The 54,876-nt window shown below is 65.2% G+C and carries 56 protein-coding genes (2 of these 56 running past the window's edge); 21 read left to right on the plus strand and 35 right to left on the minus strand.

Going from position 1 to position 54,876, the window contains the following annotated elements; all coding sequences use genetic code 11:
* Positions 1-136: the end of a 3-deoxy-D-manno-octulosonic acid transferase gene (locus tag I6F12_RS23815; protein ID WP_225144897.1), read on the plus strand. 1,211 nt of this gene lie to the left of the window's left edge; only the last 136 of its 1,347 coding nucleotides appear in the window; its start codon lies off the left edge, out of view; the stop codon is at positions 134-136.
* Positions 129-1,145, plus strand: coding sequence for a tetraacyldisaccharide 4'-kinase (gene lpxK / locus I6F12_RS23820; protein ID WP_225157336.1), 1,017 nt, complete (start codon positions 129-131; stop codon positions 1,143-1,145). The genes I6F12_RS23815 and lpxK overlap by 8 nt, the downstream gene beginning before the upstream one ends.
* A gap of 317 nt (positions 1,146-1,462) precedes the next feature.
* On the opposite strand, the gene I6F12_RS23825 is transcribed toward lpxK, so the two are convergent.
* The 5 genes from I6F12_RS23825 to I6F12_RS23845 all read right to left on the minus strand — a co-directional run bounded on the left by I6F12_RS23825 (position 1,463) and on the right by I6F12_RS23845 (position 4,654).
* On the minus strand, positions 1,463-1,660 hold the full coding sequence (locus tag I6F12_RS23825) for a hypothetical protein (protein ID WP_225157337.1): 198 nt from the start codon (positions 1,658-1,660) through the stop codon (positions 1,463-1,465).
* Between the two features lie 340 nt (positions 1,661-2,000).
* The gene (locus tag I6F12_RS23830; RefSeq protein ID WP_225157338.1) at positions 2,001-2,378 is read right to left on the minus strand and encodes a TadE/TadG family type IV pilus assembly protein; all 378 of its coding nucleotides are present in this window, start codon (positions 2,376-2,378) and stop codon (positions 2,001-2,003) included.
* Entirely contained in the window at positions 2,375-2,815 is a 441-nt protein-coding gene (locus tag I6F12_RS23835; RefSeq protein ID WP_036027076.1) for a TadE/TadG family type IV pilus assembly protein, read from the minus strand. The genes I6F12_RS23830 and I6F12_RS23835 overlap by 4 nt, the downstream gene beginning before the upstream one ends.
* A gap of 74 nt (positions 2,816-2,889) precedes the next feature.
* The gene (locus I6F12_RS23840; RefSeq protein ID WP_225157339.1) at positions 2,890-4,125 is read right to left on the minus strand and encodes a pilus assembly protein TadG-related protein; all 1,236 of its coding nucleotides are present in this window, start codon (positions 4,123-4,125) and stop codon (positions 2,890-2,892) included.
* A gap of 304 nt (positions 4,126-4,429) precedes the next feature.
* A complete protein-coding gene (locus I6F12_RS23845) occupies positions 4,430-4,654 on the minus strand; it encodes a DUF2093 domain-containing protein (protein WP_036009228.1) in 225 nt (74 codons plus the stop codon).
* A 194-nt stretch (positions 4,655-4,848) separates the two neighbouring features.
* Between I6F12_RS23845 and I6F12_RS23850 the strand changes: the two genes are divergently transcribed.
* Together I6F12_RS23850 and I6F12_RS23855 are read left to right on the plus strand one after the other, a co-directional pair.
* The gene (locus I6F12_RS23850; RefSeq protein WP_225157340.1) at positions 4,849-5,643 is read left to right on the plus strand and encodes a dienelactone hydrolase family protein; all 795 of its coding nucleotides are present in this window, start codon (positions 4,849-4,851) and stop codon (positions 5,641-5,643) included.
* Between the two features lie 64 nt (positions 5,644-5,707).
* Positions 5,708-5,854, plus strand: a complete 147-nt coding sequence (locus tag I6F12_RS23855; protein WP_197424412.1) for a hypothetical protein — start codon at positions 5,708-5,710, stop codon at positions 5,852-5,854.
* Positions 5,855-5,999: 145 nt separating this feature from the next.
* On the opposite strand, the gene xseA is transcribed toward I6F12_RS23855, so the two are convergent.
* Entirely contained in the window at positions 6,000-7,619 is a 1,620-nt protein-coding gene (gene xseA, locus I6F12_RS23860; protein ID WP_225157341.1) for an exodeoxyribonuclease VII large subunit, read from the minus strand.
* 169 nt (positions 7,620-7,788) lie between these two features.
* Between xseA and I6F12_RS23865 the strand changes: the two genes are divergently transcribed.
* The 3 genes from I6F12_RS23865 to I6F12_RS23875 all read left to right on the plus strand — a co-directional run bounded on the left by I6F12_RS23865 (position 7,789) and on the right by I6F12_RS23875 (position 10,670).
* The gene (locus tag I6F12_RS23865; RefSeq protein WP_225157342.1) at positions 7,789-8,592 is read left to right on the plus strand and encodes an acetoacetate decarboxylase family protein; all 804 of its coding nucleotides are present in this window, start codon (positions 7,789-7,791) and stop codon (positions 8,590-8,592) included.
* Positions 8,593-8,742: 150 nt separating this feature from the next.
* Positions 8,743-9,918 carry an ABC transporter substrate-binding protein gene (locus I6F12_RS23870; RefSeq protein WP_225157375.1) on the plus strand — a complete coding sequence of 392 codons (1,176 nt, stop codon included), beginning with the start codon at positions 8,743-8,745 and terminating at the stop codon, positions 9,916-9,918.
* Positions 9,915-10,670 carry an SDR family NAD(P)-dependent oxidoreductase gene (locus I6F12_RS23875; protein ID WP_225157343.1) on the plus strand — a complete coding sequence of 252 codons (756 nt, stop codon included), beginning with the start codon at positions 9,915-9,917 and terminating at the stop codon, positions 10,668-10,670. The genes I6F12_RS23870 and I6F12_RS23875 overlap by 4 nt, the downstream gene beginning before the upstream one ends.
* On the opposite strand, the gene I6F12_RS23880 is transcribed toward I6F12_RS23875, so the two are convergent.
* From I6F12_RS23880 to I6F12_RS23895, 4 genes are all read right to left on the minus strand, one after another.
* On the minus strand, positions 10,667-10,936 hold the full coding sequence (locus I6F12_RS23880; RefSeq protein ID WP_081492967.1) for a nuclear transport factor 2 family protein: 270 nt from the start codon (positions 10,934-10,936) through the stop codon (positions 10,667-10,669). The genes I6F12_RS23875 and I6F12_RS23880 overlap by 4 nt on opposite strands.
* A 379-nt stretch (positions 10,937-11,315) precedes the next feature.
* Complete coding sequence (locus I6F12_RS23885; RefSeq protein WP_157786013.1) at positions 11,316-12,089, minus strand: YsnF/AvaK domain-containing protein; 774 nt, start codon at positions 12,087-12,089, stop codon at positions 11,316-11,318.
* A gap of 449 nt (positions 12,090-12,538) precedes the next feature.
* Positions 12,539-13,477, minus strand: a complete 939-nt coding sequence (locus I6F12_RS23890; RefSeq protein WP_225157344.1) for a PhnA-like protein — start codon at positions 13,475-13,477, stop codon at positions 12,539-12,541.
* A 425-nt stretch (positions 13,478-13,902) separates the two neighbouring features.
* Positions 13,903-14,667 (minus strand): IclR family transcriptional regulator, encoded by a 765-nt coding sequence (locus tag I6F12_RS23895; protein WP_225157345.1) that lies wholly within the window; start codon positions 14,665-14,667, stop codon positions 13,903-13,905.
* Positions 14,668-14,880: 213 nt separating this feature from the next.
* Between I6F12_RS23895 and purD the strand changes: the two genes are divergently transcribed.
* Both purD and I6F12_RS23905 read left to right on the plus strand, forming a co-directional pair.
* On the plus strand, positions 14,881-16,164 hold the full coding sequence (gene purD, locus I6F12_RS23900; RefSeq protein ID WP_225157346.1) for a phosphoribosylamine--glycine ligase: 1,284 nt from the start codon (positions 14,881-14,883) through the stop codon (positions 16,162-16,164).
* Positions 16,165-16,367: 203 nt separating this feature from the next.
* Positions 16,368-17,270, plus strand: coding sequence for an alpha/beta hydrolase (locus tag I6F12_RS23905; RefSeq protein ID WP_225126853.1), 903 nt, complete (start codon positions 16,368-16,370; stop codon positions 17,268-17,270).
* Positions 17,271-17,374: 104 nt separating this feature from the next.
* Here the strand turns inward: I6F12_RS23905 and tadA are convergent, their stop codons facing one another.
* Entirely contained in the window at positions 17,375-17,833 is a 459-nt protein-coding gene (gene tadA, locus I6F12_RS23910; RefSeq protein WP_225157347.1) for a tRNA adenosine(34) deaminase TadA, read from the minus strand.
* 117 nt (positions 17,834-17,950) lie between these two features.
* Here tadA and I6F12_RS23915 point away from each other — a divergent pair, with 117 nt between their 5' ends.
* Together I6F12_RS23915 and rsmD are read left to right on the plus strand one after the other, a co-directional pair.
* Entirely contained in the window at positions 17,951-19,930 is a 1,980-nt protein-coding gene (locus I6F12_RS23915; RefSeq protein WP_225157348.1) for a pseudouridine synthase, read from the plus strand.
* A 2-nt stretch (positions 19,931-19,932) separates the two neighbouring features.
* Complete coding sequence (gene rsmD / locus I6F12_RS23920) at positions 19,933-20,490, plus strand: 16S rRNA (guanine(966)-N(2))-methyltransferase RsmD (protein WP_225157349.1); 558 nt, start codon at positions 19,933-19,935, stop codon at positions 20,488-20,490.
* Between the two features lie 82 nt (positions 20,491-20,572).
* On the opposite strand, the gene mutL is transcribed toward rsmD, so the two are convergent.
* Positions 20,573-22,387, minus strand: a complete 1,815-nt coding sequence (gene mutL / locus I6F12_RS23925) for a DNA mismatch repair endonuclease MutL (RefSeq protein WP_225157350.1) — start codon at positions 22,385-22,387, stop codon at positions 20,573-20,575.
* 316 nt (positions 22,388-22,703) lie between these two features.
* Here mutL and I6F12_RS23930 point away from each other — a divergent pair, with 316 nt between their 5' ends.
* Positions 22,704-23,012, plus strand: coding sequence for a hypothetical protein (locus I6F12_RS23930; RefSeq protein ID WP_225126843.1), 309 nt, complete (start codon positions 22,704-22,706; stop codon positions 23,010-23,012).
* A gap of 56 nt (positions 23,013-23,068) precedes the next feature.
* On the opposite strand, the gene arfB is transcribed toward I6F12_RS23930, so the two are convergent.
* The 7 genes from arfB to I6F12_RS23965 all read right to left on the minus strand — a co-directional run bounded on the left by arfB (position 23,069) and on the right by I6F12_RS23965 (position 32,062).
* On the minus strand, positions 23,069-23,485 hold the full coding sequence (gene arfB / locus I6F12_RS23935; protein WP_027575820.1) for an alternative ribosome rescue aminoacyl-tRNA hydrolase ArfB: 417 nt from the start codon (positions 23,483-23,485) through the stop codon (positions 23,069-23,071).
* Positions 23,486-23,584: 99 nt separating this feature from the next.
* Positions 23,585-24,952 carry a pitrilysin family protein gene (locus tag I6F12_RS23940; protein WP_225157351.1) on the minus strand — a complete coding sequence of 456 codons (1,368 nt, stop codon included), beginning with the start codon at positions 24,950-24,952 and terminating at the stop codon, positions 23,585-23,587.
* The gene (locus I6F12_RS23945; protein WP_225157376.1) at positions 24,949-26,340 is read right to left on the minus strand and encodes a pitrilysin family protein; all 1,392 of its coding nucleotides are present in this window, start codon (positions 26,338-26,340) and stop codon (positions 24,949-24,951) included. Before I6F12_RS23945 ends, I6F12_RS23940 begins: the two co-directional genes overlap by 4 nt.
* 208 nt (positions 26,341-26,548) lie before the next feature.
* Positions 26,549-27,277 carry a hypothetical protein gene (locus I6F12_RS23950; protein ID WP_057027658.1) on the minus strand — a complete coding sequence of 243 codons (729 nt, stop codon included), beginning with the start codon at positions 27,275-27,277 and terminating at the stop codon, positions 26,549-26,551.
* A 96-nt stretch (positions 27,278-27,373) separates the two neighbouring features.
* Positions 27,374-27,868, minus strand: a complete 495-nt coding sequence (gene lspA, locus I6F12_RS23955; protein WP_036027098.1) for a signal peptidase II — start codon at positions 27,866-27,868, stop codon at positions 27,374-27,376.
* 10 nt (positions 27,869-27,878) lie between these two features.
* Positions 27,879-30,887 (minus strand): isoleucine--tRNA ligase, encoded by a 3,009-nt coding sequence (ileS, locus tag I6F12_RS23960; RefSeq protein ID WP_225150995.1) that lies wholly within the window; start codon positions 30,885-30,887, stop codon positions 27,879-27,881.
* Between the two features lie 203 nt (positions 30,888-31,090).
* The gene (locus I6F12_RS23965; RefSeq protein WP_036027101.1) at positions 31,091-32,062 is read right to left on the minus strand and encodes a bifunctional riboflavin kinase/FAD synthetase; all 972 of its coding nucleotides are present in this window, start codon (positions 32,060-32,062) and stop codon (positions 31,091-31,093) included.
* Positions 32,063-32,292: 230 nt separating this feature from the next.
* Here I6F12_RS23965 and I6F12_RS23970 point away from each other — a divergent pair, with 230 nt between their 5' ends.
* Positions 32,293-32,688: a response regulator gene (locus I6F12_RS23970; RefSeq protein ID WP_008567674.1), complete on the plus strand. Its 396-nt coding sequence runs from the start codon at positions 32,293-32,295 to the stop codon at positions 32,686-32,688.
* Between the two features lie 225 nt (positions 32,689-32,913).
* On the opposite strand, the gene I6F12_RS23975 is transcribed toward I6F12_RS23970, so the two are convergent.
* Together I6F12_RS23975 and I6F12_RS23980 are read right to left on the minus strand one after the other, a co-directional pair.
* The gene (locus tag I6F12_RS23975; RefSeq protein ID WP_036009268.1) at positions 32,914-33,768 is read right to left on the minus strand and encodes a TIGR01459 family HAD-type hydrolase; all 855 of its coding nucleotides are present in this window, start codon (positions 33,766-33,768) and stop codon (positions 32,914-32,916) included.
* 15 nt (positions 33,769-33,783) lie between these two features.
* Positions 33,784-35,262, minus strand: a complete 1,479-nt coding sequence (locus tag I6F12_RS23980; RefSeq protein ID WP_225157352.1) for an EAL domain-containing protein — start codon at positions 35,260-35,262, stop codon at positions 33,784-33,786.
* A 295-nt stretch (positions 35,263-35,557) separates the two neighbouring features.
* On the opposite strand from I6F12_RS23980, the gene I6F12_RS23985 reads away from it, so the two are divergent.
* Positions 35,558-36,397, plus strand: a complete 840-nt coding sequence (locus tag I6F12_RS23985; RefSeq protein ID WP_057027664.1) for a class I SAM-dependent methyltransferase — start codon at positions 35,558-35,560, stop codon at positions 36,395-36,397.
* Positions 36,398-36,444: 47 nt separating this feature from the next.
* On the opposite strand, the gene I6F12_RS23990 is transcribed toward I6F12_RS23985, so the two are convergent.
* From I6F12_RS23990 to uvrC, 7 genes are all read right to left on the minus strand, one after another.
* Positions 36,445-37,575, minus strand: a complete 1,131-nt coding sequence (locus I6F12_RS23990) for a YihY/virulence factor BrkB family protein (RefSeq protein WP_225157353.1) — start codon at positions 37,573-37,575, stop codon at positions 36,445-36,447.
* Positions 37,575-38,159 carry a phage holin family protein gene (locus I6F12_RS23995; protein ID WP_036009277.1) on the minus strand — a complete coding sequence of 195 codons (585 nt, stop codon included), beginning with the start codon at positions 38,157-38,159 and terminating at the stop codon, positions 37,575-37,577. Before I6F12_RS23995 ends, I6F12_RS23990 begins: the two co-directional genes overlap by 1 nt.
* A gap of 91 nt (positions 38,160-38,250) precedes the next feature.
* Positions 38,251-39,210: a 50S ribosomal protein L3 N(5)-glutamine methyltransferase gene (prmB, locus tag I6F12_RS24000; RefSeq protein WP_225157354.1), complete on the minus strand. Its 960-nt coding sequence runs from the start codon at positions 39,208-39,210 to the stop codon at positions 38,251-38,253.
* Positions 39,210-39,677 (minus strand): molybdenum cofactor biosynthesis protein MoaE, encoded by a 468-nt coding sequence (locus tag I6F12_RS24005; protein ID WP_036027112.1) that lies wholly within the window; start codon positions 39,675-39,677, stop codon positions 39,210-39,212. Before I6F12_RS24005 ends, prmB begins: the two co-directional genes overlap by 1 nt.
* Before the next feature lie 4 nt (positions 39,678-39,681).
* Positions 39,682-39,933 (minus strand): molybdopterin converting factor subunit 1, encoded by a 252-nt coding sequence (moaD, locus tag I6F12_RS24010; protein WP_036009285.1) that lies wholly within the window; start codon positions 39,931-39,933, stop codon positions 39,682-39,684.
* Positions 39,930-40,547: a CDP-diacylglycerol--glycerol-3-phosphate 3-phosphatidyltransferase gene (pgsA, locus tag I6F12_RS24015; protein ID WP_036009286.1), complete on the minus strand. Its 618-nt coding sequence runs from the start codon at positions 40,545-40,547 to the stop codon at positions 39,930-39,932. Before pgsA ends, moaD begins: the two co-directional genes overlap by 4 nt.
* Positions 40,548-40,644: 97 nt before the next feature.
* Complete coding sequence (gene uvrC / locus I6F12_RS24020; protein WP_225114834.1) at positions 40,645-42,702, minus strand: excinuclease ABC subunit UvrC; 2,058 nt, start codon at positions 42,700-42,702, stop codon at positions 40,645-40,647.
* Between the two features lie 250 nt (positions 42,703-42,952).
* On the opposite strand from uvrC, the gene I6F12_RS24025 reads away from it, so the two are divergent.
* Positions 42,953-43,576, plus strand: coding sequence for an outer membrane protein (locus tag I6F12_RS24025; RefSeq protein WP_193760563.1), 624 nt, complete (start codon positions 42,953-42,955; stop codon positions 43,574-43,576).
* A 70-nt stretch (positions 43,577-43,646) separates the two neighbouring features.
* On the opposite strand, the gene I6F12_RS24030 is transcribed toward I6F12_RS24025, so the two are convergent.
* From I6F12_RS24030 to I6F12_RS24045, 4 genes are all read right to left on the minus strand, one after another.
* Complete coding sequence (locus I6F12_RS24030; protein ID WP_008544396.1) at positions 43,647-43,862, minus strand: cold-shock protein; 216 nt, start codon at positions 43,860-43,862, stop codon at positions 43,647-43,649.
* Between the two features lie 278 nt (positions 43,863-44,140).
* Positions 44,141-45,001, minus strand: a complete 861-nt coding sequence (gene rlmJ / locus I6F12_RS24035; protein ID WP_225157355.1) for a 23S rRNA (adenine(2030)-N(6))-methyltransferase RlmJ — start codon at positions 44,999-45,001, stop codon at positions 44,141-44,143.
* Positions 45,002-45,160: 159 nt separating this feature from the next.
* Positions 45,161-45,853 (minus strand): ribonuclease T2, encoded by a 693-nt coding sequence (locus tag I6F12_RS24040; RefSeq protein ID WP_225157356.1) that lies wholly within the window; start codon positions 45,851-45,853, stop codon positions 45,161-45,163.
* A gap of 115 nt (positions 45,854-45,968) precedes the next feature.
* The gene (locus I6F12_RS24045) at positions 45,969-46,430 is read right to left on the minus strand and encodes a hypothetical protein (RefSeq protein ID WP_036027123.1); all 462 of its coding nucleotides are present in this window, start codon (positions 46,428-46,430) and stop codon (positions 45,969-45,971) included.
* Between the two features lie 183 nt (positions 46,431-46,613).
* Between I6F12_RS24045 and I6F12_RS24050 the strand changes: the two genes are divergently transcribed.
* Together I6F12_RS24050 and I6F12_RS24055 are read left to right on the plus strand one after the other, a co-directional pair.
* Complete coding sequence (locus I6F12_RS24050) at positions 46,614-46,913, plus strand: hypothetical protein (protein ID WP_036027125.1); 300 nt, start codon at positions 46,614-46,616, stop codon at positions 46,911-46,913.
* Positions 46,914-46,958: 45 nt separating this feature from the next.
* Positions 46,959-47,489 carry a DUF3617 family protein gene (locus I6F12_RS24055; protein ID WP_225157357.1) on the plus strand — a complete coding sequence of 177 codons (531 nt, stop codon included), beginning with the start codon at positions 46,959-46,961 and terminating at the stop codon, positions 47,487-47,489.
* 168 nt (positions 47,490-47,657) lie between these two features.
* On the opposite strand, the gene I6F12_RS24060 is transcribed toward I6F12_RS24055, so the two are convergent.
* From I6F12_RS24060 to I6F12_RS24070, 3 genes are read right to left on the minus strand one after another with little or no spacing between them, the layout of a single operon-like run.
* Positions 47,658-49,046 (minus strand): ATP-binding protein, encoded by a 1,389-nt coding sequence (locus tag I6F12_RS24060; protein ID WP_036009312.1) that lies wholly within the window; start codon positions 49,044-49,046, stop codon positions 47,658-47,660.
* A 20-nt stretch (positions 49,047-49,066) separates the two neighbouring features.
* Complete coding sequence (locus tag I6F12_RS24065; protein WP_057027672.1) at positions 49,067-49,798, minus strand: response regulator transcription factor; 732 nt, start codon at positions 49,796-49,798, stop codon at positions 49,067-49,069.
* Complete coding sequence (locus I6F12_RS24070; RefSeq protein WP_057027673.1) at positions 49,795-50,337, minus strand: MarR family transcriptional regulator; 543 nt, start codon at positions 50,335-50,337, stop codon at positions 49,795-49,797. The genes I6F12_RS24065 and I6F12_RS24070 overlap by 4 nt, the downstream gene beginning before the upstream one ends.
* Before the next feature lie 337 nt (positions 50,338-50,674).
* Here I6F12_RS24070 and I6F12_RS24075 point away from each other — a divergent pair, with 337 nt between their 5' ends.
* The 4 genes from I6F12_RS24075 to I6F12_RS24090 form a co-directional block, all read left to right on the plus strand.
* Complete coding sequence (locus tag I6F12_RS24075) at positions 50,675-51,757, plus strand: branched-chain amino acid aminotransferase (RefSeq protein ID WP_036027134.1); 1,083 nt, start codon at positions 50,675-50,677, stop codon at positions 51,755-51,757.
* Between the two features lie 305 nt (positions 51,758-52,062).
* A complete protein-coding gene (locus tag I6F12_RS24080) occupies positions 52,063-52,587 on the plus strand; it encodes a DUF2314 domain-containing protein (protein ID WP_036009354.1) in 525 nt (174 codons plus the stop codon).
* Between the two features lie 40 nt (positions 52,588-52,627).
* Positions 52,628-54,358: a histidine--tRNA ligase gene (gene hisS, locus I6F12_RS24085; RefSeq protein ID WP_225157358.1), complete on the plus strand. Its 1,731-nt coding sequence runs from the start codon at positions 52,628-52,630 to the stop codon at positions 54,356-54,358.
* 182 nt (positions 54,359-54,540) lie between these two features.
* Positions 54,541-54,876 carry the 5' portion of a thioesterase family protein gene (locus tag I6F12_RS24090; protein WP_225157359.1) on the plus strand. 57 nt of this gene lie beyond the right edge of the window, so 336 of the gene's 393 nt are visible here — the first part of the coding sequence; it begins with the start codon at positions 54,541-54,543; its stop codon lies beyond the right edge, outside the window.

Raw genomic sequence — 54,876 nt, forward strand, 5'->3', positions numbered from 1 at the left:
CACCATGCGCGACAAGATGCAGCGCGCAGGCACGGGCGTGGTCGAGCAGCTTGGCGGTGCGCTCGATCGCACCATGACCGCGCTCGAGCCGTATCTGCTGCAATTGCGGATCGAGATGGGGGCCGCCAATGCGTGAGCCGGCCTTTTGGTACCGGCCACGCTCCCTTCAATCGTACGCGCTATGGCCGCTCGGTGCGCTTTACGGCGCGTTCACTGCACGGCGCATGCTGCGCCAGGGCGTGGACGCCGGCATCCCCGTGATCTGTGTCGGCAACTACCATGTCGGCGGTGCCGGCAAGACCCCGACCGTGCTGGCCTTGACCAAGCTCTTGCGCGAGCTCGGCGAGACGCCGGTCGTGCTCAGCCGCGGCTATGGCGGGCGCCTGAAGGGTCCGGTGATGGTGGACCGCGAGCGTCACGATGCGGCCGACGTCGGCGATGAGCCCCTGATGATGTCGCGTGACGTCCCGGTCGTGGTCGCGCGCGACCGCCTCGACGGCGTCGCGCTGGCGAAGTCGCAAGGTGCCACCGTGATCCTGATGGATGACGGCTTCCAGAATCCTGCTCTGTTCAAGGATGCCTCGTTGATCGTGATTGACGGCGAGCGCGGCCTCGGCAACGGCGAGGTGTTTCCCGCAGGGCCCCTGCGCGCACCGCTCGCGGCGCAGCTCGCGCGCACCGATGCGCTGGTGCTGATCGGCGACGGCAATGCCGCCAACGACGTCGCGGCGGAGATCGCCAAGCGGAACAAGCCCGAGCTGCGCGCGCGCCTGAAGCCGGATGCGGCCTCGCTCGCGCAGCTGCTCGGCAAGCGGGTGTTCGCCTTCGCCGGCATCGGCGATCCAGAGCGTTTCTTCCGTACCCTGCGTGCGAGCGGGATCGACGTCGTTCGCACGCGCGCCTTCGCCGACCACCACATGTTTTCGGAAGGCGAGATCGCAGCGCTCGCAGCGGAGGCGCAGCGCGAGCAGCTCACGCTGGTGACCACGGAAAAGGATCTTGCACGCTTGCGCGTCAGCGCAGGCGTGCCTGACGGCATCGTGCCGTTCGCCGTTCAGCTCGAGTTCGATGACCTGGCGAAGCTGCGGCAATTGATCAGCGATCATCTATACAGAGCGCGCGAGCGAAGGTTCAGTGCGCGCTGATCTCGCAACGTGAGGCAACGTCTCTGCCCTGGTCGCGAAACGTGTCGTACTCGCCGCCGGAAAGCTGATCTGCGGATCCAAAGTGCAGCCGCCGCCGTCGGACGACGCGGCGGCTGTACTCATGTCGAAGTCGGAATCATGTCTGCAACGAGCCATGCTCACCACGCGCCGGCGGCCATCAATCCGATGATGGTCAGGCACGACATGCAGGCGACGACGACGGTGTAGCATTCGGGTGTATTCATTGCCGTCTCCCAAACTGTTGCCAATTGCTTGGTCACTGCTACGCGGGAGTGATCGCCGGTCTTGGAGCCGCTTCAATTCGGCAGGCCGAGACCGGTCTTGCGGTGCGAGTCCGTTCTCTCATCGTCACTCAGCGTCGCGGGATAATGATCCGGTGCGACAGCTTCAGCGCGCTCAGCTGCGATCAGAAGCTGTTTGCGCATCTCAGCGAGACGGGCGCGGCAATATTCACGATAGAGCAGGTCGAAAATGGCGGGCATGATCACCCCCATCGCTTGATTGTCGATTTACAGATATTCCACCGCGAATTTTCAAGGTGATCGTCGCCCGTCAGATGGCTCTTCGATATGAGCCCGTTCACAGACCGCGCCAATTCCAACGCTCGATGGCTGTTTGGTTGACCTGATCGTCTGTGCGATAAAAAAGAACAGGGCCAATTACCTAACCTGCACTATAGCAGTGCTTTGTTTCAGCAGAACTTCATCAAACAACTCTAGGGCGCGGAATTGCAACAAAGAATCCAACCACAGGGCGAAACGACTCACCCACGGCTGCAAGGAATGTAGAACGCAAGCGATTGGCATGGCAGAATCCATTTTTCTGTCGGCGACCTCAACTCGGGAAGCAGGCTCGCGCGGTCAGCGTGATCGGAGACAGGTTGATGATCTGCGGAAACTCGAATGAATAGCTCGCGCTGACCTGGTTGCCGCATGCGGCCGTGGCAAAGGTGAATGTCCCCGGGGGGAGCGTGAGGCCGTAGGCCTGCTGGGCAGCGTAGGTCGTGATCGCGCTGCTGCTCGGGCAGAGCGTGTTGTTGACGCTCGCGCAGCGCGCGGCCATTTCGCTGCCATGCTGGATTCCGAGCTGAGTCCAGAACAGCAATCCGCATTCGATGATCCCGAATATGAACAGGAAGAACACGGGAGCGGTCAGCGCAAATTCCAGCGCTGTGGTGCCCCGCGTGTCCTGCCATAATGCGGTGAGCTTCACTGCAGCCTCGTGGTGGACTGCGCGGTGTATGTGTAGGTAGCCGCCACGATCTGATAGTCGATGATCGTATAGTACGTCGCTTGCGCCGAGACCGTCGTATATGTCCCGGCCGGCGCACCGCCGGTGCAGACCGTTCCGCAGCTGGTGGCGCTCACGCCCGCACTCGTCGGACATCCGCAGAACTGGACCGGCGGAGGTGAAGCGGTAATGTTCGTCGCGCTGGTGGCACTTGCGACGGCGTTCGCGATGCCGCTCGTGTCGAAGCCGCGCGCAATCGCGTACTGGGCTCCCGCTTGCGCGGCATTTTCGACCTGCATCTTGCGATAGAGCGCGAGCCCGATGTCCGTGACCGAGACGACCATCAGGGACAGCAGGGGAACCAGGATGGCGAATTCGGCTGCCGCGACGCCCCGTTGATCGCCGGCAGCGATTCGCACATGCCGCGCCAGAGAACCGAGCAATCGACGGCCAAGCTTAAATGAGAAACTCTGGATCTGCATCGCTCCAAACCTCATTCGACGAGCTGCGCGGTTTGCGAACCGATCGTCGCGGTGCCGAGCGCGGTGCAATTGACCTGCAGGTTCGACGTGCCGCTGAACGTCAGCGTATCCGCGATGATCTTGGTGCAGGATGTGCTGGTGCCGTTGCCGCCGCTGAAGCTGAGATTGGCCTTTGGCAGGTAGATGGCACCGCCGAAATTCTGCGTAGCACCGCCGGTGAGATTGAAATTGGTCCCGGCCGGCATGTTGCGGTCGCCGTACATGACGATGCCCTTCGTTGGGCCGCTGGTCGGCCCGGTCAGGTCGACGCTCGCGTTGCTGCCGATCGAGGCGGTGCCCCAGTCGCTTCCGGAGCCCGTGAACACCAGGGTGACGCCGCTGCCGGTGATGGTGGCATTTCCGGCGACGCTCAAGCTGGCGCCATCAAGATAGTAGATGCCGGGATTGAGGTTCAGGACTGCGCCGGCGTTGACCGTGATGCTGCCCATGTAGCAGCCGGGGTCGAGCGAGTTTGTCTTTCCGTTGGCGTTGACCGTGATCTTGGCATTGCTGCAACTCGGCCGCATCGGGGGAGTGACGTCGGCGTAGGGATCGGCGACGGGCGTGATGTGCGTCTTGATTCCGTTGGTCGCCGTGATGCTGCTCGCGCCGGAGACGTCGCCAACCACGCCGACCTGGTTCGCCGCGACCGAGGCGCTGCCGGCGACGTTGAGCGAGGGGCTTGCGCTCGAGTTGCTGTAGAGATTGCACTTGATCAGGTTGAGCTGGTTGCCGCCGCTAACGTTGACAGCGGGGCTTGCGCTCCTGTTGAGCGCAAGGACGCAGCCCGTCCCGGAGTTGGGCAGCGCGACCGAGCGCGCGGTGATTGGTACGCGGTCCGAACCGAACAAGGCGGACAGCAGCCGACGCTGCGGTTGACTGACGATGACTTCGATGGCCTGTGCGTTCGACGCCTGACTGCCTGTTTTCGGTGGCTGGTTCACCGTGACAGTGACGTCGTTCGCGCCGTCGGTGTAGCCATAATTTGCCGCGACCGCCTTGGCTTCGGACCGGGGGTCGCCGCCTGCACTGGCAGCCGTCGCAGCGCTGACCGCGCCGGAATCGGCAACGCTCTGCATGTTCTTGTGCTTGTAGTACCACCAGCCCACTTCCGTTCCGAGGCCGGCGGTGCCGACCAGGACCGGCATGAGCAGCGCAGAAATGAGCACGTAGCTGCCCTGCTCGTCGCGGATGAACCGTTCGAGCAAGTGATCCTTTGCGCTCGAAGGTACACCGAACGAACGGCTGAAAATTCTCCGGAGGTCCATGCTTCCTGCCCGCTTGCCACTTTATCCCGAGGCAATGTGGTGCGGGCCGGCTTAAATGGGCCCCAATGGAAGCCTGACAATTTTAGATATCGGCGAACATTCAGCCGGCATTCATGGCCGCAATCCTATTGAATGAAGCCGCATCCAGGAGAAGTCAGATGGAATTGCACCCTGCAATTGTTACCGCCGGCATTATAGGTCTGCCGGTTTTACCCGCCTTACGAGAGTTGCGAGGGCCGAAGGATCACGGCTGCTTCAGCGCGCCGGGAAAATGCCGCTGCAGCACCGCGGTGGGCGTGGCATAGGCCTCCTGCAGATCGACGCTCCAGTACTTCAGCTCGTCGAGCGGGATGCGGACGTCGGTGATCGCGCAGCGCACGAAGGTCCCCGGCGAGATCACGCGGAAATCGCCGTCGAGATATTGCACCTGCGCTTCGCCATGGCCCGAGGGGCCGAACTTGTTCAGCACGGTCGAAAGTCTCCGTGGGAGGCCTCTCCATGGAAAGCCGTGGAAGGCACGATGTGTTGGACGGGATGTAGCATAGATGGGGTGGCTTGTCCGCCCGTTAAACCCACCGGTTCGTGATGATTTGCCGCCGTTTTCGCATGATAAGGCTTCAGTCGAAGGGGCGCCGGTTCCGGCAGCTCCTGCCGCAGAGTCCGATGCGCCTTCGCCTCGCCGCTTTGTTCCTGACGCTGCTGATGTCGGCCGCGCGCGCCGCCCCGGCGCCGCAGCCGGTCGAGATTCCGCTGGCGTCCGGGGTGCTCCATGCGCAGCTTTACAAGCCCGAGGGCAAGGGGCCGTTTCCGGCGGTGATCGCGCTGCACGGCTGCGGCGGGCTGGGTAGCCATTCCGATCCCGTGCTGCCGCGCTATCGCGAATGGGCCGAGCGCCTGCTTAAGGCGGGCAATGCCGTGCTGCTGCCCGACAGCTACGGCTCGCGCGAGCTCGGCCCGCAATGCCGCGTCAAGGAGATGCACGTCAAGGCGCGGCGCGAACGCGTCGGCGATATCGCGGCCGCGCGCGCCTGGCTGATGCAGCAGGCTTGGGTGGCGCAGGACCGCGTCAGCCTGATCGGCTGGGCCAATGGTGCGAGCGCGCTGCTCTGGGCCGTGCGTCCGCAGAGCGCGGGGCGCGATCCCGGTCCGGACTTCCGCGCCGCCATCGCGTTCTATCCGGATTGCCGGATCTCGGCGGGCCTCGGCTGGAGCACGCGGGTGCCGACGCTGGTCTTGATCGGCGCCGATGACGAGGTGTCGTCGCCGCCGGCCTGCCGCCAGATGGTGGACGGGGCGCGCGGCCGCAGCGCGTTGGCGCGCATCGTGGTCTATCCCGGCGCCGATCACGATTTCGACCGGGCCGGCGCGCCGCTGCACGCAGCCGCCGCGCCCGAGCACGGAGATGCCGAAGCCCGCGCCGCCTCGCAGAAGGACGTCGCGCAATGGCTGGCGCGGTGATGGCGGTGCCGTAGCACGTGCCCGCGCCATCATTCGACCACGATGTCGATTAAACGCATCTCACATGCATGGCCGCATCACGCTCTTCGCCTCCGCCCTGATCGTCTTCACCGTCGCGATCCTGCTGTTCGAAGCCCACGCCGGCCCCCACCGCGCGCCGGACCATTGCGGCTTCTGGACCACGATCGAGGCGGGATTATCGTGCCGCTGAAGTAGATTTGAATGGGCGACGCGCTGTCGCCACATCGTCATTGCGAGCGCAGCGAAGCAATCCAGACTCCCTCCGCGGAAGCAGTCTGGATTGCTTCGTCGCAAGGGCTCCTCGCAATGACGCGGATAGAGCCCGTCCTCCCTCCTCAGAACAAGCTGCCCTGATCCACCGGCTTGACCAATCGCCTCGGCGCGGGCTTCGTCTCCGCAGCCGGCTTCGGCTGCGCCGGTGCGCGCCTCTCCGCGGGCGCCGCACGATCCGCATCCGCCGTCGCGCCGACGCGGCCGTCCGCGAACTCGATCTCGATCCGCGCGCCGGGGCCGATCGCATCCGCCGCATGCACGGGATGGCCGGCCTCGTCGCGCACCAGCGCAAAGCCGCGCGCGAGCACGCTGCGATAGGACAGCGCGGAGAGCAGCTTGCCGCTGTTCTCGACCCGCGCCTCGAGCCGGTGCAGCAGCGTGACCAGCGCGCGCTGCGCCCGCTCAGTCAGACGATGCGTGCGCTCGCGCTGGCGGGCAATCGCGTTGCGCTGCGCCTGCGCATTCGCAAGTTTTGAGGCCCGCAGCCGCACCTCCAGTCCCGCAAAGCGGTCCCGCCGCCGCCGCAGCAGCGAGCGCGTGGAGAGACCAAGCCGCTCGCCGCACACGGTGAGCCGATGATCGGCCTGCGAGATTTGGCCGTGCAGCACCCGCAGCGTCAGCTTCGAGCTTGCCGCGGTGAACCTGCGGAAATGCGCATGCGTGTTGGCCTTGAGGCAGCGGGGCAGGGACGCGCCCGCCGAATCCAGCCGCTGCCGCGGGATCGCGAGCAGGTCGCCGGCCGCCGGCAGCGCGCGCGCGGCGGCGCGCAGCTCGCTGCGGCGGCTCTCCTGGGCGCGTTGCCAACAGGCGCGGGTGCGACGGGCGAGATCGCCCACCTCGACGAACAAGTCGCTGCGAACGGGAACGGCCATCTCGGCCGCCGCCGTCGGCGTCGGCGCGCGCTTGTCGGCGACGAAATCGATCAGCGTGATGTCGGTCTCGTGCCCGACCGCCGAGATCAGCGGGATCATGCTCTCGGCCGCGGCGCGCACCACGATCTCCTCGTTGAACGACCAGAGGTCCTCCAGCGAGCCGCCGCCGCGCGCGACGATCAGCACATCGGGCCGCGGAATCCTGCCGCCCTCGGAGAGCGCGTTGAAGCCGCGGATCGCGGCCGCGACCTGCTCGGCCGAGCCGTCGCCCTGCACCTTGACCGGCCACACCAGCACGCGGCGGGGAAAGCGGTCCTCCAGCCGATGCAGGATGTCGCGGATGACGGCGCCGGTCGGCGAGGTCACGACGCCGATCACCTCCGGCAGCCACGGCAGCAGCTGCTTGCGCGCCTCGTCGAACAGGCCCTCGGCGGCGAGCTTCTTCTTGCGCTCCTCCATCAGCGCCATCAGCGCGCCGATGCCGGCCGGCTCCAGCGCCTCGATCACGATCTGGTACTTGGAGGAGCCCGGATAGGTCGTCAGCTTGCCGGTGGCGATGACCTCGAGCCCCTCCTGGGGCTTGAAGCGCATCCGGCTATGCACGCCCTTCCAGATCACCGCCTCGATCTTGGCGCTCTCGTCCTTGAGCGCGAAATAGCAATGGCCGGAGGAATGCGCCCCGCGGAAGCCGGAGATCTCGCCGCGGACGCGGACATGGCCGAAGGCGTCCTCGACCGTCCGCTTCAGGGACAGGGACAGTTCGGAGACGGTGAATTCAGGCGCGTTGAGCAGTTGTTCCGCAGGCGGCATAGCAAACGATTCGGCATTTCGGGGTCAGGCCCGACGTTAAGGATTTTCGCGCCGCAGCGCCAATCGATTCGGTAGACCCAAGGAACCGCAGCTTGGAAGGCAACTTGACTCGACCTAAATTTCATATATGAAATTTACAGATCATATATAAATCAGAGGAAGCGGCCCCATGGCTGTGGTCACCGATCCCGACGACCCGCGCGGACGCATGTTCGGGCAGTACCAGCTCAAGCCGAATAGCGGGGTCAATCCGCCCTATTCGCCGGCTTATCCGGTGGAGTGGGGCTGCACCTTGCGCACCGTCGAGATCATGACCCGTGTCGCGCCCGGCAAGGTCGCGACCTTGCTCGCAGAGACGCCGTTCGAAATCGCCAGCGACCGCGTGGCCTTTCGTTTCATGCGTTCGCCTGGGCATTCCCTCGCCGTGCACGCGGGCGAGATGTTCGATCTGATGATCTCGGTACCCGTGCGCTACAAGGGGCTGTTCACCGAGACGCATATCTTCATGTACTGCAGCGATCCCATGGGGATCTGCGCCGGACGCGAAGTGTTCGGCTACACCAAGAAAGATGCGCACTACGCGTTCGACGAGCATGCCGATGGATCGATCACTGGATGGGTCCGCCGCCGCGGCATTCCGCTCGCCGATTTCTCCTTCACGCCGGATCCGTCCGCGCCGGTCGTCCGCATCGTCGACGGCGAAGAGCTGCCGGCCGGCGAGATCCATGTGCGCCGTCTGCCGCATCCCGAGCGGCTCGGCACGGCCTATGCGGACATCGCCTATCGCCGCACGCCGTTGAAATATTCCAAGCCGGTGCCGGGCCGCGCCGCGATGACGCTGCACGCCAGCGCGTACGATCCGATCGCCGAGCTCGAGCCGGAAATCCTCGGCGCGCATTTCATGGTGTCGGACGTCTATGGCGGCGGATTCGAGGTCGAGGACCGCAGGCTCATCGAGCGCCTCACGCCCTGAACGACAAGATCAGCCTGCGTGCCATGTACATGCGGGCGGCGAAAATTGGGAAGAAACACGCACAAGGCAAAGGAGGGTCTGCACATGGCAGCACGATTTCGGGTGAGCCGCCGCCGGCTGTTGGCTGGCGCCGGCGGATTGGCGCTGGGCATGTCGGGGTTCGGTGCACGGGCGCAGGAGGCAAAGCCGCTCCGCATCGGCGTGCTGACGGACATGTCCAGCCTCTATGCCGATGTCACTGGTCCGGGCTCGCTGCTGGCGGCCAAAATGGCGGTCGAGGATTTCCAGGCGTCGTCTCCCAAGGTGACCCGGCCGATCGAGATCATCAGCGGCGACCACATGAACAAGGCCGATCTCGGCGCCAACATCGCGCGCGAGTGGATCGACCGGCAAGGCGTCGATGTCATCGTCGATGCGCCGAACTCGGCCGTCGCCCTCGCGGTGCGCAACGTCGTGCAGCAGAACAACAAGACGCTGTTGGTCTCCGGCGCCTCGTCGTCGGACCTGACCGGCAAGTCCTGCTCGCCCAATCTCGTGCACTGGACCTACGACACCTACGCGCTCTCGTCGGGTGTCGCGCGCGCCGTCGTCGAGAGCGGCGGCAAGAGCTGGTTCCTGCTCACGGCCGACTATGCCTTCGGCCATGCCATGGAGGGCGACATCAAGAACGTCGTGCAGAAATTCGGCGGCAAGGTTCTCGGCGGCGTCCGCACGCCGATCAACACGCAGGATTTCTCATCCTTCCTGTTGCAGGCGCAGTCTTCGAAGGCGGAAATCATCGCATTGATCAACGCCGGCGGCGACACCATCAACTCCATCAAGCAGGCCGTCGAATTCGGGATTCCGCAAGGCGGCCAGCGCGTGGTGGCGACGGTGCTGTATCTCAGCGACGTGCATTCGCTCGGCTTGAAGATTGCGCAGGGGCTGCAGTTCACCGAAGCTTTCTATTGGGATCTGAATGACGATACGCGTGCCTGGACCAAGCGATTCGCGCCGCGCAACAACGGCCGCTATCCGACCGCGCTGCATGCGGGTGCCTACGCCACGACGCTGCATTATCTGAAGGCCGTTGATGCGCTTGGCGCCTCCAGCGACGGCAAGGCGGTGGTCGAACAGATGAAGAAGCTGCCGACCGACGATCCTCTTTTCGGCAAGGGTAGCGTGCGCGCCGACGGTCGCAAGCTGCACAACATGTATCTGTTCGAGGTGAAGACCCCCAGCGATTCCAAATATTCCTGGGACTATTACAAGCTGGTCAAGACCATCGCGCCGTCCGAGGCCTGGCGGCCTGTGGCGGATGGCGGCTGCGAGTTCCTGAAGTCGTGAGTGGCACGGATCGGCCGGTCGCGCTGGTCACGGGCGGCGGGGGCGATATCGGGCGCGCCATTGCGCTAAAGTTGGGGCAGATGAGCGCTGCGGTCGCGATCGTCGACCGCGACGAAGCGGCTGCACGCGCCACCGCACAGCTGGTCGAGAAGGCCGGGGCAAGGGCGCTCGCCATCCGCGCGGATGTCTCCCTCGCTCAGGATACGATCGCATTCGTAGAGGCGACCGAAGCACGTCTGGGGCCGATCGGCATCTTCGCCAACAACGCGGGCATCGAGGGCGTCGTCGCTCCTCTTCACGAATATCCCGACGAAACGTTCGATCAATTGCTGCAGGTGAACGTCAAGGGCGTTTTTCTCGGCCTCAAGCACGTGATCGCCAGGATGATGCAACGCGGGACGGGCGCGATCATCAACACCGCATCGACGTCCGCGATCCGCGGACGTGCAGGGCTCGCAGGCTACGTCGCCTCCAAGCACGCCGTGCTCGGACTGACGCGCACGGCAGCGCTCGATGTCGCCGGAACGAAGATCAGGGTCAACGCCGTTCTGCCCGGTCCGGTCGAGTCGCGCATGATCCGGGAGTTGGAAGGCCAGGCGCGCGAGGGCGCCATCACAATGCGTCGAAATGCTGCGAGCGCGCACGGACGACCGCAGGACGTCGCGAACATCGTTGCCTTCCTCGCATCCGACGAGGCTGCTCACGTGAACGGCGCGGCCTGGATCGTCGATGCCGGCATGACCGCCGGTTAGAGCGTGAGCGTCCATTTTGAAATGCCCGTGTTTGCCATCGTATCCGCAAAATGCTCGGCGTCGCCGTAGTGAACATCCGGCAAGCCTTCAAAGCGCGTCGCGAGCCCGTCTCGTACGTTGCGTTTGCCTTCGAAGCGGGAGCCCCAAGGCTTGCTTCCCCTCGGCATCTCCAAGATACAATCGTCAGCAAAGAACTCCATGATGGAATCCAAGTCGTGCGCGTTGAACGCTTCACCCGGCGCCGTCAATTTCCATCGGATGTCCATCCTTCCCTCCATCGAGTTCTCGGAAGGGATACAATACCATAAGGGCACACAGGTGAGTTGAAGGGCCGATTAGACGTTTGGTCGATGTCGCCTTCGGGTCATCAGCGCCGTTTGGAAGCTCGGCCGGTCGCTCCCGCTCTGTCCCAACCAACGTGTACGCCGCCTGAACCTCGCCTAAGGGCCACAAGCGGCGGTCGAAGTGAGCACGGCCCCCGCGTCCGATCTACCGTGCATGTGAGCCAACAGCTGTGAGGCCGATGAAGTGCTGGCGCTTTCGCTCTGACGCACGACTATCTTAATATCCGAGCAAGTGAGAGCGGCCCAAAGCCGCCCTCACTCGCCACTGCCGATCTTTGATGCCGGCGGTTGATCAGCTAGCTCAACGCTCAGTCTTGTCGATGTCGGCCCTGGTTTTCTTCACCGTATCAGCAACTCTCTCAGTACGTTCGGCCGCTTCTTTGCGTACCACCAGTTCTTCACCGGCTCGAGTCTCCTTCTGGACTACGGGCTCCTCATGCAGCTCTCGCACCTCGTACTCCCGTTCCGTTGGTTGCCCTGTCGCAGCTCCCGTAGCTGGACGGCGCTCGATGACAGTTCGCTCATCGCGCAGTTGTACGTCCTTTTGTACAGGCTCCTCGACTACGTAAGTTCTTATATGCTTGACGGTTTCGGTGGCCCGTTTGCCCACCTTCAATTCTTCTTCCGGGAGAGGGATAACCTTCTCGGGTTCGTGGCCTTGAGAGTCATACCCTTCTTGCCTCACCGAGGGTCCTGACACTCCGCTTCCGACCGCTGTCGAGCCGCCCCCATTTTCTTCGTGGATCTCGACCGGATTGTACTCCTGCAGCACACCTTCGATGCGTTCGAGATCGGCCATGGTGGGAGCATCCACTAGCACCGACAATGCGGTGCCGCCCCTTTCCATGTGGCTTTCATACAGGCGGCGCTCGTCTGCCGGTACATCGCTTCCAAACAGCCAGTCCCAGAAACTTCCTCCATCCGAGCTTTCGCTTGCTCTTTCGCTGCTTGACTGTGATGGCTGATTGCTCAGCCTCACATGATCTGCTGGAACGCCTGAACCGACCACAGCACGGTACGCTTCCTCTGCATCGTTACGAGAGTTGTATACTGCTACCACGCATTGTCCTTGCATGTTTGCCTCCTCTATGGACGTGCGCCCAACGCCAGAGACAACGCATCGTTCTTAATTTTTTTCGCAAGGTTTGCGAAGCGCTCGCTATAGACGGGGCTGCCGGGCAACGACGCGAGCTTGGAGCTACCGCTCTTAGATTTGGACCGGCGGCGATGCGAGCATACTGTCAGGCTGCAAATCAGCTTATCGAACACTCACCTCGTCCTTAGTCCGACAAAACCCGGAGCGATTGCGTAACCATCCATGCCGCGAATGAAGCCACGGTCGCCAAAGACGATCGTTTGGAGCCGCTCGTCCGCGCGCGACCACGTTCCTGATCATCTGCCAGAGATGATGCATGATCAGGTCGCCTGCCTCAACGAACGAGGGACAAAGCGCTGAAGCGACGCCTTTCGGTGAGCTGACGAACTTGGTTGTTCAAGAGAAGTCAATTTCTCGGGTTGCTGTTGTCAACGACGGGAGATTTGCGCCGACACTGTTGGATTCACCGCACCGGCTTGGCCTGCAAAGAACGCCGCCAAAGCGCCCAGTAACAATGCCACTGCCGCGAACAATGCACCTTGTGAGACGCGCTTGGCAGCTGTATCCGCCGCCTGCTTTGCCTGCTCCTTCGTCTTGGCTACCGCATCCTTATATTGCTGTTGGTACTGACTGATCTGCGCCTTTGCTTCGTCTTGAGATATATTCTGAGCCTTGGCTAGAGCCTCGGCTGCCTTGTCGTTAGCCGCTGCCTGCTGAGAAGCGTCACCCGTTAGCGCCGCGCGGACGGCTGTGGCCGCGGCATCACGAAGCGCGGCGGGATCTTGCCCTCCCGAGGCGCCTTTAACTTTGCTTTCGATGGCAGCCATCGGGTCGCTAACATTGTTCAGCGTAGGCGCTGCCGCTTGAACTGACGTTTGGACCGACCCTCCCAGCGCTTTGCCCGCTCCGCCCAAAGCGGAAGATGCTGTGCTGAGAGCGCCACCAGCCAAGCCGGAAGCGGCGGAAGAAAGCAGATACATCACCGCCAGCGTTGAGACTGCCCATGACATTAATCCATGATAAGCCGTCGTTGAAGCAGACGCCTTGCCAGAAAGCCGACCGGCTATGTAGCCGCCCAGTGCCGCAGCCAGAATGCCGGAAACTATAAACCAGATACCTGCACCAACCGACATCGAGCTTGCGCTGGGCGTGCTACCTTCCCCAACGTCTACCGTGGATAAACCCACGCCAAGGCCGATCATGTTTAGAATAATCTGCATCACAAGCGCGATGGCTGCACCCGCGAAAACCGCGCCCCACGCAACCTGATTCAACATGATTGTGCGAATTTCGTCGGCGGGAACGACATCGCTCGTCTGAGGGGGCGTGCGGTGGCTTGAATGAACCATTTCGGGAGAGTTGGCCATGACGTTGATCCTTGAAGTCTGTTTGATGCCGCAACTTGCTTTTGCGTCCGACGTTCCTAAAATCGCAGACCTCAACTGCAAGCCCTTGCAGCACGGCCACTCAAATGCCCGCTAGCGTGCACCTCCGAACTGTCCCTCCGCCGAGTTCGAGCAGAGCGGCTCTCCGACTGGGGAAGTGAAGGCACAAGACTGCCCTGCTTCATTCACCTCCCAATGAGCGAAGCCGACCGTAGCAGGCAGGCGCAAATGTCCGCTCTGGTCAAAAGAGCCGGCTCGAACGACCCTGCGTCACTTCCGTTGTCCCCCCGATCAGCTGACCATATCTGAACCAAACCGAACTTCGCCATCGGGTCACAAGCTGCCGATCACGCCCAAAGGTCCGAGCTTCCGCTTTACTGGTAAGCCGACGTTTATGCGTCCACGTCCTAGGAAACGCCGCCGATCTTCTCGGATACGATCCTGGCCGCGCTGCGCAGCTCCGCGGCGATGGCGCTGGCTTCCGCGGCGGGGATTTGATCCTGCCTCACCAGCGGGACGGTCATCGCGGCCACTGCCCGGCCGGAGGCTTCGATGATCGGGCAGCTATAGGCAAGGATGCGCGTATAGCCATCGTCATTGGAGAAGTTTCCACCCTCCGAGGAAATGCGGTCGAGCGCCGCAAGCGCCTTCTTGGTGCTGATCCGGTCATTGGTCGCGATGACCTGCGCCAGCTCCTGGCGCCGGCCCTCGAGCTGAAAGGCCGCCAGAACCTTCGCCGACGCGTATTGCTGGGTGAGCGGAAACACCGCGCCGACCTTGACCGACCAGCCCATCAACCATTCCGGCTCGATCCGGGCGATCACCATGAACTGCTCGCCGTGCAGCACCGTCAGGTGGCAGGACAGTTGGACGCGCGAGGCGAGCTGCTCCATCACCGGCAGCGCCGCCTTCAGCAGCCGCTCGGTCGGCGGGAATTGCGAAGCGATCCGGAACAGCTTCAGCGTCAACGTGTATTCGCCGGTCGCGGGGTCGCGCGCGACATAGCCCCGGCGCTCCAGCGCCACCAGCATCCGGAAGATCTCGCTGACGGAGCGCCCGACGCGTTCGGCGAGTTGCTTCTGGCTCATCCCGCGTGCAGCGCCCGCCAGCGCCTCCAGAAGGTCCAGCCCTTTCTCCAGGGCGGGCGCGCCCGCTTGCGGCTTCTCAGTCATTCTTTGGGCCTTGTTGGATCAGCGCCCGCGAGCACACGGGGAAATGCAATTCCCGTGTAGCCGATCGCTCGCATGGCGAAAAGTCATTCGCCAGCAAGCGCCTGGAATGATCGAGCACATCGAATGGCGGGGAGTTCGCGCCGTTTCCTCTTGAGCCCCACCCCGATTCATGCGACCTCCGCCCCCAGCAAAACCCCTTATTCTGAGCCTTCGATGCACATTCTCCTGCTTGGTTCCGGCGGCCGCGAACATGCCCTGGCGTGGAAGATCGCGGCCTCTCCCCTGGTGACCAAATTCTGGTGCGCGCCCGGCAATGCCGGCATCGCCAGCGAGGCGGAATGCGTGGCGCTCGATGTGGCCGACCATGGCGCGGTGATCGAGTTCTGCAAGCAAAACGCGGTCGCGCTCGTGGTGGTCGGGCCGGAGACGCCGCTGGCGGCCGGCATCGTCGATGATCTCACCAAAGCCGGCATCAAGGCGTTCGGGCCGAGCAAGGTGGCGGCCCAGCTCGAAAGCTCCAAGGGTTTTACCAAGGCGCTGTGCACCGAGTTCGGCATTCCGACCGGCGCCTACAAGCGCTTCACCAACGCCGATGACGCGCGCGCCTATGTGCAGAGCCAGGGCGCGCCGATTGTGGTCAAGGCCGACGGCCTTGCCGCCGGCAAGGGCGTCGTGGTCGCCAAGACCGTGCGCGAGGCCGAGGATGCCATCGCCATGATGTTCGAGGGCGCCTTCGGCGAGGCCGGCGCCGAGGTCGTGATCGAGGAGTTTCTGCCCGGCCGCGAGATCAGCTTCTTTGCGCTGTGCGACGGCGAAACGGCCATCCCGCTGGCCTCCGCCCAGGACCACAAGCGCGTGTTCGACCACGACGTCGGCCCGAACACCGGCGGCATGGGCGCCTATTCGCCGACGCCGCTGGTCACGCCCGCCGTCCACGACGCGATCATGGCCAAAATCATCCTGCCGACCGTGGCAGGCATGAAGCAGCGCGGCACGCCGTTCCGCGGCGTGCTCTATGCCGGCATCATGCTGACGACGCAGGGGCCAAAGCTGTTCGAGTTCAACGTCCGCTTCGGCGATCCCGAGTGCCAGGTGCTGATGCTGCGCATGATGAGCGACATCGTGCCGGCGCTGCTCGCCGCCTGTGACGGGGAGCTGAAGCACTTTGACCTGCGCTGGCACAAGGAATCCGCGCTCACCGTGGTGATGGCGGCGAAGGGCTATCCCGGCGACTACCAGAAGGGCACGCGCATCCAGGGGCTCGAGGAGGCCGCCAAGGTCGATACCGTCGAGATCTTCCACGCCGGCACGGTGGCCAAGGACGGCGCGATCCTCGCCAATGGCGGCCGCGTGCTCAATGTCTGCGCGCTCGGGGCGACCGTGACGGAAGCGCAGGCGCGCGCCTATCAGGCCGTCGACCGCATCGATTGGCCTGATGGCTTCTGCCGCCGCGACATCGGCTGGCAGGCGGTGGAGGCGGAAAAGGCCAAAAATTAGCGTGTCATTGCGGACGGCGCCCCCAAAAGCGCCGGTCCGGAATCGCGACGTTCGCGTCACCGCGCCGCCACATCTACACTCCAGAATATGCAATCGTCAGTTGGGGTTAGTTGCCCCGACGATAATACCGGTACTGTGCATGGGGTTGTTTTCGACACTTTTTGTCGAGCGGCCCCGCCACCGGCCAACAAGGATGCAACAAGATGTCCGATCTCGCCGACCTCTATCCGGGCTTCGCCGCCGAATGGATCGATACCTCGTTCGGCCGCATCTTCGCCCGCGTCGGCGGCAAGGGCCCGCCGCTGCTGCTCCTGCACGGCTTCTCCGAGACCCACGTGATGTGGCACCAGGTGGCGCCCGAGCTGGCCGAGCACTTCACGCTGATCATCGCCGACCTGCCGGGCTACGGCTGGTCCGACATGCCCGCGAGCGATGCGCTGCACATCCCCTACTCTAAGCGCGCCATGGCGAAAGCCATGGTCGAGGTGATGGAGCGCCTCGGCCACGTGCATTTCGCGCTCGCCGGCCACGACCGCGGCGGCCGCGTCTCGTATCGGCTCGCGCTCGATCATCCCGGCCGGCTGTCGAAGCTCGCCGTGCTCGATATCCTGCCGACCTATAATTACTGGGAGCGGATGAACCGCGCCTACGCACTGAAGATCTATCACTGGACCTTCCTGGCGCAGCCCTATCCGCTGCCGGAGACGCTGATCGCAGGCCAAGGCGAGTTCTTCCTGCGCTTCAAGATGGCGAGCCAGACCAAGTCGAAGACGCTGGACGCGATCGACCCGCGCGCGCTGGAGCACTACCTCGCCCCGTTCCGCGATCCCGCCCGCATCCACGCGATGTGCGAGGATTACCGCGCCGGCGCCTATTTCGACTACGACCTCGACAAGGCCGATTTCGAGGCCGGCAAGAAGATCACCATTCCGATGCTGGCGCTGTGGGGCAATGCCGGCATCGCCCAGGCCGCCGCGACGCCGCTCGACACGTGGAAGCAATGGGCCACGAACGCCTCCGGCATGCCGGTGGATTCCGGCCACTTCCTCACGGAGGAGAATCCCGATGTGACAGCGAGGGCGCTGCGCGAGTTCTTCTTGGCCTGACGATCTTGTAGCCCGGATGGAGCGCAGCGAAATCCGGGATTCTCTCCTCGCCGCGGCACTGTCCCGGATTGCGCTTCGCTCCATCCGGGCTACGCGACTCCGACCTACCGCCGCTCCCGAAAGAACTCCTTCAGCAGCCGCGCCGCCTCGCTCTCGCCGACGCCGGAATAGACGTCCGGCGCGTGGTGGCAGGTCGGCGAGGCAAAGAACCGCACGCCCGAGTCCACCGCGCCGCCCTTGGGGTCGGCCGCGCCGTAATAGAGCCGTCTCACCCTTGCAAACGAGATCGCGCCCGCACACATGGTGCAGGGCTCCAGCGTCACGTAGAGGTCGCAGTCGACCAGCCGCTCGCTGCCAATCTTCGCGGCGGCCGCGCGCAGCGCGATGATCTCGGCATGGGCGGTCGGATCATGGTCGGTCAGCGTCCGGTTGGCGCCGGTGGCGATCACCTCGTGATCGCGGACCACTACGCAGCCAACAGGAACTTCGCCCGCTTTTCCGGCATTTTCGGCCGCCAGAAGCGCCAAATCCATGAAAGAAGGGGCTTTCATGCCTCGTATCATCGCCAGAAACCTGCTACTAGCTCCGCCTTCAGCAAGAGTGGATACCGATTTTGCCTGAGCCTGCGGCTCGCAGCGAGCGCGCACAATGCTCGCGCCACCCCTTAAGTGAGATTAGTCATGCCTCGCGACAGCGACAAAGACAACGATTCCCGCGGCCGGCGAGGCCCCCCCAAAGGCCGTAGCGGCAAGCCGCGCGGGCCAGAGAAGAAATTCGCCAAGCGCGGCTTCGAGGGCAAGGGCGAGGGTAAGCGCGAGCGCGACAGCCGCCCGCCCCGTGGCGACCGCGACAGCCGCCCATTCCGCCGCCGCGAGGAGGGTGACGCACCGCGCCGCGATTTCAGTGACCGTCCCCGCTTCAAGCGCGACGACCGCGGCAGTGAAGGCCGCGGCGAGCGCAGCTTCAAGCCGCGCGGCGATCGCCCGTCATTTGGCCGCGACGATCGTCCGCCGCGCAGGGATCGCGACGATGCCCGCTCGGCCGGCCGCTCCAGCGATAGGAAGTTCGGCAACAAGAAGCCCTACGCGCCGCGCGGCGACCGCCCGGAGCGCAAGTTCGACGGCGAACGGAAATTTTCGCGGGGCGGCGACCGTGGGGATCGCAGGCCGCGCGAGGATCGTGGCGAACGTAGCTTCAAGCCGCGCGGAGACCGCCCGAATTTCGATCGCGGTGATCGCGCACCGCGCGGGGATCGCCCACGCAAAAGCTTCGACAAGGATTTCGGCGGCCGTGATCGCGGCGACGAGAAGCCCTGGCGTCAGCGCGACGAGCGCCGTGGGGGCGGTCGTGACGATGAACGTCCGCGTTTCTCTCGCTCGCGCGACGACCGCGCATCCGGTGACCGCCCGTTCCGCGAGCGGCCGAAATTCGATCGGCCCCGTGACCGCGACAGCGAACGCGGTGACCGTCCGCAGTTCGATCGCCCACGCCAGCGCCCCGAAGGCCGCATGGACTGGCAGGAGCATCCCCGCAACGAGGGCCGCTTCCGCGACCGTCCGCGCCGCGACAACGAGGACGACAGCAGGATCTTCGAGAAGCGTCCCGCCTTCGGCGGCCGCGGCGCTTATCGCGAGCGCGATCGTGATTTCGAGGGCCGGCCGCGCCGCGACGACGCGCCGAAGCCGAAGAAGGCCGGCGAGCGCATCGCCAAGGTGCTGGCCCGCGCCGGGCTTGCCTCGCGCCGCGATGCCGAGGAGATGGTCACGCAGGGCCGCGTCACCGTCAACGGCCGCGTGATCAATTCGCCGGCGCTCGACGTCACCAAGAACGACGTCGTCATGGTCGACGGCAAGCCGTTGCCGGAGCGCGAGCGCACGCGGCTTTTCCTCTACCACAAGCCGCGCGGGCTGATGACGACGCATGACGACCCCGAGGGCCGTCCGACCGTGTTCGACAATCTGCCCGAAGGCCTGCCGCGCCTGATCAGCGTCGGCCGGCTCGACTTCAACACCGAGGGCTTGCTGCTGCTCACCAACGATGGCGGCCTCGCGCGCACGCTCGAGCTGCCCGACACCGGCTGGCTGCGCCGCTACCGCGTCCGCGCCCATGGCGACGTCACCCAGGCGCAGCTCGACCAGCTCAAGAACGGCATCGAGATCGAGGGCGTCAAGTATGGTCCGATCGAGGCCACGCTGGAGCGCGACCAGGGCGCCAATGTCTGGCTGGTGTTCGCGATCCGCGAGGGCAAGAACCGCGAGGTGCGCAATGTCTGCGCCCATCTCGGCCTCGAGGTGAACCGGCTGATCCGCGTCTCCTACGGACCGTTCCAGCTCGGCGAGATTCCGGAAGGCCAGGTCGAGGAGATCCGCGCGCGCGTGCTGCGCGAGCAGCTCGGCGACAAGGTGATCGAGAAGTCGGGCGCGCAGTTCGACGCGCCCTCGAAATCATCTTCGCGCGCCGATGATGCACCGGGCGAGAAGAAGCCCGCCAGCAAGCGCGCGGTGATCAGCGACCGCAAGGGTCGCCGCGTACTGGTTCAGCGCACCGGCAGCGAGGAGGCGCGCGAGCGCAACGAGATGGAGGCGAGCGGCTACGGCCCGCCGCGCCGTCCCAAGCGCGGTTATCACGGCAAACGCGACCTGACGCCGCGGGAGGATTGACGTTGCGCGTCGTCGGCGGTCGTTTGAAGGGGCGTAATCTCGCCTCACCGTCTTCGCGTGACATCCGCCCGACGGCGGACCGGTTGCGCGAGTCCGTGTTCAACATCCTCGTTCACGCCTATGACGATCCGATCCAGGACGCGCGCGTGCTCGATCTCTTCGCCGGCACCGGCGCACTCGGCATAGAAGCTTCATCACGCGGCGCCAAGTTCACGCTGTTCGTGGACAACGGCGCGGAGGCGCGGGCGCTGCTGCGCAACAATGTGGAATCGCTCGGCCTCGGCGGCGTCACCAAGGTCTATCGCCGCGATGCGACCGATCTCGGCCCCGCGCATCCCGTCGAGCCGTTCTCGCTGGTGTTCCTCGATCCGCCCTATGGCAAGGGCTTTGCGGAGAAGGCGCTTGCGAGCCTGCGCGACGGCGGCTGGCTCACCCCGGGCGCGCTGCTGGTGGTGGAAGAGGCGAAGGCCGCGCAGTTCGTGACGCCCGAAGGTTTTGAGGAGCTGGAGCGGCGGGCGTATGACGACACGGAGTTTGTGTTCTTGCGTAGGGCGGATTAGCGAAGCGTAATCCGCCACTGTCTCTCACGGCGGAAGCTCAAGAGGTGGATTACGCCTTCGGCCAATCCACCCTACGGCACCGTCACCTCCGCCCGAACAGCTTCTCCACGTCGCTCAGCTTCAGCTCGACATAGGTCGGCCGGCCGTGATTGCACTGGCCGGAGTTCGGCGTGTCCTCCATCTCGCGGAGCAGCGCGTTCATCTCCTCCGGCCGCAGCCGGCGGCCGGCGCGCACCGAGCCGTGGCAGGCCATGGTGGCGGCGACGTGCATCAGGCGGCGTTCGAGCGGCAGCGCCTCGTCCCATTCGGCCATGTGCTCGGAGAGATCGCGCAACAGGCCGCCGGCATTGGTCTTGCCGAGCAGCGACGGCGTCTCGCGCACCGCGACCGCGCCGGGGCCGAAGGCTTCAATGGCAAGGCCGAACGATGCCAGCTCCTCGCTGCGCTCCAGCAGGCGCTCCACCGTCGCCTCGTCCATCTCGACAATCTCAGGGATCAGCAGGATCTGCCGCTGTACGCCGTTCGCGGCGAGCGAGGCCTTCAGCCGCTCGTAGACGATGCGCTCATGGGCGGCGTGCTGATCGACGATGATCAGGCCGTCGCGGGTCTGCGAGACGATGTAGGTCTCGTGGATCTGCGTGCGCGCCGCGCCGAGCGGGCGATCGACGAGATCGCCGGCGGGTTGGCTCTCGATCCGCACGTCAGCACTGGGCGCGCCGACGTCGAAGGCAGCCTGCGCACGCTCGGCGAAGGCGGGCGCGGCGGCGCCTTCGAACGACGGCATCGGCGCCACCGGGGCGGCTGGCGAGGCGCGCCAGTCCCAGCTTGCCGGACGTGGCGGCGTGAAGGCTGGGCGGAACGAGGACAGCGCGCTCTCGCCGCTATTGGCGGCGGTGCGGCGGCCCTCGCGCGCCAGCGCTTCCTTCAAGCCATGCACGATCAGCGCGCGGACGAGGCCGGCATTGCGGAAGCGCACCTCGGTCTTGGCCGGATGCACATTGGCGTCAACCTCACGCGGATCGAGCGTGACGAACAGCGCCAACACCGGATGGCGGTCGCGCGGCAGGTAGTCGGAATAGGCCGCGCGCACGGCGCCGAGAATGAGCTTGTCGCGCACCGGCCGGCCGTTGACGAAGAGATATTGGCCGAGCGCGTTGGCCTTTGTGAGCGCCGGCGCGGCGGCATAGCCGGCGACCACGACGCCCTCGCGCTCGGCATGGACCTCGATGGCGTGGCTGCGGAACTCGGCGCCGAGGATGTCGCCAAGCCGGGTCAGCCGTCCGGCCGCGCCGGGCAGCGCCGCGGTCCAGGTCACCGGTGCGCGCTCCTCGCCGGCGAGCGTGAAGGCGATGTCGGGCCGTGCCATCGCGAGGCGCCGTACCACTTCGCGGATGGCTTCCGCCTCGGTGCGGTCGGTCTTCAGAAACTTGAGCCGCGCCGGCGTCGCATAGAAGAGGTCGCCAACCTCGACGCGCGTGCCATGCGCCAGCGCCGCCGGCATGATCCCGGACTTCTCGCCCCCCTCGACCGACAACGCCCAGGCGTGCGGCTCGCTGGCGTGCCGCGTGGTGATGGAGAGGCGCGCCACCGATCCGATCGAGGGCAGGGCCTCGCCGCGAAACCCGAGGGTGCGGATCTGCAGCAGGTCCTCGTCGTCGAGCTTGGAGGTGGCATGGCGCTCGACGGCGAGCGCAAGGTCTTTTGCGGTCATGCCGCTGCCGTCGTCGGTGATGCCGATCCGCCGCCGCCCGCCGCCGTCGGTGAAGACGTCGATGCGGCTCGCGCCGGCATCGATGGCGTTCTCGACCAGCTCCTTGACCACGCTCGCCGGACGTTCGACCACCTCGCCGGCGGCGATGCGGTTGACGACCTGTTCTGGCAGCTGGCGGACGGGCATGAGGCTCACTCGGCGAATATTCTCAAGTGTAATGCCACGCAGCGACAAATGCATGGGTCAGGTCGAGCTTCCCACACCCGAAATGGGGGACATTTTCGGCGCGCCTCGTCCGTCGGGAATGCTTGGCATGTTCCGCGCCGCCGCATATGAGGAGCACAATTCCGCGAAAGCGCCGCGAAAACCCTAAACGATCACCACACGACGCGGCTTGCATCACACCGCGCCGTTCGAACTCTCTTTGCGATGAACCGGTCCGGTGCAGGCGAACGGTGCAGAAGGCAACCGACGGTTCATCGCGACATTCCAGGAGAAATGGATGAAGTTGGTGAAGACCTCTGCGATCGCTTGCGCTCTCGCGGCCCTCGTTGCAACGCCCGTTCTCGCCCAAGGCACCTCGTCTGGGACGAGGCCTGGCGGCACCGTACAAAGCAAGCCCATGCAAGGAGGCGCGTCAGGCAGCGAGGATGAGGATCTCGGTGCACAGCAGGGCGCAGCCGGCGAGAAGGTCGGCATGAAGTCGGGCAAAGGCACGAAGGGGTCCGTCGGGACCACCGGCAGCGCGACGCGCAAGGGCACCACGGACGATGCGGCGACCGGCGGTGCTGCGGCCGGCAAGCGCTACTGACGCCAGCTCGCGAACGGCAAATCTCCGGTCGCTCGCGCGACCGGAGGTTTTTCGCATCAATCGTCGAAGCTCCGGCCGCGGCCGGCCTTGATGTCGCTGCGGCGTTTCTTGCCCTCGAGCCGGCGCTGCTTGGAGGCGAAGGTCGGCCGCGTCGCACGGCGAGGCGTCGGCCGGACCATGGCCTCCTTGAGGATCTCGACGAGACGGTCGATGGCATCCTGACGGTTGCGCTCCTGAGTGCGAAAGCGCTGAGCGTGGATCACGATCACGCCGTCCTTGGTCATGCGCTGGCCGGCAATGCGGGCAAGGCGCAGCGCCGCGTCCTCGGGCAAGGTCAGCTTGCGCGTGTCGAAGCGCAGCTGCGCGGAGGTCGCGACCTTGTTGACGTTCTGCCCGCCCGGGCCGGAGGCGCGGACAAAGCCGATCTCGATGTCGTCCTCGTCGATGACGAGATCGCGGGATATCCGCAGCATGCTGGCACCATTCGTGATGTCAGGACATACCGCGGACATCCGTCGTCAGCAATGGCGCTGCCGTGAAACGCAAATGGCCGGAAACGTCGAGAAAAGAGATCAGTTCGACTTCGTCGCCGGTGCAGCCGCCGGTTGCACGGCGGCCTGCGGGGCCCGGCCGACGACGACGGTCAGCAGCCCCTGGCCCCAGAGCCGCTTGGCGGCCGCCTTGGCATCGTCCAGCGTCACGGCGTCGACGATGGCGTTGCGCTTCTCGATATAGTCGATCGGCAGCTTGTCTTGCTGATATTGCAGCAGCGCCTGTGCCAGCTTGGACGAGGTGTCGAGCGCCAGCATCTGCGAGCCCTTGAGATAGGACTTGGCCTCATCGAGCTCCTTCTGCGTCGGGCCCTCCTCGGCGATGCGGCGCACCTCCTGTTCGATGGCCTCGATGGTGTCGCCGGCGCGGTCGGCGCGGGTGCCGGTATTGCCGATGAAAATCGCCGAGTGCTGCATCCAGAGCAGCGACTCGTACACCGAATAGGCCAGTCCGCGCTTCTCGCGCACCTCGCGATAGAGCCGGGACGATAGGCCGCCGCCGCCGAGGATGTGGTTGACGACGTAGGCCGCCATGAAGCTCGGATCACTCCGCTTCACGCCGGGTCCGCCGAAGGTGATCACCGTCTGCGGCACGTCGAGGGTCACGAAGGCGCGTTGCGGCGGCTTTGCAGCCTCGACGTCGGGGACTGGCGTCAGATTGGCTTTGGCGGGCAGGCTGCCGAAGGTGTGGTCGAGCAGCTTTCCGAGCGTAGCCGGATCGACGTCGCCGACGACCGCAATCTTGAGGCCATCCCTGGCGAGGACACGGCCGACATAATTCCTCAGGTCGGCAATTGTGATGGTAGGCACGCTGTCGAGCTTGCCGTTGCTCTGCCGGCTGTAGGGGTGATCGCCGAACGCGAGCTCCAGAAACTTGCGGCTCGCCAGCGAGGTCGGATTGGTGGTCTCGCGGCGCAGGCCCGAGATGACCTGCGAGCGGATGCGTTCGACGTCGGCCGTGTCGAAATGCGGCGAGGTCAGCGCCATCCTGAGCAGGTCGAAGGCCTCGTCCTTGTTGTCGCGCAGCATGCGAAGGCTGCCCCGGAGGGTGTCGCGGGTGGCGTTGAAGGACAGCTCGATGGCGCGGCGGTCGAGCCGTTCATGGAACGTCTTGGAATCGAGATCGCCTGAGCCTTCGTCGAGGAGAGAGCCGACCAGATTGGCAACGCCCGGCTTGTCCTTGGGGTCCTCCGCCGAGCCCCCGGCGAAGGAATATTCCATGGCAATCAGCGGCACGGTTGCGTCCTGCACGAACCAGGCTTCAATGCCGCCCGGCGAGATCAGGTGCTGGATCTTTGCGGCGGCCTGCGACGGCGAGACCGCAGAGAATGCGAGGACCGCGCCGGCGGCAACGGAGAATGCAATGTGGCGAAGGAAGGAATAGGTCACGAGCGCTTCTCCTCGCGCTTGGCGGTTGCAGTGTCCTTGATCAGGTAGCCCGTCACCGAGCGCTTCTTCTCGAGCCATTTCTGGGCGACGGCGCGAACCTGCTCGGCGGTGACGGCGCGGATGCGATCGGGCCAGCTCCTGATGTCCTCGATCGACAGGCCCGTGGTCAGCGCGCCGCCGTACCAGCGCGCCAGCACAGCCTGGTTGTCCTGGGCGTAGATCGCTTCGGCAATGAGCTGGGTTTTGACCCGCTCCAGATCCTCGGCGCGGATCGGGTTCTGCGCGACGTTGGCAAGGACCCCGTCGACCGCCTGCTCGACCTCTGTGAAACTGACGCCGGGTTTCGGTGCAGCCGAGATCGCGAACTGGGTCGGGTCGAGCGAGATGCTCGAATAGCTGGCGCTGGCGGAGACCGCGAGCGGCTTGTCGACCACGAGGGCACGGTAAAGATAGGAATTGCTGCCGCTGCCGATCAACTGCGCCAGCACGTCGAGGGCCGCGCTCTCGCCGGCCGCGGCCGTGGTTGCCGAGGGCACGAGATAATAGCGCCGCATGTTCGGCTGCTCGACGCGCGGGTCGGCCAGCGTGACGGTGCGCGGGGCGGCGGGCTCCGGCTCCTGCGGACGAACGCGCCGCGCCGGGATCGCGGGCTGTGCGGGGATCGAGCCGAAATTGCGCTCGACCAGCGGGCGGACTTCGGCGGCGTCGACGTCGCCGGCGATCACCAGGATCGCGTTGTTCGGCGCATAAAAGCGACGATAGAAGGCAAGCGCATCCTCGCGATCGAGCTTCTCGATCTCCTGATGCCAGCCGATCACCGGCCGCCCATAAGGGTGGTTGAGATAGAGCGCGGCCATGATCTGCTCGTTCAACCGCGCATCCGGATTGTTGGCGACGCGCATGTTGTACTCTTCGAGCACGACGTCGCGCTCGGGCAGCACGTTCTCGTCCTTGAGGACGAGGCCCGTCATGCGGTCGGCCTCGAACTCCATCATGGTCGGCAGCTGCTCTTTCGGCACGCGCTGATAGTAGTTGGTGTAGTCGACCGAGGTCGAAGCGTTCTCGTTGCCGCCGACACGCAGCACGGTCTGGGAGAATTCGCCTGCCGGATGCTTCGCGGTGCCCTTGAACATCAGGTGCTCGAGGAAGTGCGCGAGGCCGGACTTGCCGGGCGTCTCATCGGCCGAGCCGACCTTGTACCAGATCATCTCGGTGACAACGGGGGTGCGGCGGTCCGGGATCACCACGACCTGCATGCCGTTGGCGAGCGTGAAGCTGGCGGGCGGAGCCGATGTCACCGTGGTCTGGGCAAGGGCGGCGCCGGCCGAAAGGACACTCGTCGAAAGCAGCGCGGCAAGGAGGCAGGCAGCCGATCGGTAAGAGGACATCATGATCCCTGGTTGTGAGGTGCCGAGCCCGGATCTCCGGCTCGGAGGGCACGGCAGGCTACACCGTGCGGCTGAGGCTTCGCGTCACGAAGCAGAGAACTCAACGCTTAGGCAAGTTACTGATAAGCAATTTTGAACGAGGTGGGCGGACATGCGCCGCCCGACCCTCGCTTCGCGTGGGTCAGAATGTCGCGACAGGACAGGAACGCTATTGTTCCTTCTCCTTGCCGGATCGGACGTCGAAATAGGTCCGCTTCGAATTATCCGGGCCGGCGCCGTAGGCGTAGTTCGGCGACGGCGTCTGATATCCCGGCGGCGGCTCCACCAGCGATTGGCGTGGCGGTTCCGACGTAAACTGCTTGGACTCGGGCCCGTTCCCTTTGAAGAGTTTCCACAGCCCTCCGGTATATCCGAGTTCGGCAGGGCTCATCGTCGGATTGGCCACGTTGGTGCCCGGCTGGACCGGGTCATTGCCGGTCTTTTCGGCGGCGGCCGTCCTATGTGCGTTCAACTCGGCGGGCGACAGCGGCTGGGCGTTCTTCCAGTACTCCGTTGCCTTGTTACCGGACTTCTTCCGCTGGGCGATGGCCTCCTTGCGGCGCTTCTCGTCGGGGTCCTTCGGCCAGTTCGGCGCAGCCGCGGCTTCGGCGGCGGCAGGCGGCGGCAGGTCGAGCTTGGGCGGCACGACCAGCGGCGAACGCTCGCGGTATTCGATGCCGGGTTTTTCCATGCTCCGGGCGCCAAGGCCAGTCATCAGGTTGTCGATGAGCTTCTCTTCGAAGGTCATGTCGTCGTCGTCGTCATCGTCGGCAGCACGGGCGCCACCGGTCGACATGACGAGGCCGATGCCGAGCGCGACGGCGGCCAATTTCAGTGCCCGCCAGCCCCCCGATTGGGAGCCCCGAACCATCGAACCGCTGGTCTTCGAGCTGCGCATCACCGTACCTGTTTCATATTGTAGCAGATTGCCGCCCACACGCGGCTTGACCCTTGCAAAAGCCGGGTTCCAGCTGCCGGTCCGTATCGGCCGGGATCAGGGCGCTTTTGCGGCGGGTACCCCCAGGAAGGAATCATACAATAGCGCTGCCACCCCAGCAACGATGGCCACGTCCGCGAGGTTAAACACATACCAATTATAGGTATTTCCGGCGATCTCGATGTGGAACAGGGCGAAATCCACCACCGCGCCATAGGCCAGGCGGTCGATGCCGTTGCCGATGGCGCCGCCGATGATCAGGCCGAGCGCGACGGTCGCGAGCATGGTGTGCGAGCGGGCCATCCAGATCGCCAGCGCAACCACCGCGATCACTTTGACGGCCATCAGCGCGAGCTGCGCGGCCTGGCTGTCGTTCTGGAGCCAGCCGAAGCTGATGCCGATATTCCAGGCCAGCACCAGGTCGAAGAACGGCGTCACCCGCACCGCGCCGCGACGGGCGAGGTCGAACACGTTCAACAGCCAGAGCTTCGAGGCCTGGTCGGCCACGAGCGTGACCATGGCCGCGAGGATGCCGGCACGGAGCGGGGTCATGGCCGACCGATCAGACGCTCACCCCCAGCGCCTTCCACTCGCGCAGTGCCTTGGCATCGCGCGGGGTGACGTCGGGGTATTCGGCGTCTTCGCCGACCATCGGCGAGATCTTCCAGGAGCGGGCGCATTTGGTGCCGATCGCCCTCTCCACGACGACCGCGACGCCGGGGACGGCATCGAGGCGGAACGCCGAGGCCGGCGCCTCGCCCTCCCGCACCTCGTAGTTCGAGGTGATGCAGACTTCAGCCAGATCGATGTCGAACAAGGTTGCCAGCATGCCGCGATCGGCGACATAGATTACCGGCGATGCCTCGAGCGAGGAGCCGATGTTCTTGGCGGCGCGTTCCAGCTCGAGTGCGCCGGTGACGACGCGACGCACGTTGCGGATCGTCTCCCATTTCGCGGCGAGCTTGTCGTCGCGCAAGGCTTCGAGATCGGTCGGGAACAGCGTCAGGTGCACGGACGGTTCGGCGTCGGGCCGGTACATGCGCCACGCCTCCTCCGCAGTGAAGCTGAGGATCGGGGCCAGCCATTTCAGGATCGAAGCGCACAACAGGTCGATGGTCGTCAGCGCCGCCTTGCGCGTCAGCGACGAGGGCGGATCGCAATACAGCGTATCCTTGCGGATGTCGAAGTAGAAGGCGGAGAGCTCGCTGTTCAGGAAGGCCGACAGGATCGCGACCACGGTCTTGTAGTCGAACTCCCGGTAGGCCTTGCCGATCGCGGCGGCGCGACCTGAGAGCTCGTGCAGCATCAAGCGCTCGAGCTCGGGCATCTCGGCCGGCGCGATTGCATCGGCCGGCCTGTAATGATGCAGCGTCCCCAGCATCCAGCGCACGGTGTTGCGCAGCTTGCGATAAGTCTCGACGGTGTTCTTCAGGATCTCGGGGCCGATGCGCTGGTCGTCGGTATAGTCGCTCGACGCGACCCAGAGCCTTAAGATGTCGGCGCCAGATTCCTTGATGACGGCCTGCGGCTCGATGGTGTTGCCGAGCGACTTCGACATCTTGCGGCCGTCCTCGGCCTGGGTGAAGCCGTGGGTCAGCACGATGTCGTAAGGCGCGCGGCCACGCGTGCCGCAGCTTTCCAGCAGCGAGGAGTGGAACCAGCCGCGATGCTGGTCCGAGCCTTCCAGATACATCACCGTGTCGGCGCCGCCGTCGACCTTGCGCTTGATGCCGGCGAGCCCGGGAAACTGCACGGGATCTTCGAGCACGAAAGCGTGGGTGGAGCCGGAATCGAACCAAACGTCGAGAATGTCGTCGACCTTCTGCCAGTCCTCGTTCGCGCGGGGCCCGAGGAAGCGCTCGCGCGCGCCGGTCGCGTACCAGGCGTCGGCGCCTTCCTTCTCGAAGGCTTCACCGATGCGCGCATTGACGGCCTCGTCCTGGAGGATCTCAGCGGAGCCGTCGCCCTTCTCGCGCACGAACACGGCGATCGGCACCCCCCAGGCGCGCTGGCGCGAGATCACCCAGTCGGGGCGTGCCTCGATCATGCCGTTGATGCGGTTCTCGCCGGACGGCGGCACCCATTGCGTCACCGAGATCGCCTGCAGCGCGCGGGCGCGCAGCGTGTCGCCGCTCTTCGTCTTGCCGCCCACCGCGATGTCCTTGTCCATCGCAATGAACCATTGCGGTGTGTTGCGGAAGATTACCGGCTTCTTGGAGCGCCAGGAGTGCGGATATTGATGCTTCAGCCGGCCGCGGGCGAGCAGCATGCCTTTCTCGACGAGCGCCTTGATCACGGCCTCGTTGGCATCGCCCTTCTCGCCCTTGTCGGTGATGACGCGCTTGCCGGCAAAGCCCGGCGCATGATCGGTGTAGGCGCCGTTCTCGTCGACGGTATAGGGGATGGCGGTGTTGATGCCGCGCGCGTCGAGATCGCGCGCCTCTGCCATCCAGACATCGAAGTCCTCGCGGCCATGGCCGGGCGCCGTGTGCACGAAGCCGGTGCCGGTGTCGTCGGTGACATGGTCGCCAGGCAGCAGCGGCACGATGAAGTCGTAGCCACCGCCGACGCCCTTGAGCGGGTGGGCACACTCGATCGCGTCCATGGTGTCGCCGGGGACGTCGCGGACCTTCTCATAAGCCGTCACGCGCGCCTGCTTGAAGACGTCTTGCGCGAGCGCATCGGCGAGGATGAGGAGGTCGCCGTTCCTGGCCCAATTGTCGGCGGGGGCGTCCGTCACCTTGTAGAGGCCATAAGCGATCTTCGGCGAGAACGAGATGGCGCGATTGCCCGGCAGCGTCCAGGGCGTGGTGGTCCAGATCACGACGCTCGCCGAGGCGAGCGCACCGTGCGCGGGCGAGGTCACCGGGAATTTCACCCAGACCGTATCGGACGTGTGGTCCTCGTACTCCACCTCGGCTTCGGCCAGCGCGGTCTTCTCGACCACGCTCCACATCACCGGCTTGGAGCCGCGATAGAGCGTGCCGTTTGCGGCAAACTTCATCAGCTCGCGCGCGATCTGGGCTTCGGCCGGATAGCTCATGGTGGCGTAGGGATGGTCCCAATCGCCGATCACGCCGAGGCGCTTGAACTCCTCGCGCTGCACGCCGAGCCAGTGCGTGGCATAGGCGCGGCACTCCTTGCGGAAATCAATCATCGCGGCGCTGTCGCGGAAGTCGGGCTTCTGCTTGCCCTTCTTGCGATAATGCTCCTCCTCGACCTTCCACTCGATCGGCAGGCCGTGGCAGTCCCAGCCCGGCACGTAGTTGGAATCGAAGCCGAGCATCTGCTGGCTCTTGGTGACGAGGTCCTTCAGGATCTTGTTCAGCGCCGTGCCGATATGGATGTTGCCGTTGGCGTAGGGCGGGCCGTCATGCAACACGAACTTGGCGCGGCCCTTCGCACTCTGGCGCAGCTTCTCGTAGAGGCCGATCTCGTACCAGCGCTTGAGGATCTCCGGCTCGCGCTGCGGCAGCCCGGCGCGCATCGGGAATTCGGTCTGCGGCAGGAACAGGGTCTTCGAATAGTCCTTGGCTTCAGACTTTTGGGACTTTTGCGGCTTTTCGGACATGAGGCTGACTGGCTCGGAAGGGGCGCGGGAACGGATGGCGATGCGGAATCGCGGGTGAAACGACGAAATCCCGGTCTTGCGCCGAGCCCTCAGGCTCAGGCGGAAGCCGGGCCGCTAATCCCTATGATGCGCCGCGCAAACATGGGCTCTCCATAGCAGGGGGGCGGAGGAAGCGCAAAGGTCCGGGGGCCCGGTTTCGCCTCTCAATCGATCACGCCCAGGCGCGGAAACGCGTCCGGGGCGGCGGCGAGCATGGCGCGGGCGCGGGCGGAATCGTCGTCCATCTGGTGGATCAGGGCCTCGAGACCATCGAATTTCAGCTCATCGCGGATGAAGCCGATGAAGGCGCAGTCGAGCGCCTGCCCGTAGAGGTCGCCCTTGAAGTCGAACAGGAAGATTTCGAGCAGCGGGGCGCCATTGTCGAAGGTCGGGCGGCGGCCGAAGCTGGCCACCCCGTCCAGCCGCTCGGTGCCGCGGCCGACCCGGACCGCGTAGATGCCGTGCTTGAGGCCGCAATTGGCGTCCAGGCGGATGTTGGCGGTGGGATAGCCGAGGTCGCGGCCGCGCTTTTCGCCGTGGATGACCTCGCCGGTGATGAACCAGGGCGCGCCCAGCATGGTCGTGGCCTCGTCGAGCTGGCCCTCGGCGAGGGCGATCCGGATCGCGCTGGAGGAGACCGGCCGCTCGTCGATATCGACATGCGGCTGGACGTCGACTTCGATGCCGAGCCGGGGCGCCTCGTTGACCAGGAGGCTCGGGGAGCCGACGCGACCCTTGCCGAAATGGAAGTCGTAGCCGACCGCGATGCCGCTGACGCCGAGCCGCCCGATCAGGTCATGGTGAATGAAATCTTGCGCGCTGGTTCCGGCACGGGCCTTGTCGAAGGTCATGACCACGGCGCCGGCAAGCCCGGTACCGGCCAGAAGCCGCAGCTTGGCCCGCTCGTCCGTCAGGCGGAATTGCGGGGTGTTGGGGCTGAAGAACCGTCGCGGATGCGGCTCGAAGGTCAAGGCCAGCGCAGGCCGGCCATGCGCCCTGCCCATCTCCAGGGCAGCCGCGATGACCGCGCGATGGCCGAGATGCACGCCGTCGAAATTGCCCATGGCAACCACGGCGCCCCTCGGAATCGCGGAATCCGGCGTTGTATCGCGGATGACGGTAAAAGGCGGAGCCATCAGGGGAATTCTCGAACCGGGCAGGACCGGCCCGGACCGTGGCGCGACCGGCACCGCGAAGTCAAGCGGCGGGGCGGGCAGACATTGAACACGATTTCAAGCCTTCGGAGCTGACCGCAGTTAACGCGCTGTTTAAGGCCTTGGTGCTAGTCCTTGAGGCGTGGAACTGCCGGGCGCCGGCCTGGCAGGTCCGATCGTAATATTCCTGGGTTTGCGTTGGGGGAGTCGAGATGGCGGTTGATTTGTCGATGCCGGTTCTGGTGGTTGATGACTACAGCACCATGATCCGTATCATCCGGAATCTGCTGAAGCAGCTTGGCTTCGAGAATATCGATGATGCCAGCGACGGTTCGGCAGCGCTGAACAAGATGCGCGGCAAGAAGTACGGGCTCGTGATCTCCGACTGGAACATGGAGCCGATGACGGGCTACGACCTCCTGCGCGAAGTCCGCGCGGATCCGAACCTCGCCACCACGCCCTTCATCATGATCACGGCCGAATCCAAGACCGAGAACGTGATCGCGGCCAAGAAGGCCGGCGTGAACAACTACATCGTCAAGCCGTTCAACGCGGCGACGCTGAAGACCAAGATCGAGGCGGTCTTCCCGGACATGGCGAGCGCGTAAGGGCGCTCTTCGCCGGACAACAATTTTCCATTTGGAACGTCATGCCCGGGCTTGTCCCGGGCATCCACGTTCTTGGATGCAAAAAAAGAAAAAAAGGAAGACGTGGATGGCCGGGTCATAGGCGAGCGCAAGCGACGCCGTCCTTCGGACGGCTATGCCCGGCCATGTCGGCGTCTGAGGCTTGCCCTTTGGTCTAAGTCCATTGCAGCTGCGCGCGCTCCGCCGTCACCACTTCAATTCGCGCATCAGCGCCTTCGGCGGGTGGCCGAACAGCTCCATGACCGAATTCGGGTCGAGCTGGTCGAGGCCCTCGAACTCCTCGGCATGGATGCCGCGGGTGACGAACAGGCAGTCGATGCCGAATTCGCGGGCGCCGGTTAAGTCGGTGCGGACGGAATCGCCGATCGCCAGCACCTTCTTCCGGTCGATCTGGTAGCCTTGGCGTTCGCCGGCAAGCGCCATGGCGCGCTCGTAGATCGGCCGGTGCGGCTTGCCGTAGAAGATCACCTCGCCGCCGAGCTCGCGGTAGAGCTCGGCGATGGCGCCGGCGCAGTAGATCAACCGGTCGCCGCGTTCCACCACGATGTCGGGGTTGGCGCAGACCAGCGTCAGCTTGCGCTCGCGCGCCTGCAGCATCATGCCGCGATAGTCTTCCGCCGTCTCGGTCTCGTCGTCGTAGAGGCCGGTGCAGACGATGTAATCGGCTTGCTCCAGCGGCGCGGTCACCGCATCGAGGCCGCGATAGATCGAGTTGTCGCGCTCGGGGCCGAGCCAGAACATCTTGCGGCCGGGATGCTCGGCGACGTAGAGCCGGGTCAGGTCGCCTGAAGATACGATCGCGTCATAGGTCTCATCGGGGACGCCGAGCTTGCGCAATTGCCGCTGCACGGAGTCGGCAGGGCGCGGTGCGTTGGTGATCAGGATTACCGTACCGCCGCGGCTGCGATAGGTGTGCAGCGCCTCGCAGGCTTCGGGGAAGGATTCCAGCCCGTTATGGACCACGCCCCAGATATCGCTGAGCACGACCTCCACGCCGCCCACGAGCTCGCGCAGGCCTTCGGCAAAATGCAGCGCGGTCATGACGTGCGCGGCCGATCAGATGCGGCGCGCGAGCGCTGCGTTTCCGGTGATGCGTTGGGGCGGAGGCGCCGAAGAGGTCGCGCCTGAGCTGGGTGTGGCGGAGCCATTGGATCCCTGAATGTCCTGCGCCTGGTTCGGCGAGGCCCCGCCGGTAGCAGATGCCCCCTCCGGCCGCAATGGCCGGGGCGGCGCGAACAGGAACCCTTGGCCGAACCGCACGTCATAGTCGAGCAGGTCGACCACGGCGCGCTCGCCTTCGATCCGTTCGGCGATCAGGTCGATGCCGAAGCGGCCGAGCAGGTCGGAGAGGTCGGACGGGTGGATGTCGGAGGCGGAGGCCTGCTTGGGATCGAGCAGCAGCGCGGCCGGCACCTTGATGAAGCGAACCCCGCGATCGGCCAGCTCGCGCGGTTCGATGCGCAAATCCGTGACATGGTCGATGGAGAAACGGAAGCCGCGCTGGGCGAGCGCCGCGAGGTTCTCGGTCTCGGCGGGGCCGAGATTGCGGAAGGTCGACTGCTTGAACTCCAGCACCAGCGAGGGCGCCAGCGCGCGGTTGGCTTCCAGGAAATCGAGACATTGCGCGAAGGTGGTGGAATTGCCCAGCGTGGACGCCGCGACGTTGCAGAACACGCCGACGTCCTTGTTGCGCACCATCAGGCGCCGCAGCACCTGCACGCATCGCAGCATCACCATGTTGTCGATGCGACCGATCAGGCCCGAGGCTTCCGCGATGCTGATGAACTCTTCGGCGGCGATCAGCTGGTCGCGCTCGTCGCGCAGGCGCGTCACCGCCTCGTAGAACCGCACCTTGCGCTGCGGCAGCGTGACCATCGGCTGCAGGAAGATATCGATGCGGTTCTCGTCGACCGCATTGCGCAGCGTCGCCAGCAATTGGGTCTGGTTGCGTCCATTGACGGTCTGAACCGGGGGGGCGGCCTGGACCTGCACCGTCGGCGGCGCCGGCCGTGGCGGGGGCTGCGGAAGCGGAGGAGGAGCGAGCGGCTTCTCCTCGAACGGGGCAGCCAGATCGATCGGCGTTTCCGGCTCGGGCCTTGAGACCGGGGCGGGTGCGGGGGCCGGCGCGTGGCCGGCGAGCAGATCCTCATGGGCCGCCACAGTGGTGGCGAGCTGCCTGACCAATCCGCCAAGTTCGTTGATCTCGCCGATGACCGACTGGATGCGGTCGGAATTGGTCGAATTGGACGCGGCGATGCGGCTCTCGACCGCAGCCAGCCGGCGGCCGAACTCGGCCACCTGGCGGGCGAGGTCGGCGGTGCCGCGCGAGAGATCGGCGATCTGGCCGCCGACGTCGCTGCGGTCGCGCAGCCGCATCGACACCGCGTTGTAGAGGATCAGGAAGGTCAGCGCGGTCAGCGCCACGATCGCCGATTCCGTTCCGCTGATGCCGGCGACCGAATAGAGCACGAGCCCGAGCGAGGCCGCGACCAGGACCATGCAGATGGCGATGAAGATCGTCGAAATGCGAATCATGCCGCGCGTTATGCCTTTAAGAGCTGACTGCCTCACCCGGGGAAAACACGGGTCGCTCGACCTCGTCACGCCTCATGCTCCCCCAAGCTTCGATCAGCCTAACATCATTGTTGATTCGAGGGGATAGGACTGTGTCGGAGCCTATTCAGGCCCGCGCGCCCAAAGCCTTTCGTCACCGGTCTGCCGGCTCAGGTGCGGAAATCAAGACGCTCTCAGCGGAAAATCATGCCGGCCTCAAGGCCAGCGCGCCGCATGCGCCCTATCGTCCCGGCGTTTTCAACCGCAGGAGATTGCCATGTCGACATCCGCCGCGCTCAAGCCAGCCGCCCCCCAACCCGATCTTGCCGCCGTCAAGCAGCGCCAGCACGGCGCCTGGTCGTCCGGCGATTATGCCGTGGTCGGCACCACCTTGCAGATCGTCGGGGAACAGCTCTGCGAGGCCATTGACTTGCGCGCCGGCAGCAAGGTGCTGGACGTCGCAGCCGGCAACGGCAATGCGACGCTGGCGGCGGCGCGGCGCTGGTGTGACGTCACATCCACCGACTACGTGCCGGCGCTGCTCAAGCGCGGGCGCGAGCGCGCTATGGCCGAACACCTCGCCGTCGAGTTCCGCGAGGCGGATGCCGAGGCGCTGCCGTTTGCGGATGCCGCATTCGACGTCGTGCTCTCCACTTTCGGCGTGATGTTCACGCCGGATCAGGACAGGGCGGCCTCCGAGCTCGCGCGGGTCTGCAGATCCGGCGGCAAGATCGGTCTCGCCAACTGGACGCCGCAAGGCTTTATCGGCCAGCTGTTCAAGACCATCGGCAAGCATTTGCCGCCGCCGGCCGGGGTGAAATCGCCCGCCATGTGGGGCACACCGGCACGGCTCGAGGAGATGTTCGGCGGCGTGGCCGCGGAGATCGCCGCCGAGCCGCGCATGTTCGTGTTCCGCTATCGTTCGCCGGACCACTGGCTCGACATCTTCAAGACCTACTACGGTCCCACGCTGAAGGCGTTTGCCGCGCTCGACGCAAGCGGCCAGGCCGCGCTGGCGCGCGATCTCCTGGCGCTGCTAGAAGAGTTCAACCACGCCGATGACGGCACGATCGTGGTGCACAGCGAATATCTGGAAGCCGTGATAACCAAGCGCTGATCGCGCCTGGGATGCGGTCGGGCCAGCTTCGGCCCGACCGCCACCGATCAAAATGGCGCGGTGGCGCCGACGGTGTCGGCGGAGACGGCGTCCCGGGTGCCGAGCGGCTTCGCCCGCCCGGTGGTGGTATCGCGCAGCGTCTGCCGCTCGATCTCCGAATTCAGCTCGGCGCCGAACATGATGACGATCGCCGACATCCACATCCACGTCATCAGGCCGATCGCCGCGCCCAGCGAGCCGTAGGTTGCGTTGTAATTGGCGAATTCCGAGAGATACCAGGACAGCAGGGCAGAGCCCGCGATCCAGAGAATCGCGGCAATCACGGCGCCGAGGCTCAGCCATTGCCAGCGCGGCGCATCGCGGCTCGGCGCGAAGCGATAGAGGATGGCGAGTGCGACCAGCAGGATGATGAACAGCAGCGGCCATCGTGCCAGCGCCACGATCAGCTTGCTTTCCGGCGCCATGCCGAGATGATTGAGCGCAAGCGGGAAGGCGACGACGGCTCCCACCATCAACAGCAGCGCCAGGATGCCGCCGACGGTGAAGGCCAGCGAGACCATGTTCAGCCGGATGAAGCTGCGCTTCTCGCGTTCCTCATAGGCGACGTTGAGGGCGTCGAAGATCGCCTTGACGCCGGCATTGGCGCTCCAGATCGCAAGCAGCAGGCCGACCAGGAAGGTGACGCCGAGCGTCGCATTGCCGTTCGACACCACGCGCGCGACCTGGTCCTCGACGATCTGGAACGAGCCCTCCGGCAGCATGGTCGCGAGCGTGTGCAGATTGGCGCTGATCGTGGCGGGATCGGCGAACAGGGCATAAGAGGAGACGAGCGCGGTGACTGCGGGGAAGAGCGCGAGCAGCCCGAAGAAGACGACGCCGCCCGCCGTCGCGAGCAGGCGATCCTCGTCGATGCGTTGATAGGTCCGCCAGAAAATGTCCTTCCAGCCAGCCCAGGGGATCTCGAACGGGCTTTTCGCCCGGCGGCCGCGGCCCGGCTGCATCGCCGCACCGGCCGGGTGCGTTTCCGGGGAATTCGCTTCGCCCTTGCGGTGGTGTTGCGGAGGCCCGGGCCTCGCCAGGCCGGAATCCTGAAAGTAGCGCTCCGCGGTCAGCACGAACACGGCCGTTGCCGCCACCAGCAGCCAGGAGTCGATCTGTTCGGGGCGCCGCGCCAGCATCACGCCTCCAGACTATGCCTGTTGCGTCGCCGCCGGGCGGCCGTCAGCCCGACCAGGCCGACCGCCGCGAGCATCAGGCCGAGCTGCACGGGACGGTTGGCGCGAGCCGGCCAGGTCTTGATGCCACCGCGCTCGCCCGGTGCGAGCGGCGCGAGGGGAATCGTCGTTGCGACCTCCTTCACCGCCTCCTTGACCGTTCCACGCGGGATCCGGGGCGTGGCGATCGCCACGCGCAGACGGCTCGCGAGCGGCACGACCGGCTTGGCCTTGCGTTTCATCTGGGCCATGGCCACCCCGGCACAGACCGCAGCCAGCACCAGCAGCACTGCGGCGACGGCGCCAAATCCCCAGAACTGCCCGTAGGTGATCCCGACCCAACGGTACAAGGCGATCAGGCCGACGAAGAATGCCGCGACAACGAACAGGCCGGCGACCGCGAACAGCCCGCCGGCCACCGCGTAGGATGTCACCTTGCCTGTGGCCTGGCTGGTCTGGTCACGCAGATAGGATTGAGCAGCGCGTTTGACGTGATTGAGCTTGAGCGCCATCCCGGCGCGCAGCAATTCGCCCGATGGCGCGAGCATGCGGACATCCTCCCAAGACGAGAAAATTCATCGGGGGATGAACGTGGCGATATTTGACTTGTTCCGACGGAGCGTGATCGGCCGCGATGAATCAGCCGAGATCGGCGGCCGCGATCCAGAACACCTCGCCCTCGGAATCTTCGGTGTCCAGCCAGAGCAGCGGCAGTTCCGGAAAGGCCTCGTCGACCAGCTCGCGGCCGCGGCCGATCTCGCAAATCAGCCCGCCATCCGCCGTCAGGTGGTCGGGCGCATCGCGTAGGATCCGGCGCACCACGTCGAGACCGTCGGCGCCACCATCGAAGGCGAGCTTCGGCTCGGCCCGGCACTCCGGCGGCAATGCCGCCATGCCCTCGGCGTCGACGTAGGGCGGGTTGGTGATGATCAGGTCGTATCTATTGCCGCCGAGAGGGGCGAACAGATCGCCGCGATACAGGCTGATGCGGTCCTCGAGCCCGTATTCGCCGACATTGCGCGCAGCGACCTCGAGCGCGCCCTTGGAGATGTCGACGGCGTCGATGGTGGCGTTCGGGAAATGATGCGCGGCGAGGATCGCAAGGCATCCCGAGCCCGTGCAGAGATCGAGCACGCGCTCGACCGCCGTCGGGTCGTCGATCAGCGATCCGGCCTCGCCGTGGGCGCCGAAATGCGACTCCAGGAGCTCGCCGATGAAGGAGCGTGGAACGATGACGCGCTCGTCGACATAGAAGGGCAGGCCGCGCATGTAGATCTTGTTGACGAGATAGGCGGCCGGTTTGCGCGTCGTGACGCGCTGATGGATGAGGTCAAGGAGGGTCTTGCCTTCCGCGGCGCTGACGCGCGCGTTGGCGAAGATCTCGAACTGGTCGGGATTGAGATGCAGCGCCTCGCAGACCAGGAACGCGGCTTCCGCGACGGGGTCGGTCGTGCCATGAGCAAAGGAAAGCTTGGCCTCGACGAAGCGGCTCACCGCATAGCGGACGAAGTCGAGCAGCGTGAGAAGCTCGCCGGGTCCCACCTCCGCGAGGTTAGGCGCGGCGCGGCCGCGCGCGGTCTTTTTCGTTGGCTTGGCCATCAGGATTTGGTCCAGCGTGCGGCGGCTTCGTCGTCACGGGCATGGGCCTCGACCCAGCCGGTGCCGGTGGCGCTCTCTTCCTTCTTCCAGAACGGCGCGCTGGTCTTGAGATAGTCCATCAGGAACTCGGCCGCCTGGAACGCCGCCTGTCGGTGCTGCGAGGCGGTCACCACCAGCACGATGTTCTGGCCCGGCATCAAGCGGCCGACGCGGTGGATCACCGTGATGCCGTTGAGCGGCCAGCGCGAGACGGCCTCGTCGGCGTGGCGCCTGATCTCTTCCTCCGCCATGCCGGGGTAATGTTCGAGCGTCAGCGCGGCGACCGTGGCGCTGTCCTCGTCGGCGCGGCAGATGCCGGAAAATGTCACCACAGCGCCGATATCCGTCCGGCTGCTCGTCAGGACCGAGATCTCGCGCGCGATGTCGAAATCGTCTTCCTGGATACGGATGGTGACGGGGCAGGTCATGAGGCTAGCCGCCGGTCATGGGCGGGAAGAACGCGATCTCGCGGGCGCCTGCGATGGCGGCGTCCTGCTTGACGTGAGCGCGGTCGATCGCGGCGCGGATCACCTTCGGCTTCTCGAACGCGTACGCATAGGCTTCGCTTTGGCCGGAGAGCCAGGCGATCAGCTCCTCGACGGTGCGCACGCTCGCGGGAGGCTCGATCGTCTCTTCGGCCTTGCCGACGCGCTCGCGCACCCAGGCGAAATACTTCACCTTCATCCCTCGTCCTCCTTGATGAGGTGATGGATGCCGGCGCGGAAATAGTCGTAGCCGGTGTACATGGTGAGGATCGCCGAAGCCCACAGCAGTGCGAGCCCAATCATCGAGACCACCGGCACCACCTGATCGCCGGCTGGGCCGGCGATCAGGAAGCCGATCGCAACCAGCTGGACCGTGGTTTTCCACTTCGCAAGCTTGGTCACGGGCACGCTGACACGGAGCGCAGCCAGATATTCGCGCAGGCCCGAGACCAGGATCTCGCGGCACAGGATTACGATGGCGGCCCATAGCGACCAGCCGTGAATGATGCCGTCCGCGGCCAGCATCAACAGGCAGGAGGCGACCAGCAGCTTGTCGGCGATCGGATCGAGCATGCGGCCGAAAGCCGATTGCTGATTCCAGATCCGCGCGTAATAGCCGTCGAGGTAATCCGTCACCCCTGCGGCGATGAAAAGGGCGACCGCGAGCCAGCGCAGCCAGAGCGGCTGATCCAGAATCGACTGCGCATAGATGCATCCGACCACGACCGGGATCGCGGCGATCCGGCCATAGGTCAGGATGTTGGGGAGGGACATCGCGCGGCTGGTCGTCCCTCGTGTGGTGGCGATGTTCATCCGTCCTACCAATACCGCTGCTGCCTGAACGTCAACCGTCCCGCGCCCCAAATGAGGTGCGGACACGACGATCATATGACTGCGGTCCCCCTTTAGTTCATCCCGGCTGGGGATGGAAATATTCGAAAATCCTGCGCGCGCTCTCGGCGCTCACCCCCGGAACCTTGCCGAGATCGGCGATCGAGGCCCGTTCGATCTCCTTCAGGGTTCCGAAATGGTGCAGCAAGGCACGTTTGCGTGACGGGCCGATGCCCGGAATCTCCTGCAAACCAGCCTCGCGGATGTCCTTCTTGCGCAGCTTGCGGTGCGAGCCGATGACGAAGCGGTGGGCTTCGTCGCGCAGGCGCTGGATGAAATAGAGCACGGGATCACGCGGCTCCAGCTTGATCGCCTCGCGCTCCGGCATGAACAGGGTCTCGCGGCCGGCATCCCGGTCCGGTCCCTTGGCGACCGACATCAGCGACACCTGGGTCAGGCCGAGATTGGCGAAGATCTCGCGCACGGCGTTGAGCTGGCCGCGGCCGCCGTCGATGATCACGAGGTCGGGCCATTGCGGGAAATCGTCGTCCTTGGCCTTGCTGGCGGCATCCTCGGGCGGATTGATCAGGCGCTTGAAGCGGCGCTCCAGCACTTCGCGCATCATGGCGAAGTCGTCGCCGGGCGTGATCCCTTCCGACTTGATGTTGAACTTGCGGTACTGGTTCTTCACGAAGCCATCTGGGCCCGCGACGATCATGGCGCCGACCGCGTTGGTGCCCTGGATGTGGCTGTTGTCGTAGACCTCGATGCGCTTGGGCACGTGCGGCAGGCTCAGCGTCGCGGCCATGGCCTCGAGCAACCGGCTTTGCGTCGCGGTGTCCGCGAGCTTGCGGCCGAGCGCCTCGCGCGCATTGGTCAGCGCGTGGGTGACCAGCTCCTTCTTCTCGCCGCGCTTGGGCGCGGTGACCTCGACCTTGTGGCCAGCCTTGATCGATAGCGCGTTGGCGAGCAGCTCGCTCTCCTCGATATCGTGCGAGAGCAGGATGTTCCTCGGCGGCGGCTTGTCGTCGTAGAACTGCGCCAGGAAGGACCCCAGCACCTCCTCGGGCGTAAAGCTCTTCTCCGCGCGCGGAAAATAGGCGCGGTTGCCCCAGTTCTGTCCGGTGCGAAAGAAGAACACCTCGACGCAGGAGAAGCCGCCCTCCTGGTGGATGGCGAACACGTCGGCTTCCTCCACCGTGCGCGGATTGATGCCCTGCTGCGACTGGATCGCCGACAGCGCGGCGAGGCGATCGCGGTACAGTGCGGCGCGCTCGAATTCGAGCTCGTTCGAGGCCTTCTCCATTTCGCCGGCGAGCTCCTGCTTCACCGCATGGCTCTTGCCGGAGAGGAAGTCGCTGGCCTCGCGCACCAGCGTCGAATAGCCGCCGAAATCGATCTCCCGGGTGCAGGGTCCGGCGCAGCGGCGGATCTGGTGGAGCAGGCAGGGCCGGGTGCGGCTCTCGAAGAAGGAATCGGTGCAGGAGCGGATCAAGAACGCGCGCTGCAGCGCCGTGATGGTGCGGTTGACCGCGCCGGCGGAGGCAAACGGGCCGAAATAGCGCCCGGGCCGGGTCTGCGCACCGCGATGTTTCAGGATCTGCGGCGCCCAATGGTCGCCGGTGATCAGGATGTAGGGGAACGACTTGTCGTCGCGAAGCTGCACGTTGAAGCGCGGCCGCAGCTGCTTGATTAGGTTGGCTTCCAGCAGCAGCGCCTCGGTCTCGGTCGTGGTCGAGACGATCTCCACCGTGACGGTGGCCGCGATCATGCGCAGGATGCGGGCCGGCAGCGGCGCACTCTGGCGCGCATAACTGGACAGGCGCTTTTTGACGTTCTTGGCCTTGCCGACATAGAGCACGTCGGCGTTCGCATTGAGCATACGATAGACGCCAGGCGAGGTCGGTGCGAGGCGGACCGCGCGCTCGATCGCCTCGTGACCGGTCGCGAGCGGGCCTTCGCCGACGGCGCCGCTCTCTTCCAGGATGTCCGGCAGCAGGGCATCGTCCTCGTCATCGCCCCCTGCCGCCGCGGGATCTACGTCCGGCCCGGCCAGCCGCTCGGGCGGCGTGTCGCTCGCAGCCGGCGGCGCCTTGCGCGCGCGGTCGTCCGGATTGTCGGGGGAATCGTGAACCATGGGACGAATTTAGGCGCTGGGGGGACTGATTTGAAGTTCCGGCCATGCGGCACGCACAGAGGATGGCGGGCAGCTCCCGGTAACGCTTCCTTAAGTCTGTTAAGCGGGCGGTAACCCGGCTTAACAGCCCTTTAACTTAAAACTCTCGATAAATCCTACGCGAAAAGCTCTTGGTTCCGTAACCATGCGGTTTTGCTCGCGCGGCGGCGCGGGCATCGCTCGGGTTGCGACAGTGGCGTTGGAGTGAGTGATGAAGAGGCTCGTTGTGGGCGCAGCCGCGTTGGTTGCGGCCGGCTGGACAGCTTCGGCAGAGGCCGCCGATCTCCAATACGGGCAGCGCGCGCCCTATACCGTCAATCAGCCGCTCAATGCCTATAGCTGGGCGGGTCCCTATCTCGGCGGCAATATCGGCTATGAATGGGGCTCGGTCGACAACAACCCCACCAAGCCGTCCGGCTTCGTCGGCGGTGTGCAGGCCGGCTACAATTTCCAGAACGGCCCGTGGGTGTTCGGCGTCGAGGGCGACATCCAGGCCGCCGGCGCCGACGACACGTTCGCGCCGTGGAAGTTCTCCAATCCGTGGTTCGGCACCCTGCGCGGCCGCGCCGGCTATGCGTTCAACAACGTGCTGTTCTACGGCACCGCCGGTCTCGCCTTCGGCGAGCTGCGCGCGCAGACCTTCGGCTGGTCGGAGTCGCACACCACCGCGGGCTGGACCATCGGCGCCGGTGCAGAAGTCGGCCTCGCGCCGAACTGGAGCGCCAAGCTCGAATATCTCTACATCGATCTGTCGACCAGCCAGTTCGCAATCACGGGCGTGTCAAACGGCTATAGCGCCAACGTTGTCCGCGCAGGCGTGAACTATCGCTTCTGACATTCAAAGAAGAAAATACCGGACCAGCCTCCCGGCCGCTCGCGGCCGGGATTTTTTTTCGCCAGGCTTGCTAGGAGAGGATCACCAGATTGACCGCCTTCGGTCCCTTCCCCTTCTTGTCCGGTTCGACTTCGAAAGTAATACGCTGTCCTTCGGCAAGGTCCTTCAGTCCCGCCCGCTCCACAGCAGTGATGTGAACGAAGACATCGCGACCGCCGTCGTCAGGCTTGATGAAGCCGTAGCCGCGCTCGCCGTTGAAGAACTTGACCGTTCCCGTCATGGCCATCGGGAAACTCCCCCTCATTGCTCCTCCGTCGCGACGCAGACTCACGTCGCGACATGACCGGGCCTTACGGAGCCCGGGAGCTGGCCATCCTTGGACGGACCTGATCGGTCCGGCGGGATCTTTCTTAGGGCCTTCACTCCGCCGCAACCATTCGCGGAAGCGGAACGTAAAGCCAGTCACGGAAATAGCATAATACGGTTCTTTGCAGATTGACTACCGGTCCTGCATATTTTTCCCAAGAATGCCGGAGTGTTACGGCTTGGCGTCAATGCTTGGCGCTAAGGCTTGGGCACCTCCAGCCGGAATCTGGCAGCACCGCCCTGGCCGAGCGGTATTTCCAGCTCCGGCAGAATGGTCTTGAGCTCGCCGTGCAGCGTGTAGGGCGGGTTGACGATCAGGAGACCGGTGGAGGTGAGGGCGGCGCTGTCGGCTTGCGGCGCGACGCTGAATTCGAGGCGCAGGCATTTTCCAGGCGGCTTTGCTGCCGCTGCGAGCCGCGCCACGGCTTGTGCCAGCGTGTCGGTGGCGCGCCGGTTCTTGGCGGGATACCAGATTACGTAGATACCGGTCGGCCATTTCGCGAACGCTGCCGAGAAGGCTTCGCCGAGCCGCTCGAACTCGTCCTTGGCCTCGAAGGGCGGATCGATCAGCACGAGGCCACGCCGCTCCTTCGGCGGCACGAAGGCCGGCAGCGCCACCCAGCCGTCGAGATCGACCACGCGGGCCTGCTCGTCGCGGCGCAGCGCATCGATCAGCGCTTTGCGGGCCTTCGGCTCGAGCTCGCAGGCGACGAGCCGGTCCTGCGGCCTGAGCAGGCCGCGCGCGATCAACGGCGAGCCCGGATAGGCCTTGAGCTCCCCCTTTGGGTTGAAGGCGCGGACGATGTCGAGATAAGGCTTCGTCAGCGCTGCGCTCTCGTTCGACAGGCGCGCCTGCAGCAGCCGCGCGATGCCGGTCAGCCATTCGCCGCCGCGGCGCGCCTCGTCGCTGTTGAGATCGTAGAGGCCGGCGCCGGCGTGGGTGTCGATGACGCGGAACGCTGCCGGCTTGTCCTGCAGATAAGTGAGGATGCGCGCCAGCACGATGTGCTTGATGACATCGGCGAAGCTGCCGGCGTGGAAGGCGTGGCGGTAGTTCATGGCGGAGAGTTACGACATCGCGCGCCGAAAGTAACTGCTGTCATTCCGGGGCGGTGCGCAGCACCGAACCCGGAATCCATTGCGCCGCGGGCTATGCTGGTCGATGGATTCCGGGTTCGCGCTTTGCGCGTCCCGGAATGACGATCTGAGACGTCGGCCTCAACCGCCCCTGATCGGCGGCATCGTCACCTGGTCGCGGCGGCAGGCGCGGCGCTCGATCTCGTCGCAGGCGCGAAATTGCAGGTCCTTGCTGAGGCAGATGCGGACCTCGGACAGCCGTGTCCGGTTGCAGGTGACCGAGACGGCGGCATTGCTGAGACCCGGATTGGCCTTGATGAAGGCCTCCTCGACCTCCGCCGGCGCGACGGTCTTGGCCTGCGCCAGATCGAGATATTCGGGCGGGATCTTGATCGCAGCGCGCGCCTTGCGGATCATCTCGAAATAGCCGCGGCCCTCCAGCCCGGAGCAGGTGCCGTGCTTGTTCCATTCGTTGAAGATCAGGCCCGGCGCCGGCATCAAATCGAGCATCGAGGAGACGATGTTGCGGTTCAGCCGCGGCGCCGGGCGCTGGCAATACTCCGGAAAACCGTTCTCGTATTGCGGCCACAGCCCATGTACCACGAAGGCGTAGGGCCGTCCGCCGCATTGCATCTGGGACCGGCCGCCGCGTTCGGCTGCTTCCTCGCAGAACGAGGGCGACCACGATAGCGCCAGCACATAGAAATCGAACTCGCCCGGGGCGTTCTGCCGCTTGTCCTGTGCCTTCGCACCGCCGGCGAGGCTAGCCAACCCCGCAGCAAGAGTGAGCGAGATCATCAAACGGGACAACGAACGCAATCTGGAGTAAAACATGGCAACGCCCCTCAACTAGACTGTGCACACAGCCTAGCAGGCGATGGGAACATTTCAAGAACAAAATTGGAGCTGTCGTCGGCCGGCTGATCAGCCCAGCCAGCCGCTGCTGGAATCAGGGCTTGGCGGCGCGGCACGCCGGGTTATAGGCCCAGTTGCGATCCACCCCGACGACGCACCATTCGACGCCGTTGCCGTAGGAGGCGAAGCCGCCATCCTCGATGATCGAGAAATGCACCTTGCGCGGCTTGCCGTCATTGAGCATGGCCTCGCCGGTGCAATAGCGGCGCGGAATGTTGTCGGACTGCCAGGGCCGGAACGCGGTTTCGCGAACGGCGGAGAAGCCGGTGATCTGCAACGAAGAATTCCAGAACTTGGATTCCTTTTCGGCGAATTCGTGCACGATCCTCGGCAGAGCCCAGTCGCAAGGGGCGACGGCGCCGTCATAGCGCGGCCCGCTCAGCCAGAAATTCAGCTCCAGCGGATTGGCGGCCCTGGCCTCGCCGAGTGACAATGCTCCGAACATGAGGCCGAGCACGGCGGCGAAACGGAGCGATTTCTCGAAGGGGGCGCGCATGATCAATCCGGGCAGCTAAGGTCTTGCGAAGGCCGGACGGTGCCGCGAAGGTTGGGGGAGGTCAAGTGCAGCGCGGCAACACTTCGCAAGGACTTGACCAAGTGTCGCGGCCAACAGGGGTTCGGTTCTTTTCACGTGCGTCGCGGCACCGTAAACTGGCGCCAGCCAATTGGAGTGACGGGAATGCGAATCATTGCGGCCGCGGGCCTTCTTGCCAGCCTGGTTGTCTCAGGCATGATGGCGAGCCAGTCGGCGCGCGCCGATTACGTGCCGCCGTTCAAGGGCAACGACACCGGCGGCATCATCGCCTATTCGATGGCGACCCGGGTCGATGCGCGCCAGGTCGCGGTCGATCATTGCGCCCGCTACGGCAAGGTGGCGAAATTCCTGGCCGTGCAGGGCTATGAGGGCGGCTACATCTCGTTCTCGTGCCGCTGGGTGCCTTATGGCGCCGCCGACCGGCCGATCCGCACGCTGTACTGAGCGCTGTCGCAAGGCCGTACTTCTCTATAGCCGGGAGCTTCCCTCATGACGCGCAAACTTGCTTTGCTCGGCTCAATGCTTTGCCTCGCATTGTCGGCAGGCAGCGCCGGCGCCGACGAACTGCCGCTGCGCAAGGCAGGTCTTTGGGAGATGAAGCTGGTCACATCGGGCTCGCCCGTGCCCGAGATGACCATGCAGCACTGCACCGATGAGACCGTCGACAAGGAGATGAGCAACAACGTCTCCCCGATGGCCAAGCAGATCTGCGCCAAGCAGGAGATCAAGAAGACCGCGACCGGCTATGTCAGCGATTCCGAGTGCAGCGTCGCCGGCGTCAGCACGACCTCGCATGCCGAGATCACCGGAGACTTCAACTCGGCCTACACAGTGAAGACGACCTCACACGCCAAAGGCGGCGTTGCTGGTGCGGCGGGGCGCGATAGCACGACGACGCTGCAAGCCAAGTGGCTCGGGGCCTGCAAGCCGGATCAGAAGCCCGGTGACATCGTCATGCCCGGCGGCTTCAAGATGAACACGCGCGACATGGACAAGCTGAAGGCGCTGCTGCCGAAGTAGGTGTGCTCTTTCCCTCTCCCCTTGTGGGAGAGGGTGGATCGCCGCAAAGCGGCGAGACGGGTGAGGGGTTTCTCTCCGCGAATTCAATGAGACTTGGACGCGCGGAGAGATACCCCTCATCCGGCGCTTCGCGCCCTTCTCCCGCAAGGGGAGAAGGGAAAACCGCACCTACACCGGTATCCGCACGCTCGCCCTCAATCCTCCCATCGGGCTGTCACCGAGCGTGATGTCGCCGCCGTGCGAGCGGGCGATGTCGCGGGCAATAGCGAGCCCCAGGCCGGTGCCGCCTTCGTCCTGGTTGCGGGCGTTGTCCAGCCGCAGGAACGGCTTGAATACCTCTTCGCGCAAGTGGGCGGGAATGCCGGGGCCGTCATCGTCGACGGTGACGGTCAAATAACGGTGATCGCGTTGGCCGGTGATGGCGATGTTCTTGCCGTAGCGCGCTGCGTTGGTGACGAGGTTGGCGAGGCAGCGCTTGAACGAAGCCGGCTTCACCGTCACCACGGGCAGGCCGTTGAAGGCGACGGTCGCGGTATGGCCGTGACGCTCGGCATCGCTGCGCAGCTCCTCGAGCGCCTGCGCCATGTCGGTCGGCTGCGACTGCTCGCCGGAATCGCCGCGGGCGAACGCAAGGTAATCCTCCAGCATCATCGACATTTCGTCGACGTCCTTGCGCATGCCTTCGAGCTCGGGACTGTCTCCGATCAGTGCCAGCTCGAGCTTGAAGCGGGTCAGGATGGTGCGCAGATCGTGGCTGACGCCGGCGAGCATCGCGGTGCGCTGCTCCATCGTGCGCTCGATGCGCGACTTCATCTCCAGGAAGGCGACCGCCGCGCGCCGCACCTCGCGCGCGCCGCGCGGGCGGAAATTCGGCGCCTCGCGGCCCTTGCCGAAGCTCTCGGCGGCATCGGCAAGGCGCAGGATCGGCTTGATCTGGTTGCGCAGGAACAGCACCGCGACGATCAACAGGATCGAGGACGTGCCGACCATCCAGAACAGGAAGATCTCCGAGTTCGAGGCATAGGCGGCGCTGCGCTGCGCGAACACGCGCATCACGGCGTCGTCGAGCTGGATGCGGATCTCGACCAGGTTGGAGCGGCCGACCGTGTCGATCCAGAACGAGCGGCCGATCTGGCGGCCGAGCTGCACCGACAGCGTCTGGTCGAGCAGCGAGAAGAACGGTTTTGGTCCCGGCGGCGGCATGTCGCCGGCAGGCAGGAAATCGACGACGAGGCCGAGTCGCTGCTGCGCGATGCGGCGGATCTCGGTGCGGTCCTTGTCCTGCGGATAGCCCTTGTAGACGTCGATCAGCGCGGCGATGTCCTGCACCACCGCGGCCGACAGGCGGCGCGTCACCGTGTTCCAGTGCCGCTCCATGAACACGAAAGCGACGACCGATTGCAGCACCACCATCGGTACGATCATGATGAGGAGCGCGCGGGCGTAGAGGCCGGTCGGCATCCAGCCCTTGAACGCGTTGCCCATCCAGCCGTTCGCGGCGGAGACGCGGCCGGCGGCGCTCTTCAGAAGCGTCAGGCCGGTATCGATCGTGCTCATCTGGCGCGCTTCACTGCGGTTCAGGGCGAGGCCACCAGGCGGTAGCCGATGCCGCGCACCGCCTGCAGGAACAGCGGATTGGCGGGATCGGTCTCGATCTTGCGCCGGAGGCGGTTGATCTGCACGTCGACGGCGCGCTCGTTGACGGTGCCATTGCCGGTCAGCGCGCTGCGCGGCACGGTCTCGCCCGGCGTCTCCGCGAGAATCCGCAGCATCTCGCGCTCGCGGTCGGTGAGGTGGATGACCTCCTCGCCCTGGCGCAATTCGCCGCGTTCGAGATGGTAGACATAGGGGCCGAAGGCGATCTTCTCGATCGTCGTGGCCTGCGGCGGCGGCGCGGCGCGCTTGAGGATGTTGTTGATGCGCAGCGCCAGCTCGCGCGGTTCGAACGGTTTTGCGACGTAATCGTCGGCGCCGATCTGCAGGCCCTCGATGCGGGCTTCCGCCTCGTGGCGCGCCGTCAGCATCACGATCGGCACCGACGACGAGGTGCGGATGAAGCGGGCGAGGTCGAAGCCGGTCTCGCCGGGCATCATGACGTCGAGGATCAGGAGATCGAAATGCAGGCCCATCAGCTTCGAGCGCGCATCACCGGCGCTCGCCGCGGTGGTGACGCGGTAGCCTTCACTTGCAAGAAAGCGCGAGAGCAGGTCGCGGATGCGGCGGTCGTCGTCGACCAGCAAGAGATGCGGGGCATCGTCGGCCGGTTGCACCGGCGGGCGGGCGAGCGTGGCTGCGAGCGGCACGGTCACTCCTTGGCGTCTTGTTTGACGGAAGCGAAGATCGTCTCCAGCACCTTGTCCGGATCGTCGCGGTCGATCATCGCGCGCAGGAAGCGCTTGACCGTCTCGGCATCCTGCGGACCCATCTCCGCGAGCGCCCTGGTGATCCGCGTGGTCTGCAGCCCGGCGAGCTTCTGCACCAGCGCCTCGCCCTTCGGCGTCGCGTAGAGCAGGCGCTGGCGACGATCGTTGTCGCCGGTCTTCTGCACGATATAACCCTCGTCCAGGAGCTGCTTCAGCACCCGGCCGAGCGACTGTTTGGTGATGCGCAGGACGTCGAGCAGGTCGGCGACCTTGAGCCCGGGATAGCGGTAGACGAAATGCATGACCCGGTGATGGGCCCGGCCGAAGCCGAACGCCTCCAGCTCCTGGTCGGGATCGCCGACGAAATCGCGATAGGCGAAGAACAGCAGCTCGATGATATCCCAGCGCAAATTGCCTCCATCGCCTGCGGCCGGCCGGGGCGCGGCAGCGTCTTGAGAAGGAGTCGCGAAATTTATGTCAGGCATATTGACGTATCTTGGGTTCAATGTTACAAAACGATCGACCCGCACGAAATTTTAGATCGTTTCGCGCCGGGTGGCATCGGAGCAGGACGGCCGGAGAGAGCCGGACAGGCGGCGACGGCCGAAGCAGATCTACCGTGCGATTGTCGAGCGGCATTTCGGCAAAACATACTGGACTTCCGCCTTCCGCAAAAGCATGTCCTCGATGACATGCTGGCTGCGGAAACCGGCCGTAACATGGCTGGCGGCGGTCCGGCCAGAAACCAATCAAGCCAGCCGGGCCCGAACGGGCAGGCGGGCGCGAGAAACAGCGCCGCCACCGGCAGCGGGAGGCAAGGACATGAGCATGATATTCGACATCCAGCCCGCATCCAATCCGACGCCCGAGAAGGACCGCGTCGCCAAGCTGGTGGATCCCGGCTTCGGGCGGGTCTTCACCGATCACATGGCAATCGTCCGCTACAACCAGGCCAAGGGCGGCTGGTACGAGGCGAAAATCGAGGCGCGCGCCAACTTCCAGCTCGATCCCGCCGGCGCGGTCCTGCACTACGCCCAGGAGATCTTCGAAGGCCTGAAGGCCTACAAGCGCGACGACGGCGGGGTGAACCTGTTCCGTCCCGACGCCAATGCGCGCCGCTTCAAGGACTCGGCCGATCGCATGGCGATGGCGCAGCTGCCCGAAGACGTCTTCATCGAGGCGGTCGAGCAGGTCGTGCGCATCGACCGCGCCTGGATGCCGGGCGGCGAGGGCAGCCTTTACCTGCGGCCGTTCATGATCGCGAGCGAGACCTTCCTCGGCGTCAAGCCATCGTCCGAATACATCTTTGCGGTGATCGCCTCGCCGGTCGGCTCCTACTTCAAGGGCGGGCCCGCGCCGGTCTCGATCTGGGTGTCGGAGAACTACACGCGCGCCGCGATCGGCGGTACCGGCGCGGTCAAATGCGGCGGCAATTATGCCGCGAGCCTGCGCGCCCAGGCCGAAGCGATCCAGCACGGCTGCGACCAGGTCGTCTTCCTCGACGCGGTCGAGCGCCGCTACATCGAGGAGCTCGGCGGCATGAACGTATTCTTCGTGTTTGAGGACGGCTCGCTGTCGACGCCGCCGCTCGGCACGATCCTGCCCGGCATCACCCGCGACTCCATCATCACGCTCGCCCGCGACGCCGGCAAGACGGTGCGCGAAGAACCCTATACGCTCGAGCAGTGGCGCAAGGACGCGGCCTCAGGCAGGCTGAAGGAAGCCTTCGCCTGCGGCACCGCCGCGGTGATCTCGCCGATCGGCAAGGTGCGCTCGGTCAGCGGCGATTTCGACATCTCGGGCGGCGCCGCCGGCCCCGTCGCCATGGGCCTGCGCAAGCAGCTCGTCGACATCCAGTACGGCCGCACCAACGATCCCCACAACTGGATCCGCAAGGTGTTTTGATCACCCTCCCCTGGAGGGGTCCGGGACGAGCGTAGCTCGCCCGTGGGTCGATCGCGCGCAGCGCGAGCGGGGTGGGGTGATCTCTCAACACGGGCAGTGTTCGATGTGGAGAGACCCTCACCCCACCCCGTCTCTCATCTTCGCTACGCTCAGATGCGAGCCGACCACGGGCGAGCTACGCTCGTCCCGGGCCCCCGCCAGGGGAGGGTAAAAAGCGCAACGTTTGTGGCTTATTGCGCACTGAACGTGCTGCTGCCGACGTGCGACAAAGCCAGGACACAACAAGCGTCCCGGACATCGCGATCATGGCAACAAAGCTCTCCCAACCCATGAAATGGGTCGTTCTCGCCGCCATCACCGGCGTTTGCGTTTTCGGCATCCTGACCGTCGGCCCGACCCACGAGGTTGCTGCGCAAGACCGCTCGCCGATCGTCGATGTGCGCACCGGCGATCCCGAGATGAACACCGCGATCGCTCGCGCCCGCGGCTCGCTGCCGACTTTCTGGGCCTCCTATGAATCGCCCAAGCCGTCCGAGTCTGGTCACGCTTTGAAGGTGCGCTTTACGACCCGCAAGGGCGGGGAGCACATCTGGATCGGTGAGGTGAAGAAGCTGCCCGACGGGACCTTGACCGGCGTCTTCGCCAACGAGCCGCGCGATTTGCCGGGCAAGCGAGCCGGCGATAAGGTCAAGTTCGCGGAGGCCGACATCTCGGACTGGATGTTCATGCGCAACGGCAAGATCGTGGGCGGCGAGACTATTAAGCCGACGCTGAAATCGCTGCCGAAGGCCGACGCGGACGCGCTCCGGGCGCGAATGGAGCAGCCCTAGGGCAGTTGCCGCCTTGCGCCCCGGCTGGTAAACGCCGCGCATGGCCGAGAAACCCAAAAAACCCCAGAAACTGAAGGCGCGTCTGCCGCGCGGGCTCGAGGATCGCGACCCCGCCGCGATCCGGGCGACGCGCGAGATGCTCGACAAGATCCGCGCCGTCTACGAGCTCTACGGTTTCGAGCCGGTGGAGACGCCGGCGATGGAATACACCGACGCGCTCGGCAAATTCCTGCCGGATCAGGATCGTCCGAACGAGGGCGTGTTCTCGTTCCAGGACGACGACGAGCAATGGATCAGCCTGCGCTACGATCTGACCGCGCCGCTCGCCCGCTACGTCGGTGAGCGCTACGGCACCGATGGTCTGGTGCTGCCCTATCGCAGCTACCGCGTTGGCTACGTCTTCCGCAACGAGAAACCCGGCCCCGGCCGCTTCCGCCAGTTCATGCAGTTCGATGCCGACACGGTCGGCTCGGCGACGCCAGCGGCGGACGCCGAGATCTGCATGATGGCGGCGGACACGATGGAGGCGCTCGGGATCGCGCGCGGCCAGTACCTGGTGAAGGTGAACAATCGCAAGGTGCTCGACGGCGTTCTGGAAGCCATTGGCCTCGCGGGTGAAGAGAATGCGGCGCGCCGACTGACCGTGCTGCGTGCGATCGACAAGCTCGACAAGTTTTCCGCCGATGAAGTGCGCAAGCTGCTCGGTCCCGGACGCTGGGATGGCGGCGAGGAAGGCAAGGGCGACTTCACCAAAGGCGCCAATTTGAGCGCGGCGGAAGCCGATGTTGTTCTCGCTATCACCAAGCCGCGCGAAGATTGGAAAGAAGCAATTGCCGCGGCAGAAACCTATCTCACCAAGAGCGAAGTCGGTCAGGCCGGCGTCAGCGAGCTGGAAGAGATTGCAAAACTGGTCACGGCCTCGGGCTATGGTGCGGATCGTATCAAGATCGATCCCTCGGTCGTGCGCGGCCTCGAATATTACACCGGTCCCGTCTACGAGGTCGAACTCCTGCTCGATACCAAGGACGAGAAGGGCCGCCCTGTGCGCTTCGGCTCGGTCGGTGGCGGCGGGCGTTATGACGGCCTCGTCTCGCGCTTCCGCGGCGAGCCGGTGCCGGCAACCGGATTCTCGATCGGCGTGTCGCGGCTGCAGGCGGCGCTGACGCTGCTCGGCAAGCTCGACACGCGGCCCGAATTCGGCCCCGTCGTCGTCACCGTGTTCGACCGCGACCGCGTCGCCGACTACCAGAAGATGGTCGCGAGCTTGCGCGGCGCCGGCATCCGCGCCGAGCTCTATCTGGGCAATCCCAAGAACATGGGCAACCAGCTCAAATATGCCGATCGCCGCAACTCACCTTGCGTCATCATCCAGGGCTCGGATGAAAAGGTGCGCGGCGAAGTGCAGGTCAAGGACCTGATCGAGGGCGCCAAGGCGGCCGCCGCGATCGCCTCCAACCAGGAATGGCGCGAGACCCGGCCGGCGCAGTTCTCGTGCAGCGAAGCCGATCTCGTCGCAAAAGTGTGCGAGGTTCTGGGCCGCCATGACGACAGCAGCAGGGAGAGAACAATGCCTGAGATCACCATCAGCATGGCCGAAGGCCGTACCGACGAGCAGAAGGCCGGCATGATGCGCGACATCACCCAGGCGCTGGTGAAGAATCTCGGCGTCGATGCCGATGCCGTCGTCATCCAGATCAACGAAGCCCCGCTCCGTCACAAGATGAAGGGCGGCAAGACCTTCGTGGAGCGTGCGGCGGCGGCGAAGAAGTAGCGGTCGACGGTTCTGCATTCACCGCTGTCGTCCCCGCGAAGGCGGGGACCCATAACCACAGGGAGTGGTATTGGGCCAGCTGGTAACTCCGAGCCTTCGCCAAACTTGATCCTGTGGTTATGGGTCCCGGATCAGCGCGCGCTTAAGGCGCGCTTGTCCGGGACGACATCGAGCAAGGCACCATGGACGCACGCGACTTCATCACAACAGGCATGAGCGCCGAGCGCACGCTGGTGGTCCCGGTGGAGCGCACCGTCGGGCATTTCGTGTCAGGCATGCCTTTTGTCTACGCGACGCCGATGATGATCCTGGAGATGGAGATGGCATCGGGTGATGCGATCCGCTCAGCGCTTCAGCCGGGCTGGGTCACTGTCGGTACCGAGGTCGACATCCGCCATCTTGCCGCCGCGCTCGTTGGCGCGACCGTGCGGACCACCGCAAAGGTGGTCGCCGTCGAGCGCCGCGTCATCCGCTTCGAGGTCGAGGCATTCGAGGGCACGCGCAAGCTCGGCGAAGGC

Source organism: Bradyrhizobium sp. IC4059, assembly GCF_020193615.1.
GTDB classification, from domain to species: Bacteria; Pseudomonadota; Alphaproteobacteria; order Rhizobiales; family Xanthobacteraceae; genus Bradyrhizobium; species Bradyrhizobium yuanmingense.

What these genes read in the sequence shown, in the direction of transcription:
- I6F12_RS23890 (WP_225157344.1), bottom strand. Translation starts at nt 13,477, where the DNA reads ATGGCCAACTCTCCCGAAATGGTTCATTCAAGCCACCGCACGCCCCCT.
- I6F12_RS23850 (WP_225157340.1), top strand. Translation starts at nt 4,849, where the DNA reads ATGCGCCTTCGCCTCGCCGCTTTGTTCCTGACGCTGCTGATGTCGGCC.
- I6F12_RS23965 (WP_036027101.1), bottom strand. Translation starts at nt 32,062, where the DNA reads ATGGCTCCGCCTTTTACCGTCATCCGCGATACAACGCCGGATTCCGCG.
- I6F12_RS23880 (WP_081492967.1), bottom strand. Translation starts at nt 10,936, where the DNA reads ATGGACATCCGATGGAAATTGACGGCGCCGGGTGAAGCGTTCAACGCG.
- I6F12_RS23855 (WP_197424412.1), top strand. Translation starts at nt 5,708, where the DNA reads ATGCATGGCCGCATCACGCTCTTCGCCTCCGCCCTGATCGTCTTCACC.
- I6F12_RS24060 (WP_036009312.1), bottom strand. Translation starts at nt 49,046, where the DNA reads ATGAGCACGATCGATACCGGCCTGACGCTTCTGAAGAGCGCCGCCGGC.
- I6F12_RS23905 (WP_225126853.1), top strand. Translation starts at nt 16,368, where the DNA reads ATGTCCGATCTCGCCGACCTCTATCCGGGCTTCGCCGCCGAATGGATC.
- prmB (WP_225157354.1), bottom strand. Translation starts at nt 39,210, where the DNA reads ATGGCCAAGCCAACGAAAAAGACCGCGCGCGGCCGCGCCGCGCCTAAC.
- xseA (WP_225157341.1), bottom strand. Translation starts at nt 7,619, where the DNA reads ATGCCGCCTGCGGAACAACTGCTCAACGCGCCTGAATTCACCGTCTCC.
- arfB (WP_027575820.1), bottom strand. Translation starts at nt 23,485, where the DNA reads ATGCTGCGGATATCCCGCGATCTCGTCATCGACGAGGACGACATCGAG.
- I6F12_RS23870 (WP_225157375.1), top strand. Translation starts at nt 8,743, where the DNA reads ATGTCGGGGTTCGGTGCACGGGCGCAGGAGGCAAAGCCGCTCCGCATC.
- I6F12_RS23980 (WP_225157352.1), bottom strand. Translation starts at nt 35,262, where the DNA reads ATGATTCGCATTTCGACGATCTTCATCGCCATCTGCATGGTCCTGGTC.
- lspA (WP_036027098.1), bottom strand. Translation starts at nt 27,868, where the DNA reads ATGACCCCGCTCCGTGCCGGCATCCTCGCGGCCATGGTCACGCTCGTG.
- I6F12_RS24040 (WP_225157356.1), bottom strand. Translation starts at nt 45,853, where the DNA reads ATGTTTTACTCCAGATTGCGTTCGTTGTCCCGTTTGATGATCTCGCTC.
- I6F12_RS23930 (WP_225126843.1), top strand. Translation starts at nt 22,704, where the DNA reads ATGAAGTTGGTGAAGACCTCTGCGATCGCTTGCGCTCTCGCGGCCCTC.
- I6F12_RS23885 (WP_157786013.1), bottom strand. Translation starts at nt 12,089, where the DNA reads ATGCAAGGACAATGCGTGGTAGCAGTATACAACTCTCGTAACGATGCA.
- I6F12_RS23915 (WP_225157348.1), top strand. Translation starts at nt 17,951, where the DNA reads ATGCCTCGCGACAGCGACAAAGACAACGATTCCCGCGGCCGGCGAGGC.
- I6F12_RS24030 (WP_008544396.1), bottom strand. Translation starts at nt 43,862, where the DNA reads ATGGCCATGACGGGAACGGTCAAGTTCTTCAACGGCGAGCGCGGCTAC.
- I6F12_RS23825 (WP_225157337.1), bottom strand. Translation starts at nt 1,660, where the DNA reads ATGGGGGTGATCATGCCCGCCATTTTCGACCTGCTCTATCGTGAATAT.
- I6F12_RS23945 (WP_225157376.1), bottom strand. Translation starts at nt 26,340, where the DNA reads ATGTCCTCTTACCGATCGGCTGCCTGCCTCCTTGCCGCGCTGCTTTCG.
- moaD (WP_036009285.1), bottom strand. Translation starts at nt 39,933, where the DNA reads ATGAAGGTGAAGTATTTCGCCTGGGTGCGCGAGCGCGTCGGCAAGGCC.
- mutL (WP_225157350.1), bottom strand. Translation starts at nt 22,387, where the DNA reads ATGCCCGTCCGCCAGCTGCCAGAACAGGTCGTCAACCGCATCGCCGCC.
- uvrC (WP_225114834.1), bottom strand. Translation starts at nt 42,702, where the DNA reads ATGGTTCACGATTCCCCCGACAATCCGGACGACCGCGCGCGCAAGGCG.
- tadA (WP_225157347.1), bottom strand. Translation starts at nt 17,833, where the DNA reads ATGATACGAGGCATGAAAGCCCCTTCTTTCATGGATTTGGCGCTTCTG.
- pgsA (WP_036009286.1), bottom strand. Translation starts at nt 40,547, where the DNA reads ATGAACATCGCCACCACACGAGGGACGACCAGCCGCGCGATGTCCCTC.
- I6F12_RS23970 (WP_008567674.1), top strand. Translation starts at nt 32,293, where the DNA reads ATGGCGGTTGATTTGTCGATGCCGGTTCTGGTGGTTGATGACTACAGC.
- I6F12_RS24055 (WP_225157357.1), top strand. Translation starts at nt 46,959, where the DNA reads ATGACGCGCAAACTTGCTTTGCTCGGCTCAATGCTTTGCCTCGCATTG.
- I6F12_RS23950 (WP_057027658.1), bottom strand. Translation starts at nt 27,277, where the DNA reads ATGCGCAGCTCGAAGACCAGCGGTTCGATGGTTCGGGGCTCCCAATCG.
- I6F12_RS23995 (WP_036009277.1), bottom strand. Translation starts at nt 38,159, where the DNA reads ATGCTCGCGCCATCGGGCGAATTGCTGCGCGCCGGGATGGCGCTCAAG.
- rlmJ (WP_225157355.1), bottom strand. Translation starts at nt 45,001, where the DNA reads ATGAACTACCGCCACGCCTTCCACGCCGGCAGCTTCGCCGATGTCATC.
- ileS (WP_225150995.1), bottom strand. Translation starts at nt 30,887, where the DNA reads ATGTCCGAAAAGCCGCAAAAGTCCCAAAAGTCTGAAGCCAAGGACTAT.
- purD (WP_225157346.1), top strand. Translation starts at nt 14,881, where the DNA reads ATGCACATTCTCCTGCTTGGTTCCGGCGGCCGCGAACATGCCCTGGCG.
- I6F12_RS23895 (WP_225157345.1), bottom strand. Translation starts at nt 14,667, where the DNA reads ATGACTGAGAAGCCGCAAGCGGGCGCGCCCGCCCTGGAGAAAGGGCTG.
- I6F12_RS24080 (WP_036009354.1), top strand. Translation starts at nt 52,063, where the DNA reads ATGGCAACAAAGCTCTCCCAACCCATGAAATGGGTCGTTCTCGCCGCC.
- I6F12_RS24075 (WP_036027134.1), top strand. Translation starts at nt 50,675, where the DNA reads ATGAGCATGATATTCGACATCCAGCCCGCATCCAATCCGACGCCCGAG.
- hisS (WP_225157358.1), top strand. Translation starts at nt 52,628, where the DNA reads ATGGCCGAGAAACCCAAAAAACCCCAGAAACTGAAGGCGCGTCTGCCG.
- I6F12_RS23985 (WP_057027664.1), top strand. Translation starts at nt 35,558, where the DNA reads ATGTCGACATCCGCCGCGCTCAAGCCAGCCGCCCCCCAACCCGATCTT.
- I6F12_RS24045 (WP_036027123.1), bottom strand. Translation starts at nt 46,430, where the DNA reads ATGCGCGCCCCCTTCGAGAAATCGCTCCGTTTCGCCGCCGTGCTCGGC.
- lpxK (WP_225157336.1), top strand. Translation starts at nt 129, where the DNA reads ATGCGTGAGCCGGCCTTTTGGTACCGGCCACGCTCCCTTCAATCGTAC.
- I6F12_RS23865 (WP_225157342.1), top strand. Translation starts at nt 7,789, where the DNA reads ATGGCTGTGGTCACCGATCCCGACGACCCGCGCGGACGCATGTTCGGG.
- I6F12_RS24025 (WP_193760563.1), top strand. Translation starts at nt 42,953, where the DNA reads ATGAAGAGGCTCGTTGTGGGCGCAGCCGCGTTGGTTGCGGCCGGCTGG.
- I6F12_RS24005 (WP_036027112.1), bottom strand. Translation starts at nt 39,677, where the DNA reads ATGACCTGCCCCGTCACCATCCGTATCCAGGAAGACGATTTCGACATC.
- I6F12_RS24050 (WP_036027125.1), top strand. Translation starts at nt 46,614, where the DNA reads ATGCGAATCATTGCGGCCGCGGGCCTTCTTGCCAGCCTGGTTGTCTCA.
- I6F12_RS23975 (WP_036009268.1), bottom strand. Translation starts at nt 33,768, where the DNA reads ATGACCGCGCTGCATTTTGCCGAAGGCCTGCGCGAGCTCGTGGGCGGC.
- I6F12_RS24070 (WP_057027673.1), bottom strand. Translation starts at nt 50,337, where the DNA reads ATGCCTGACATAAATTTCGCGACTCCTTCTCAAGACGCTGCCGCGCCC.
- I6F12_RS23990 (WP_225157353.1), bottom strand. Translation starts at nt 37,575, where the DNA reads ATGCTGGCGCGGCGCCCCGAACAGATCGACTCCTGGCTGCTGGTGGCG.